At 50.6% G+C, this 57,671-nt stretch carries 44 protein-coding genes (1 of these 44 running past the window's edge); 12 read left to right on the forward strand and 32 right to left on the reverse strand.

What is annotated here, in order from left to right; translation table 11 throughout:
* The first annotated feature begins 477 nt into the window (after positions 1 to 477).
* From F456_RS0102965 to F456_RS0102975, 3 genes are all read left to right on the forward strand, one after another.
* Entirely contained in the window at positions 478 to 1,800 is a 1,323-nt protein-coding gene (locus tag F456_RS0102965) for an ABC transporter substrate-binding protein (RefSeq protein WP_018975516.1), read from the forward strand.
* Between the two features lie 101 nt (positions 1,801 to 1,901).
* On the forward strand, positions 1,902 to 2,774 hold the full coding sequence (locus F456_RS0102970) for a carbohydrate ABC transporter permease (protein ID WP_018975517.1): 873 nt from the start codon (positions 1,902 to 1,904) through the stop codon (positions 2,772 to 2,774).
* Entirely contained in the window at positions 2,774 to 3,604 is an 831-nt protein-coding gene (locus F456_RS0102975; protein ID WP_018975518.1) for a carbohydrate ABC transporter permease, read from the forward strand. The genes F456_RS0102970 and F456_RS0102975 overlap by 1 nt, the downstream gene beginning before the upstream one ends.
* A 231-nt stretch (positions 3,605 to 3,835) precedes the next feature.
* Here the strand turns inward: F456_RS0102975 and F456_RS0102980 are convergent, their stop codons facing one another.
* Entirely contained in the window at positions 3,836 to 5,017 is a 1,182-nt protein-coding gene (locus F456_RS0102980; RefSeq protein ID WP_018975519.1) for a serine hydrolase domain-containing protein, read from the reverse strand.
* Between the two features lie 244 nt (positions 5,018 to 5,261).
* On the opposite strand from F456_RS0102980, the gene F456_RS24195 reads away from it, so the two are divergent.
* Positions 5,262 to 5,429 carry a hypothetical protein gene (locus F456_RS24195; RefSeq protein WP_157059981.1) on the forward strand — a complete coding sequence of 56 codons (168 nt, stop codon included), beginning with the start codon at positions 5,262 to 5,264 and terminating at the stop codon, positions 5,427 to 5,429.
* Positions 5,430 to 5,664: 235 nt separating this feature from the next.
* On the opposite strand, the gene F456_RS0102990 is transcribed toward F456_RS24195, so the two are convergent.
* From F456_RS0102990 to F456_RS0103000, 3 genes are read right to left on the reverse strand one after another with little or no spacing between them, the layout of a single operon-like run.
* On the reverse strand, positions 5,665 to 6,738 hold the full coding sequence (locus tag F456_RS0102990; protein WP_018975521.1) for an ABC transporter ATP-binding protein: 1,074 nt from the start codon (positions 6,736 to 6,738) through the stop codon (positions 5,665 to 5,667).
* The gene (locus tag F456_RS21655) at positions 6,735 to 8,414 is read right to left on the reverse strand and encodes an ABC transporter permease (RefSeq protein ID WP_018975522.1); all 1,680 of its coding nucleotides are present in this window, start codon (positions 8,412 to 8,414) and stop codon (positions 6,735 to 6,737) included. Before F456_RS21655 ends, F456_RS0102990 begins: the two co-directional genes overlap by 4 nt.
* A gap of 56 nt (positions 8,415 to 8,470) precedes the next feature.
* Positions 8,471 to 9,505 (reverse strand): ABC transporter substrate-binding protein, encoded by a 1,035-nt coding sequence (locus F456_RS0103000; RefSeq protein ID WP_018975523.1) that lies wholly within the window; start codon positions 9,503 to 9,505, stop codon positions 8,471 to 8,473.
* A gap of 293 nt (positions 9,506 to 9,798) precedes the next feature.
* On the opposite strand from F456_RS0103000, the gene F456_RS0103005 reads away from it, so the two are divergent.
* Complete coding sequence (locus F456_RS0103005) at positions 9,799 to 10,752, forward strand: sugar-binding transcriptional regulator (RefSeq protein ID WP_018975524.1); 954 nt, start codon at positions 9,799 to 9,801, stop codon at positions 10,750 to 10,752.
* 152 nt (positions 10,753 to 10,904) lie between these two features.
* Here F456_RS0103005 and F456_RS0103010 read toward each other — a convergent pair whose 3' ends face one another.
* From F456_RS0103010 to F456_RS21665, 6 genes are all read right to left on the reverse strand, one after another.
* The gene (locus F456_RS0103010; RefSeq protein WP_018975525.1) at positions 10,905 to 11,810 is read right to left on the reverse strand and encodes a DUF4261 domain-containing protein; all 906 of its coding nucleotides are present in this window, start codon (positions 11,808 to 11,810) and stop codon (positions 10,905 to 10,907) included.
* Positions 11,811 to 11,899: 89 nt separating this feature from the next.
* A complete protein-coding gene (locus tag F456_RS0103015) occupies positions 11,900 to 12,652 on the reverse strand; it encodes an esterase family protein (protein WP_018975526.1) in 753 nt (250 codons plus the stop codon).
* 168 nt (positions 12,653 to 12,820) lie between these two features.
* On the reverse strand, positions 12,821 to 13,987 hold the full coding sequence (locus tag F456_RS0103020; RefSeq protein WP_018975527.1) for an ATP-grasp domain-containing protein: 1,167 nt from the start codon (positions 13,985 to 13,987) through the stop codon (positions 12,821 to 12,823).
* Between the two features lie 201 nt (positions 13,988 to 14,188).
* Positions 14,189 to 15,040 (reverse strand): GNAT family N-acetyltransferase, encoded by an 852-nt coding sequence (locus F456_RS0103025; RefSeq protein WP_018975528.1) that lies wholly within the window; start codon positions 15,038 to 15,040, stop codon positions 14,189 to 14,191.
* Positions 15,041 to 15,552: 512 nt separating this feature from the next.
* Positions 15,553 to 19,020, reverse strand: a complete 3,468-nt coding sequence (locus F456_RS21660) for a DUF5704 domain-containing protein (RefSeq protein WP_018975529.1) — start codon at positions 19,018 to 19,020, stop codon at positions 15,553 to 15,555.
* Positions 19,020 to 20,234, reverse strand: a complete 1,215-nt coding sequence (locus F456_RS21665; protein WP_018975530.1) for an S-layer homology domain-containing protein — start codon at positions 20,232 to 20,234, stop codon at positions 19,020 to 19,022. Before F456_RS21665 ends, F456_RS21660 begins: the two co-directional genes overlap by 1 nt.
* A 660-nt stretch (positions 20,235 to 20,894) precedes the next feature.
* Between F456_RS21665 and F456_RS0103040 the strand changes: the two genes are divergently transcribed.
* The 4 genes from F456_RS0103040 (at position 20,895) to F456_RS23415 (ending at position 25,156) form a co-directional block, all read left to right on the forward strand.
* Complete coding sequence (locus F456_RS0103040; protein WP_018975531.1) at positions 20,895 to 22,100, forward strand: alanyl-tRNA editing protein; 1,206 nt, start codon at positions 20,895 to 20,897, stop codon at positions 22,098 to 22,100.
* Positions 22,101 to 22,312: 212 nt separating this feature from the next.
* Entirely contained in the window at positions 22,313 to 24,028 is a 1,716-nt protein-coding gene (locus F456_RS0103045; RefSeq protein ID WP_026293613.1) for an ABC transporter ATP-binding protein, read from the forward strand.
* A 63-nt stretch (positions 24,029 to 24,091) separates the two neighbouring features.
* Entirely contained in the window at positions 24,092 to 24,454 is a 363-nt protein-coding gene (locus F456_RS0103050) for a YtxH domain-containing protein (protein WP_018975533.1), read from the forward strand.
* Positions 24,455 to 24,574: 120 nt separating this feature from the next.
* Positions 24,575 to 25,156, forward strand: coding sequence for a YtxH domain-containing protein (locus F456_RS23415; RefSeq protein WP_018975534.1), 582 nt, complete (start codon positions 24,575 to 24,577; stop codon positions 25,154 to 25,156).
* 99 nt (positions 25,157 to 25,255) lie between these two features.
* Here the strand turns inward: F456_RS23415 and F456_RS23420 are convergent, their stop codons facing one another.
* On the reverse strand, positions 25,256 to 26,344 hold the full coding sequence (locus tag F456_RS23420; RefSeq protein WP_018975535.1) for a glycosyltransferase: 1,089 nt from the start codon (positions 26,342 to 26,344) through the stop codon (positions 25,256 to 25,258).
* A 993-nt stretch (positions 26,345 to 27,337) separates the two neighbouring features.
* On the opposite strand from F456_RS23420, the gene F456_RS0103070 reads away from it, so the two are divergent.
* Complete coding sequence (locus tag F456_RS0103070; RefSeq protein WP_018975537.1) at positions 27,338 to 27,796, forward strand: hypothetical protein; 459 nt, start codon at positions 27,338 to 27,340, stop codon at positions 27,794 to 27,796.
* 159 nt (positions 27,797 to 27,955) lie between these two features.
* Here the strand turns inward: F456_RS0103070 and F456_RS0103075 are convergent, their stop codons facing one another.
* The 3 genes from F456_RS0103075 to F456_RS0103085 form a co-directional block, all read right to left on the reverse strand.
* Complete coding sequence (locus tag F456_RS0103075; RefSeq protein ID WP_018975538.1) at positions 27,956 to 29,920, reverse strand: PTS fructose transporter subunit IIABC; 1,965 nt, start codon at positions 29,918 to 29,920, stop codon at positions 27,956 to 27,958.
* Positions 29,921 to 30,013: 93 nt separating this feature from the next.
* Positions 30,014 to 30,925 (reverse strand): 1-phosphofructokinase, encoded by a 912-nt coding sequence (gene pfkB, locus F456_RS0103080; protein WP_018975539.1) that lies wholly within the window; start codon positions 30,923 to 30,925, stop codon positions 30,014 to 30,016.
* A gap of 3 nt (positions 30,926 to 30,928) precedes the next feature.
* On the reverse strand, positions 30,929 to 31,675 hold the full coding sequence (locus tag F456_RS0103085) for a DeoR/GlpR family DNA-binding transcription regulator (RefSeq protein WP_018975540.1): 747 nt from the start codon (positions 31,673 to 31,675) through the stop codon (positions 30,929 to 30,931).
* 362 nt (positions 31,676 to 32,037) lie between these two features.
* Between F456_RS0103085 and F456_RS0103090 the strand changes: the two genes are divergently transcribed.
* Positions 32,038 to 33,432 carry a diguanylate cyclase domain-containing protein gene (locus F456_RS0103090; RefSeq protein WP_018975541.1) on the forward strand — a complete coding sequence of 465 codons (1,395 nt, stop codon included), beginning with the start codon at positions 32,038 to 32,040 and terminating at the stop codon, positions 33,430 to 33,432.
* A gap of 102 nt (positions 33,433 to 33,534) precedes the next feature.
* Here F456_RS0103090 and F456_RS0103095 read toward each other — a convergent pair whose 3' ends face one another.
* The 5 genes from F456_RS0103095 to F456_RS0103120 form a co-directional block, all read right to left on the reverse strand.
* Positions 33,535 to 34,617 carry a suppressor of fused domain protein gene (locus tag F456_RS0103095; protein WP_018975542.1) on the reverse strand — a complete coding sequence of 361 codons (1,083 nt, stop codon included), beginning with the start codon at positions 34,615 to 34,617 and terminating at the stop codon, positions 33,535 to 33,537.
* Between the two features lie 428 nt (positions 34,618 to 35,045).
* On the reverse strand, positions 35,046 to 36,368 hold the full coding sequence (locus tag F456_RS0103100; protein ID WP_018975544.1) for a slipin family protein: 1,323 nt from the start codon (positions 36,366 to 36,368) through the stop codon (positions 35,046 to 35,048).
* A gap of 827 nt (positions 36,369 to 37,195) precedes the next feature.
* On the reverse strand, positions 37,196 to 39,247 hold the full coding sequence (recG, locus tag F456_RS0103110; RefSeq protein WP_018975546.1) for an ATP-dependent DNA helicase RecG: 2,052 nt from the start codon (positions 39,245 to 39,247) through the stop codon (positions 37,196 to 37,198).
* An 11-nt stretch (positions 39,248 to 39,258) separates the two neighbouring features.
* Positions 39,259 to 40,122 carry a DegV family protein gene (locus tag F456_RS0103115; protein WP_018975547.1) on the reverse strand — a complete coding sequence of 288 codons (864 nt, stop codon included), beginning with the start codon at positions 40,120 to 40,122 and terminating at the stop codon, positions 39,259 to 39,261.
* Between the two features lie 67 nt (positions 40,123 to 40,189).
* Positions 40,190 to 41,959, reverse strand: a complete 1,770-nt coding sequence (locus F456_RS0103120; RefSeq protein ID WP_018975548.1) for a DAK2 domain-containing protein — start codon at positions 41,957 to 41,959, stop codon at positions 40,190 to 40,192.
* 432 nt (positions 41,960 to 42,391) lie between these two features.
* Between F456_RS0103120 and rpmB the strand changes: the two genes are divergently transcribed.
* Complete coding sequence (gene rpmB, locus F456_RS0103125) at positions 42,392 to 42,580, forward strand: 50S ribosomal protein L28 (protein ID WP_018975549.1); 189 nt, start codon at positions 42,392 to 42,394, stop codon at positions 42,578 to 42,580.
* Between the two features lie 234 nt (positions 42,581 to 42,814).
* Here the strand turns inward: rpmB and F456_RS0103130 are convergent, their stop codons facing one another.
* From F456_RS0103130 to gmk, 13 genes are all read right to left on the reverse strand, one after another.
* Positions 42,815 to 43,066 carry a hypothetical protein gene (locus tag F456_RS0103130; protein ID WP_018975550.1) on the reverse strand — a complete coding sequence of 84 codons (252 nt, stop codon included), beginning with the start codon at positions 43,064 to 43,066 and terminating at the stop codon, positions 42,815 to 42,817.
* On the reverse strand, positions 43,063 to 43,728 hold the full coding sequence (gene rpe / locus F456_RS0103135) for a ribulose-phosphate 3-epimerase (protein WP_018975551.1): 666 nt from the start codon (positions 43,726 to 43,728) through the stop codon (positions 43,063 to 43,065). The genes F456_RS0103130 and rpe overlap by 4 nt, the downstream gene beginning before the upstream one ends.
* Positions 43,729 to 43,731: 3 nt before the next feature.
* Positions 43,732 to 44,640: a ribosome small subunit-dependent GTPase A gene (gene rsgA / locus F456_RS0103140; protein ID WP_018975552.1), complete on the reverse strand. Its 909-nt coding sequence runs from the start codon at positions 44,638 to 44,640 to the stop codon at positions 43,732 to 43,734.
* Between the two features lie 52 nt (positions 44,641 to 44,692).
* Positions 44,693 to 46,996 carry a Stk1 family PASTA domain-containing Ser/Thr kinase gene (pknB, locus tag F456_RS0103145; protein ID WP_018975553.1) on the reverse strand — a complete coding sequence of 768 codons (2,304 nt, stop codon included), beginning with the start codon at positions 46,994 to 46,996 and terminating at the stop codon, positions 44,693 to 44,695.
* A complete protein-coding gene (locus F456_RS0103150) occupies positions 46,993 to 47,772 on the reverse strand; it encodes a Stp1/IreP family PP2C-type Ser/Thr phosphatase (RefSeq protein WP_018975554.1) in 780 nt (259 codons plus the stop codon). Before F456_RS0103150 ends, pknB begins: the two co-directional genes overlap by 4 nt.
* A 5-nt stretch (positions 47,773 to 47,777) precedes the next feature.
* On the reverse strand, positions 47,778 to 48,836 hold the full coding sequence (gene rlmN, locus F456_RS0103155) for a dual-specificity RNA methyltransferase RlmN (RefSeq protein ID WP_018975555.1): 1,059 nt from the start codon (positions 48,834 to 48,836) through the stop codon (positions 47,778 to 47,780).
* A 191-nt stretch (positions 48,837 to 49,027) separates the two neighbouring features.
* Positions 49,028 to 50,371, reverse strand: coding sequence for a 16S rRNA (cytosine(967)-C(5))-methyltransferase RsmB (rsmB, locus tag F456_RS21680; RefSeq protein WP_040924926.1), 1,344 nt, complete (start codon positions 50,369 to 50,371; stop codon positions 49,028 to 49,030).
* A gap of 632 nt (positions 50,372 to 51,003) precedes the next feature.
* Positions 51,004 to 51,945 carry a methionyl-tRNA formyltransferase gene (fmt, locus tag F456_RS0103165; RefSeq protein ID WP_018975557.1) on the reverse strand — a complete coding sequence of 314 codons (942 nt, stop codon included), beginning with the start codon at positions 51,943 to 51,945 and terminating at the stop codon, positions 51,004 to 51,006.
* Between the two features lie 5 nt (positions 51,946 to 51,950).
* Positions 51,951 to 52,433, reverse strand: coding sequence for a peptide deformylase (gene def / locus F456_RS0103170; RefSeq protein WP_018975558.1), 483 nt, complete (start codon positions 52,431 to 52,433; stop codon positions 51,951 to 51,953).
* 90 nt (positions 52,434 to 52,523) lie between these two features.
* On the reverse strand, positions 52,524 to 55,097 hold the full coding sequence (gene priA / locus F456_RS0103175) for a primosomal protein N' (RefSeq protein ID WP_018975559.1): 2,574 nt from the start codon (positions 55,095 to 55,097) through the stop codon (positions 52,524 to 52,526).
* Positions 55,094 to 56,545, reverse strand: coding sequence for a bifunctional phosphopantothenoylcysteine decarboxylase/phosphopantothenate--cysteine ligase CoaBC (coaBC, locus tag F456_RS0103180; RefSeq protein WP_018975560.1), 1,452 nt, complete (start codon positions 56,543 to 56,545; stop codon positions 55,094 to 55,096). The genes priA and coaBC overlap by 4 nt, the downstream gene beginning before the upstream one ends.
* A 327-nt stretch (positions 56,546 to 56,872) precedes the next feature.
* Positions 56,873 to 57,112 (reverse strand): DNA-directed RNA polymerase subunit omega, encoded by a 240-nt coding sequence (gene rpoZ / locus F456_RS0103185; protein ID WP_018975561.1) that lies wholly within the window; start codon positions 57,110 to 57,112, stop codon positions 56,873 to 56,875.
* Between the two features lie 96 nt (positions 57,113 to 57,208).
* Positions 57,209 to 57,671, reverse strand: the 3' portion of a protein-coding gene (gene gmk / locus F456_RS0103190) for a guanylate kinase (protein WP_018975562.1). The gene runs 110 nt beyond the window's last position; the window shows 463 of its 573 coding nt (coding positions 111-573); its start codon lies beyond the right edge, outside the window; its stop codon occupies positions 57,209 to 57,211.

The following is a 57,671-nucleotide window of genomic DNA, read 5'->3' on the forward strand; positions in this document are numbered from 1 at the left end:
CTCAGTTTTTCGCTGCAAACGGGCTTACCTGGCTTGCAAGGAACGAGGCCGCTGCCTCTTCCTCCTTTCAAGCTTCGCCCGTTCTTGCTGACTGATAAGATCGGACAATACTGTCCGATCTTATCAGTCCAGTTCAGTATATTACACCTCAACAGTCAACCACAGCCATGTACCCTCACCTACCAACCCCCTATAATCTAAATATGTAAGCGGATTCAATAAATCAATGTTTCCGACGTGTCATTCTAGTCCTCAGCTTTATTATTCAAGTTTGTATCTGGATTCATCATACGCATTCAGACTCAGCTTCATTGTGCCGACTCAGACTCATCGTACACATTCAGACTCAGCTTCACCGTGCCGGCTCAGACTCATTATTCAGATTCACACTGGGATTCATCGTTCAGACTCGGATTCAGATCAATCATCTAGACTCAGACTCATCATTCAGATCCATCATTCACAGGGGGCGATATTATGAACAGAAAAACAAGTAAATTTGCAGCAGGACTGCTGGGAGGGCTAGTCGCCATCTCGCTGACGGCATGCGGAGGCAACGCTTCTCCGGGAGGTTCGACGGCAGCAGGCGGAAGCGGGAGCAGCAGCGGAGGAAGCGGGTCAACCATCGAATTGGCCATTTCCAAAAGTTCGCAGGACTCCATATTTGTGCAGCAGGATCTGCTCGATGGTTTCGAGGAAGAAACAGGCATTAAGGTTAATCTGCAGCTCCTCCCGGCTGAACAAACGGCGACCGTACTTCAAACGAAGCTCGCAGTCGACGAGACGCCGGATATTGTCCAATACAACCTGGCCAGCGCGACAACGGACCTTAATCTGGAGCGCAACTTCGAGATCCTCGACGATGAGCCTTGGGTGAGCCGATTGGAGAACAAGGAAGTGCTCTCCGCTTACGGACATGTTTACAGTTTCCATCTTAGTCAGGATACCGGCATGCAGGGCGTCGTTTATAACAAAGACATGTTTGAAGAGCTTGGCTTGACCGTTCCAACGAACTTTGAAGAGTTCCTCGCAGTATGCGAGAAGATCAAAGCTGCAGGCATCACACCGGTATTCATGCCGTTCAAGGACAACTGGGCCGCCAACGTTTGGCCGGCTGCCGCTTTTGCGGATTATGCGGAAAAGAACGATCCAACGCTCTTCGAAGATATTAACTCCAACAAGAAGAAATGGTCCGAAATACCGGCTTTCGCAGACATCCTGCAGCAGCAGTATGAAGTTTACGAAAAAGGCTATACCAACGGCGATATCCTGAGCGACAGTTATGATATGGCGGTAGGCAAATTCCTGAATAAAGAAGTCGCAATGATGTTTATGGGAGATTGGCTGATCCAGAACGTGAATGACAATGATCCGTCTATGAATCTGGGCGTATTCCCGATCCCTTATGCTCCCGATGCCAAACTGGGTGCCAGCCCGCTGGGCGGTCAGCTGTTCATTCCGAAAAAAGCCAAAAACATGGAAGCAGCCAAAAAGTTTTTCGAGTATGCGGCCCGTAAAGATGTAGCGCAAAAAATCATCGATGAACAGAAATTTGTATCAAACTTCAATGACGTGACAACACCGGAGCTGCCGGAGTACAAGCAGGAGATCGTCGACAATTACATTACACCGAAAAAAACGGTACTGACCGTAGACGCACACATGCTGGTTGACCGCAGTGAGTTGTATCGTCTGCTCCAAGACCAATTTGCCGGAGGCATTGACGCCCAGGGCGTGCTTGCCGCTTGGGACGAGAAATTCGCCCAGCTGATGAAGGACAAAGAAGTCGAAGGATTCTAATACGCTGCAGTACCGTTTCAAATTTCGTTCAATAAAGACGTCCGAAGGACGGGGGCCGGTCGTTCGGTCCCCTGTTCTCTCGCGCACTGGAGTGTGAAAAGATGAAAATATCGAGAAAACTGTACTCCTATTACTTGGTCTGGCCTGCCCTGCTGATCTACTGCGTCTTTTTCGTTCTTCCCGCTATTATCGGGCTGTTCTACTCATTCACGGACTGGCGGCTGGACCGGGTTGGCATCAAGTTCATCGGCTGGGAAAACTTCGAACGCATTTTTACCGACAAAACGCTGCTGCTCGCGATCAAAAACACGCTGATCTTCGCAGTCGCTACCGTAATCGGTAAAAATCTGATCGGTCTGGCTCTCGCAATCGGATTGAATATGAGACTCAAATCCCGCAATATGCTCCGGGCTATTTTTTACTCTCCATCTATTCTCAGCGTACTGGTCATTAGCATTGTATTTACGCCTATGCTGCGCTCGGAAGGCACGATCAACCGGATCTTTGAATCGCTCGGCCTTGATTTCCTGAGTCAGAACTGGCTGACCGATCCGCAGATCGTCATCTGGACCGTAGCCGCAGTTTCGGTCTGGCAGCACGCCGGTTTTCAGATGGCAATCTACCTGGCTGGTCTGCAGTCCATTTCAAAAGACTACTATGAAGCCGCTACCATTGACGGAGCCGGTGCCTGGAGAAGCTTCCGCAGCATCACCATTCCTCTCCTACTGCCTGCGATCAATATTAACTTGATGCTGACCCTGATCGGCGGTTTGAAAGTCTTTTCCGAAGTATTCGTTCTTACCGGCGGCGGACCGGGCAATGCTTCCCAGGTCGTCGGTACAATCATTCTGCGTTCATTCGGCGAAGGCAGCTGGGGGCTAGGTACGGCGGTCAACACGCTGTTATTCGCAGCAGTAACGATTATCGCCATACCGCTGCTGATCTTCATGCGCCGCAAGGAGGTATCCGAATAATGAACTATACCCGTCAAATGGCTTGGCGCAATTATATCGTCGAAGGGTTCCTGCTTCTGGCGTCGCTGATTATCATTCTGCCTATGTTGATTATGATTTTCGGCAGCTTCATGAACAATATCGAAGTATTGAAATTCACGCTGCGGCTGCCGAGCGAATGGCACTTTTCCAACTATGCTACAGTATTCCGCGAAGGCGGGTTAGCCCGGGCGTTCTGGAACGGCATGCTGATCACTGGGGTCTCCTGTGTGGCAAATATTGTTACTTCCTCGGCCGCAGCATTCATTCTGACTCGCCGCGAGAGCAAGCTGTCGAACTTTCTTTATATGTTCTTTTTCATGGGTCTTATCGCACCAATGTCCGTTATTACCACCATTCGCGTTGTGCAGTGGCTCGGTTTTTACGGCAGTATCTCAAGTGTCATCTTGATCTATGCTTCGCTCAATACGGCGTTCAGCGTCTTCCTGTACAGCGGATTTATTCGTTCTATTCCGAAAGTGCTGGACGAAGTGGCTTTTCTCGAAGGGGCAGGCACACTCAGCGTGTTTTTCAAAATTGTGACCCCATTGATTCTTCCGGTCAACGCTACAGTAGCGATTATGGTCTTTATGTCGGTCTGGAACGATATTACGATCCCGCTCTATTTCCTGACCGACAGCTCCGATTGGACCATGCCGCTCTCGGTTTATAACTTCTACGGAAAATTCAGCCGCGACTGGAACCTGATCTTTGCCGATCTCGTCTTGACGTCGCTGCCGGTATTCATTCTGTATCTGTTCTGTCAGAAGTACATCATCAGCGGGCTGACAGCCGGTGCGGTAAAAGGCTGATCGCCGCTTTCGCGCCTGAATTGACTTGAATAAACTTGCATATGTGATTTTAATAAAAGAATAAAAAGAGAAAGGAAAAGGAAACAAGCCCCGATCTGCGGATCGAGGCTTGTTTTGAGTATGAGTTTGCATAATTGATGGATTAGCCCAATCTACCGAAGGCTGAATCTGGGTGTTTTCCGAACCACTGCCTTAAAGAGAATCAAGCAGATGTTCCCCTATTCGCTCATATTATTCATTTTTGAATAACACTTCTGCTACCAGATGTGCTGCACGATCCGTACTCAGCTCACCTAATCCGATCATCTGCTTGATCTGACCCGCGAAGCTGACTCCCCGGTTGGACAGAATCACAAAGCCGGACTGCAAATCCCGATTGAATGCTGCAAAGCTGCTCGATCCATAAGTCGCACCGTTATGCCAATGCGTAACGGTACCGTCTTTTCGCATGGAACGCATCCAAGCGTAACCGATCCCTACTCCTTTGGAGGGAGCGACGGAAGCCTGCTCATTCTGGCATGCCAGCAGCGAAGACTCAAACGATGCAGCCGCCGGATGTTGGCCAAGCTGTGCTTCCAGGTACGTCAGCATGTCCCGAGCCGTAGAGCGCACTGCTCCCGCACCGGCCATCGCGGAAGTGAAATCCCAGTGACGTACCGGGCGACCGCCGGGAGCAAAGCCGGGAACCGTCAAGGTGTCGGATGACGCAGGTTCGTTTCCGCCGGAAACATTTTTAGCCGCCCCACTGCCGGTAGCTTCGTTCGACGAAGAAGTGTTCGGCTGAGTCCCTTCAATGACCGGCATAATTGTTGCGTTCATCCCGAGCGGATCGAATAGTTCCCGGCGCAGTGCTTCGTGCAGCGGCACACCGGAAATACGGCCTAAAGCCCAACCAAGCAGACCGTAACCGTAATTCGAATATTCATGCTTGGACCCGCTGCGGAATTTTTCTTCGAGTACAGCTTCAATCAGATCTTTCTCGGTATAGGCTGCGTAGGGATTAGTTTTGTCTCTTTTGGCTAAGACTTGGTTTTTCGCAAGTCGAGTCAATCCCGATGTATGCGTGGCCAGCTGCCGAAGTGTAGCCTGACGGGCAAAATCGCTGCTTTCCAGCTCGGGAATCAGCTTCGCCAACGTGTCGGAAGGCTGCCACAACCCATCCTGCTCCCCCTGCGCCAAGCGGAAAGCAGTCATTGTTTTCGTGATCGAGCCGATCTCGTACCGGGGCTCGGGCCGCTTTTTATTTTTGTTTTTGTTCTTACTTTGATTTCCCTGCTCAGTCGCATTACCTTCGGGCGTCCAAAAAAACTTCTCTCCACGGACGATCCAGGCGATCGACGGGGAATGGTTCGGCAGCGCCGACCAACGTTTAATTTTTTTATTGTTTTCCAGCATATCTCTAACGGCATCCATAAGGAAAGCCCTCCTGTTCTTAATTGACTACGCATGCAGAGGGCAAGTGCTGCATTGGGTCATACCATATAATAAGATCTTCCAAGCTGCAATCTTCGAGGAGATCCGAAGATGTTTCGCTTTTTCTTCATCTTTGCACTTTAGTAGAGCCGTATCGAAAATAACATCCAACGCAATGCCAACAGGCATTCCGAGCGCCAGATTTCCGAAAATAATCCCAGCAGCATGCCGAAGGCTGTTCCGAGTGCAATTCGATGCCGATCTGTCTTTTGTCGGCTGCCTGCTCCTCTTCTCCCTGCTTGCCCGCATGACGTTACTGATCATTATTCCGGCTCCTGCTCACTCTCCTTCCGGATTCCTGCCGGACAGTCCGGCACTGTCAATCTGTCTGCTATCTTTCATGGTAAAGTAACAGGAGTCGGTTTGCAATTTTGGGCAGTAGGAGCGGTGGTTTGTCGGTGTGCTGTAACATTTTATCCCTAACATAAAAAGCCTATTTCGAATCTCCCAGGAGACGAAATAGGCTTTTTATAACGCATGGATAACAGCTTATTCAACAATCTCACACTCGATTATTGAACAAGAAACTCCATCTTCATGTAATAAACCATTAGTCATTAGTCCGTACTGAACCGCTTAGTCCGCTGCTAGACCTGACTAACATAACGAACATTTGTCTTCCGCTCCGCCTGAGGCAGTCTGATCGACACTTCTTCGCCCAGCTTGAACGAAGAGGACGAGATCACTTCCCACTGTCCCCGGTCGGTACGAACATCGTAATGGAATTCCTTGCCCTGGAATTGGACATTGGCAATGACGCCTCTCAGCATTCCGGGTCCAGGCTGTCCAAGTTCCAATTGATCCGGTCTGACCGGATAATGCCCGCTCTGCCGGAAGCTCTCCGCAACTTCAAGCCCTGCCCAACCGATTGCTATATTCTCGCCCTGGGGTACGAAGATGTCTTCCTGCCAGCTTCCCGGGATCAGATTGGACTTAGAAACGAACTGCGCAACGAATTCATTCTGCGGACGCAGGTAGATGTCCTGCGGCGTCCCGCTCTGCTGGATTTCTCCGTCCTTCATGACTACAATCCGATCAGCCATCGCAAGCGCCTCTCCCTGGTCGTGTGTCACGTATACGACAGCGGTACCGGTCGTGCGGTGCACTGACTGGATTTCTCTCCGCATGTCCATGCGCAGCATAGCATCAAGGCTGCTGAGCGGCTCGTCCATCAACAGCAGCGCCGGGCGAGCTGCGATAGCCCGGGCAATGGCGACGCGCTGTTTCTGTCCGCCGGACAATTCATGCGGCATCCGCTGCGCAAGCTTTTCCAATCCAACCAGCTGCAGCACTTCGTCGATTCTCGCCTTCTCCTGCTTCCGAACTTCCGGCGGCGTCTGCTTGTGATTCCGAATCGGGAAACGCACATGTTCGGTTACGTTCATATGCGGCCACAAGGCAAAATTTTGGAACACCATACCGATATGACGCTTCTCCGGCGGGAGGCTGTTCGAGGAGGAAGCGACCACTTTCCCATCTATGACGACTTCTCCGCCGGTTGGCCGCTCAAATCCTGCCAGCAGACGCAGCAGCGTCGTTTTCCCGCAGCCCGAAGGCCCCAGAATCGCGACAAACTCCCCGTCCCGAATAGACAGATCAATAGATTTAAGCGCACGGAAATCGCCGAACGATTTCTCTACCCCTTTGATTTCAATACTCATGACAGTCTCCCCCCTCTCCTGCGGCGCAGCATCTTCTGGGTCAAGCCAAGCAGTCCGGCACCGACAAAGATCAGGAACACGATCAAGCTGGACAGCGCGGTGGAATAGAGTGTGCTGCCCGCTTGTTCGAATCCGAAGATCGTCACGCCGATTGTCTGCGAACCTGACGAATACAATAGAGCCGAGACGGTCAGCTCTGTCAGTGCAGTTAGAAATACGAGCAGTCCTCCGCCAAGCAGCCCGGGCAGAATCAGCGGCAGCAGTACGGACTGCCAGCGCCTGCGTGTTCCTGCACCCGACACGCTCGCCGCCTCCTCAACCGCCGGATCGATCTGCGAGAACGCCGTCACGCTCGATCGGATCTGCAGAATAAGGAAACGGCAGACGTAAGCGATCAGCAGCAGCGTCGTCGTTCCATAGATGCCCGGATTCCAGCCTGGAAGAGGTTCCATCCAGGTCAAGATCATCGATAAAGCGAATACGATTCCCGGCAGCGTGTAGGGCACCGAGATGGCCAATTCCGCAAGTCCGTTCATTTTGGAAGGCCGGCGCACGCGGAAATAAGCGATAGCTGTTCCAATCAGCAGACAGATCATCAGCGCTGCAATCGACAGCATAAAGCTGTTTTGAATCGAACGCCAGGTGCTTGCATTTTCCAGCAGAATATACCGGTAATTGTCCAACGTAAGATTACTTAAGCTCAGACTGCCTCCGTAAGATCGGCGCAGCGACAGCAAGATCATCGACAGAAGCGGCACCACACTCATCAGCAGCAGACTTCCCCAAGCGAGGGGCATGATCCACAACCGGTGACGGCCCAGAAAATAACGCGGCTGCTCGTCCGGCAGATACGTCTCACCCTGTTTGCTTTTGCGGACGCTCAACCACTGCAGCAGTGTGCCGACAATGGCAATCAGTCCAAGCACAACCGACAGCGAAGCGCCGCGGGCAAAAGCCGAAGGGCCAAATCCGATAATTTCTTCATAAATCAAAGTACTCAGCACACTGATATTGACCGGCGTGCCAAGAAAAGCGGGAATTCCGAAATTGTCGAGCGAAGCCAAAAAGACCAGCAGTCCGCCTGCGGTGATACCCGGCAGCGCCATAGGCAGGGTGATTTTGAACAGCACCTTAAGCCTTCCCGCTCCGCCCGTTCCCGCTGCCCACTCCAGATCTCTCGAAATTTTCTTAAGCACATTGACCGTGAACAGATAAACGAGCGGAAAATGATGGATACCCATCACGAAGATGATTCCGCCCATGCTATAGACACTCCACGGACGTGCTCCCGGATCCAATACATTCAAAATTTGAGCAACCGGCCCCTGAACGCCCATAAATGAAGACCAGGACAAGGTCAAGACATAAGACGGCAGGATAAAACACAGCAGAATCAGCAGATGCATCGCTTTCTTCCAGCGAATGTCCGTATAGGCCATCAGCCAGGCAGACGCAGTGCCAAGCAGCAGCGACAGCAGCGTCGAGCCCAGTACCATAATCGCCGTGTTCCACAGCGCGTCCCAGAACCGCTTCTGTTCCAGCAGCTCAGTGTACACGCCCAGTGACAAGCCGTTTTCCCCTTGTACACTGAGCAGAACCAGCCGGGCAATCGGCAGTACGAAGAAGAACAATACGGCAGCGGCCGTGAGCAGCATCCAAAGTTTTCGCGTGTTCATCCTACAGCTTCCTTTCCCGTTCATTCGGCAGTTCCCTTACCGGATATCATCCAATTTTAGCCGCCGAACAGCTCCGTAAATTTCTTTTTGTCGTCTTCGCGTTCAGCAGTCAACGTTTTCAGATCCGCGCTCATCAATTTCATTTCCTCGAGAGCTCTCAGCCCTTGAGGCGGCGCAACGCCTTCGCGTACCGGTGTATATCCGATTTCAGCCGCCAGAGTCTGACCTTCTTCGGAGAGGACGAAGTCGACAAAATTCTGCGCAGCTTCCATGTTTTTAGCATCTTTCATAATTCCGATCGGTTCGGTGATAACGGGTACGCCTTCTTCCGGATAGATCAGCTCGATCGGCGATCCTTTTTCCTTCTCGCGGGCAACCATATAGTCCACGACTACGCCGTAGCTCTTTTCGCCGCCGGCTACCGCTTTCAGTACCGCTCCGTTGCCTTTGATTACGGAAATATTGTTATTTTTCAACGCCTGCATATAGTCCCAACCGAATCCGTCTGTCCGTGTAAAAACGCCCACGTTATAAGCGGCCGCTCCCGAATACAGAGGACTCGGCATAATCGCTTCATTTGCCGCTCCGGCTTCTCCAAGCGCTTTCCATGAATTTGGCAGACTGCTCACTTTGTCCGTATTGGCAGCCAGAATGGTCGCAATAACTTTGGTTCCTGTATAAGTACCGTCAGGATCGGCCAGTTCGGAAGGGATCTTATCCGCTTCAGGAGATTTGTAAGTCTCCAACATCTCCTGCTCTTTCAACGATTCGAACGTTACGGAATCCGCTACAAGCAGTACGTCCGCCTGCACCTGTCCCGCCTGTTTCTCCGCCTGCAGCTTGGCTACAACTTCTTCCGTACCGGAGCGGAACGTCTCGACTTTGACATCCGGGTAGCGCGCATTGAACGCCGAGACCAATTTGGCCGCGTCTTCTTCCGGCTGCGAGGTGTAGAACGAAATGGAGTCTCCGCCGGATGCTGCGTTCGACGCTGAACCGGAAGCACTTTCTCCTCCGGCTCCGCATCCGCTGAACAGCATAGCTGCCGATGTGGTCATAAGCAGGGTAGACAGTAGTCTTTTTTTGAACATGAAGATCTCTCCTCTGTAATGGTAATGTTTTTTTATAATGATCTTTTGTATAACGATCTTCTTCGTAACCGATTCCCATATGTATCTTTCACATTTGTTCATGGATAAAACAATTGTAACCCTGCTTTATTTGTTCTGCGTCACTCCAATGTAAGGGGGCTGTAAAAGATCCCGGGAGCGAAGCTTTGTTACCCGGTGCCGCTTTTTTATCATGTATACTAATTGAGAAAATAGGGGAAGACCTGTACGGATTGGCGCTTTTCGATTCTTCTACTTAAAAGGTGGGCCAATTTATGAACATGAAAGACGAACATTTGAAATTGATAACCAAAATTTGCAAGCTCTATTATTATGAAGCGTGGACGCAGGAAAAGCTGGCGGAGAAGTTCGACATTTCCCGGCCCCAAATCTCCAAAATGATTCAGAAAGCACGAGAGATCGGCATTGTGGAAATTATTGTGCGTGACGACCCCTTTCAAACTTCAGAACTGGAAAAGGAATTGGAACATCGCTACGGACTTAAGCAGGTTCTTGTCGTACCTACCCGTGATCTCAACAAAGAATCGGTAACGGGGGCAGTTGGGCGCGCGGCAGCGCATTTTGTACAGAGATTAATTAAAAGCGGCATGCGTATCGGGGTTTCTTGGGGGAATACGCTTTATCATATGGTTCGCGAGTTTCCTCTGGACAAAAAAGACGACGTTCGAATCCTCCCGCTGATTGGCGGAACCGGAAATGTGCGTACCGAAGTTCACTCCAACTATATCGCTTACGAGCTGTCCAAAAAAATAGGAGCCTCCTGCGGTTCGCTGTATGCTCCCTTTCTGGTGGAAAGTGATTCGCTGTACACACAGGTTGTCGCAATGCCCGGCGTATCGGACGTACTGCGAGATGCGCAAAACATTCATCTGGCTCTGGTTGGTATCGGAAATCCATTCTCTATGTCGACGATGGAACGATTCGGATATTTGAGCGAAACTTCGCTGCAAGAACTTCGGGAGCTCGGCACTGTTGCAGACATTAATTCACGCTTTATTGACGGAAATGGCCGCATTGTCGATCATCCGATCAATCGCAGAATCGTCGGTATGAATCTGGACCAGCTCAAAGGGGTGAACAATGTGGTCGGTTTCGCATTTGGCCAGCATAAGATCGAATGTATTCGGGCCGCACTGCGAGGCAATTACCTGCATATGCTTGTGACGGATGAAGCAACGGCTGCCAAAATTGTTGGAACAACGGATTAAGGCTTTTCTTCCAGCACAAAAAGCGTCGGAGGATTTCTCCTCCGACGCTTTAGGTTATTAAGAAAGTCTTATTCACTGCGGAAACTTAATGACTGCGAGAGAAATTCGTTCCGGTCGCATGTTTGATCGAAAAAAAGGGCATTTTAAAAGAGTTAAAACCCTTCGATCTTCATCGTCATGCCTTCAAGCGCCGCACCTGCCGAACGGTTCAGCGTGAGCGACTGCCCTTCTTTAAACGCAATATTTTCCCCGCCCTGGAACCGAATACCGCGCTCAATCGAATAGGCTGCCACCGAAAACATCAGCTCGAATGTCTCGGCCGCGGAACGCTGTGTATTCAGCAGTTCCAGCTCGTCGCCTCCAAAGTCCTGCATACCGTGCGTGTAAGAAGAGCCGCCCTGTTTGCCTCCGTACAGCCCGACAAATACCCACAGATTGATCGGAAGCAGACCATCCTTCAGCATGTCCGCACTGGCCAGATAAGCTGATCGGCTGACAATCATCGGAGCGGAATAGACGGCCAGCGCATTCGGCATATTCCCAATCAGCGCAGCAACTACTTTGGTCAGGAACTTGTGCCCTTCTGTCCCGTCTTCAACGTTGATCGCTGTAACCCGCATATGTGCCGCGTATCCTTCGATCTCGGCTTCGGAATTCGGCCACATCGTGTTATATTTGCAATTCTGCTCCGCTTCCCGGTTCGGCAGCGGATTGGGAACGAAATCGGCCGTAACGGTCATTTCCCGATAATGAACAATAATCCGTCCTTCATGAATGCCGCCCCGTACTTCGGCCTCACGCTCACGCAGCGACTGTGCAAACTGCTGCAGACCGAGCTCCGGCGAACGCAGCAGAATATGACGGACCAACCTTTTCGTTCCCGGCCGCTGTTCCGGTACCCGGGTCCAGTCCTTGCGGATCTCTTCTTCTTCACTCTGCGCGATTCTGCGGTTTCCAGTCGGCGCATCGGCTCTGTGAGATCCGGTACCGCGTGTCTCTCCAGATGTCTCTGTCTGGTCAGTCTTGTCCTTTTTAAACCATTTCGAAAAAAAACTCATTCTGTCGGCTCCTCTCCGCCTTACGGCAGTGAACCGACATCCGCCGCACCGGACGTCGGTTCCAGTTGTTCGAAATAATGATCTGCGCCCTACAGCAGCTCGCTCATATAATACCGAATCTGCTTTCTCCACCAATGCCAGTCGTGATCGACGTTGTATCCCCAGAAGTCTACCCTGGCAGGAATAACCTTGTCCTGCAAAGTGTCCCGCAGCTTCGCCGTCTCGTCGCGCATCTCGTCCTCCCACGCACCTTGACCGCAGCATAAAATAATCCGTTTCCTCCGGTACTGTTCGAGCAGATTGTCGTCGTTAAGAGCTGGCAGATAATCGAGCGGCGAATTGAAGTAGACCGCTCCATCCCGATAATCGCCGAAGAAATGCTGCACCGAATATACCCCGCTCAGCGCCAGCAGCGTATCGAAATACTCCGGATGCCGGAAAAAGAAATTCCCGCTGTAATAAGCTCCCATCGAACAGCCGCTGATCAAAATCTTCTGCTCGTCTCCTCCGTTGTTCGCCATATTTTCGCGCAAAATGCCCGGAATCAGCTCCTGGACGATATAAGCGTCATACTGCTCATGGCGGTGAATACGGTCCTGTATATTCCAATGCGGCGAGAAGAACGTTTCTTCGTCAATCGTATCGCACGTCCAGATCTGAAGTTTTCCTGCATCGATCCATTCCGCGAGTTCTTCGATCATGCCGGAATCTTCGTATTGGTAAAAGCGTCCAAGCGAAGTCGGAAAGACGAGCATCGGCTTGCCCCGGTCTCCATACACTTTATATTCCATGTCGCGACCGAGCGCCGGACTGTATTCTTTTCGATAATGTACCGTTACCATATTCGCATATCCCGCCCTTCCCGACTAATTGCATATGAACGACAAACGCAAACACAGCTGCCCAATAGACTATCCGCCCGTTTTACTTTTCTTTTTTTATGAAAAGTCTCTTATTTTAAGTCTATTATTTTACTTTTTTTATTTTAAAGTTCTTAATTTCAAGGTTCTTTATTGTTCCGCTTGAATATAGTCTGCGATTTCACGCACCCGGTCGAGCGAATCGGCACGAAATTGATAGGCACGATTGCCGCTGGCCCGGCTGAAGATCTCGTCAATCTCATCGTATCGGACCAGTGCCTCGCCTAGTTCACGCTGGATGTCCTCATGACTGTGCGCATAATGCTTCCGGTCTTTTCGGCTCGCGTAGCCGCTCACGTAACGGCCTGCAGGCGGCTCACCGCTGCCTCCATGTACGATCATCTTTGCCCACAGCGAATAAATGTCCACATCATACGAATAATTAATCGCATCCGTCATCCAAGCACCTGGCGGCCGCATATTGACTTCGAGTGCGATCAACCGGCCGTCTTTGTTCGACTTGAACAGCTCAATATGGAAAAAGCGTTCCCGTATTCCGAAAGCTTCCAAGATACTGCGCCCTGCCTGTTCCACTTCCGGATCGACATCTTTCAAACAAAAATAGCGCAGATGATCGTCGTCGTTGACCACTTTCATGATGCTCTGCTCGAAACGGTGGCTTGCCTGAAAACGTACGATTCCGTCCCGATCAATCAAGCCATCATAGGTCAGGATAATGCCGTCAATATATTCTTCCATAATAAATTCCGTATCCTGCGGCCGAGTGTGAATAAAGTAATCCAGCTGCTCCCAGTCGCTCAGTTTGTACGTATGACTGGCGCCCGATCCCAAATCCGGCTTGACCACAACCGGAAAGCCATTCTCCTCGATAAACGCAGCCGCGCTTTCCCGATCCGGATTTTTGAGAAAGCGTACCGTATCAACACCGCTTTTGCGGAAAAAGTCTTTCATTTTTGATTTATGCTTTAAATTTTCCACGAAATCGGCTTTTGTACCGTAGATGTTAAAAGCTGTGCGCATACGTGCATCGCTCTCCAGCCAGTATTCGTTCATGGACTCGAAGCGGTCGATTCTGCCGTATTTATGCGTGAAAAAGCCGACCGCTCGCAGCACCTCGTCCTCATTCTCCATAGTGTCGATTCGGTAATATTCCGTCAGAGCCGACTGAAGCCGTGGAGAAAGATGATCATATGCCGCGTCGCCGATGCCAAGCACCGTCGCGCCTTCCTCGTGCAGCCGAATCACAAATTCGCCGCTGCTCCCGGGGAAATGGGGAGAAAAAAACACAAAATTCATAACCGGACCGCCTCCATCGCAAGGTTGTACCTAATTTATCAGTCCTATGCTTGTTCGTCAATTTGACTGCGTTTTCCTGCCTGTGCAAAAATGCCGCCGGGCAGAAGCCCGGCGGCAAGTTCCTCGGCCTTCCGGCCGAGCTGTAACGGGGATGCACGGACTTGCGGCAGAAGCTGCCGCCGCGCCCGATCCAGCCCGTTCCTATAACCTTTTTTCTAAACGGATGCTCGATTTGACACTCGAAGCATGCGGAGCCAATTTACGTTCTGCTAAACGCAGCATCTCCTCGTTATCGCCTAAGATATTCAGCATGTGGTGTGCAAAACGTTCCAATAAACCATGCTGACGATCTATTTCTGCGAATAACGCAACTCCGCCTGCATGAAGCGCAAACTCCGGCCTGACATACATGGATCGCAGCAGCAGCAGATTCGATGCCAGCTGTTGGATGCCAATCCAGCCCGCAACCTGTCCCCCGATCTTCATCAGTGTACTGAATTCCGGATGCAGCAGACGTTCTTCCTGGAACGGATTCAGATCGGTCGGAAGATGAGCTGCAATTACAGCTAACTCGGCTCTTTCGGCCTCGGAAGCCGACAGCAGCGGTTTCAATTCAGCTTCCGCAGGCAGATGCAGCTTGTCAAGTCGAGCTTCCTCCCGAATACTGGTAGAACGGACGGTATAAGTACGGTACAGCAGCTTCTCCGATTTATAACCACGTTTGCGCAGGAAGTCCAGCTCCGGTGCCGGTTTCTTCCGACGCAGTGTTAGCGTAATACGTGCTTGAGCACAGCCGGATTCAAGCAGCCGGCGCTCGGCTTCCTGCAGCAGCCGGCTGCCGACACCAATATTGCGGAACGCCTCTACCGTATGCAGAACACTGATGCTGCCCGTTCCGGAGCGTGGATGAGCCATAACCAACGCCGTACCGGCTAGCACACCGTCGACTTTGGCCTCCAGACCGATCGCTCCGGGTGGAAGCGGATCATGTAATCCAGGCAGATGAGCCCGGAAGCGTTCGGCTTCGGCTGGGAGCATGTTGACGATAATCATGATGAATGCCTCCGATTTTTACAAGTGACCAAACAGACTTTTATTCATTCTCTACGCTCCGACGGTCGTCTCCTTATTATGAGTTCAACGACTCTAATAAGTTTAAAAATGCGACCGGGATCCTCTTTTGCCGCGTCGCTGCAGCACACAGTCATCTTATTGGTGTCTTAATAATAGTGTAATTTCCAATAAAATCAATAGCCATTCAGCTTATTATTCTGTATTTGGCATCAGTCCAAGAAATAATTCAAAATTTAAATGTGCAAAATGTAAATGATATGAAATCAAATCCTTTTAATGACTATAAAATGCATCAATTAACATTGTTTCGATCTTATGAAAAACAATAAAAAAGGACCGATGAATCCTCCTTATCGGAAGTTCTGTCGGTCCTTTTTTATGCTTTGTTTTGTTTTTTGGTTTTTTTTGGTGTTTGTGTTTGTTTTTTTGGTTTTGTTCGCCTTGCCTTCTAATACTCTTCTGTGCTTCACTTTCTCTTTTACACTTTACTTTTAATGAGGCACCTGCACTTGGAAGTCATCCTTATATGACTTGTCCGCATGGAAAAAGACGATGTCTCCGTCCTGCAGCGAGAACGTATTCCCCCAAGAATCCTGCACGCTTCGACGGAACCCTTCCAGATTCCACTGATTCATCAGCGGCGCATGGATGTACTGCAGATGCGGGCGATCGAGATTTCCGTCCCGAATACTTTCGATGTTGAAGTTCAGGATAATATAGCCGTCCCGCAGGAAAATCGGGTCGCGCTTGGTCAGGCCGCGATGCGTTCGGCCGTACTCGGCCAGATCTGTTCCTTTGGCGACGACATACGGATCACCGGGCAAACTGTACTCCCCGTACCATTTCTGCTCCGCAGCGTTCGCTCGTTCGTAATCAACCGAAGCCGGCAGGCTGCTCTTCGGTCCGATTAAGGTGCGAATCTGTTCCGGCAGCAGAAGCCGATCATAGCCGCCCACCGGTGTCTTCATTTTAGTGAACCGATAGATGTAGTCGTTGATAAACATCTCCCGGCTAACATTCCCTACCTGCGAGAAACCATAATAATGGTTGTATTTATACCGCGCCGTGTCCCTCAGTTCCTCTTCCGGTACATTGCGCAGCCGGTCGTTAAGAATGACATAGCGCGGTTCTGTATCTTCGGGCGAACCGACTTTAATAAACGTTCGGTGATCGTCGTGATAATACAGATCGACCGGCGTTTTACTTTGGCCGTCCCGGCTGACAAAGGTAAAGCTCGGCGTGATGCGAATACCGTCCTGTTCGCCGAACATATTGCCTTTCGTCTTCAGATCAAACTTCACATGATAGCCGGTCTTCACCGCGATATTCTTCATGCCTTCCAATGGATGGCTGCCTGGCAGAATGGGCAGGGTAAATGGCGGCGTGTTGCCTCGAGCGGCGCCGTCAATGCCGTTAAGGCCGGTCCAGTACGTATGACCGGTGTGCAGCGGGCTGCCTTCCTGTATCCGGAACACCTTTTCCCAGCTGTAGTCAACGATGTCCGTAATGTGGAAGTCATACAATCGGCCGATGACTTCGACGTTAACGGTGTCGGAAGCGACGTGGTTGATCAGATCCAGATTGGCATCCCGCTCAGCAGGCTGCACATCCGGTGCATTCTCTGCGATATTCCGAAACTCGACACTATAGTCGCCTTCATCGACCCAGACCGGCAGGAAGAACGTCTTATCCAGTTGGCTGACCGGAATGTCGATCCAAGTATTCTTCTCATAGAAGATCGACTTATCCGCCGTGTACACGTCGAACGGGAAACGGACCTGCTTGGCGCGGAAATACTTGGCATAATCCCGATTTCCATAACCCAGATAGTTAGCATGTTGTCCGCTGGTCGGTATTCTTACCGTAAACGGCCGGTCGAGAATGAATGCAGCTCGGCTGCCATTGGGCACGGTCTTCTGGTTATGGGCTTGATCGTCGGTTGCGGAGGAGTAGTTGACGACCGGAGTATGTACGGTGACTGAGTTGATGCTACCGATGGGGTAGGTATCCCCGGGATCAGCATTGTAATTTACGCTTAAAGGTTTATACGTAATGGCCCCCATCGAAGCCGCTGCGTACCGGTTTGTTTTGGTCATAGGAATCATATGATTTGCACTGTACAGAACATCACGTGTAATGGCTGTCGGTTCAGGTACACGCTGTGGATCCTGCGTTTTTCGCTCGACCACGTTGTCGTTCATAAGGACTTGACCGTTAAATGTTACTTTATCGTTATTGACCTTAATCTGATCGATTTTGTTTTCAGTTTCGCCTTCATACCGACCTAATTCATCGGGAACCGGTGGAGGCGACGTCCCGCCTAAGTCGATCGTTTCTGGGTCAGCCGTCCAGTTACCGGGGCCTGGATCAGCAACGGCCTTACCGTTTCGGGTAAGTGTCATATTGGGCGGCGTATAGCCGTTTGGCCTTATCGTGATTCGCTCGCCTTCAAACGCATAGTTTTGAAGAACGGCGTTGTCGATCTCGTAGGCGCCGAGTTTATCAACGATCCAGTGCGAGCCGTATCGTTCGATATGAAGCTCATATAACTTGGTTTCGCTGTCTTTTTCTTGGACACGTTCTGTTCCCCCCGGAGATCCGTCATCATTGATTATCGGAACGTCGGTGTACCAGATCAATTCGTAGGTCTTGCTTACGGTTATTTCGTAAACGCAAGTGGTGAGTTGTTCTTTGAATTTGAATTGATGTAGGTAATTATTGGCGATTACGTTCCCGTATAAACTTTCAGATGTCGGAATGCCTTGCAGCACATCGAACATTTCACGGTCACGTTGATCGGCTTTAATGACGGCACTGGCTTCGGGCGTCATTTTTTCACCTTCGATAACGCGTCCGTCTCGTACGGTACAACCGAAGATTGGTTCTTGAGGATCTTCAATTTCGGCATCTTCGGTATAGACCCAATACCGGTCTGGATACTGATACGTGACCGATGCGGCGGTGAAGTTATACGCCGCGTAGTAAAACGCCATAATTTGCGCGTTTTTCGGATTTCCGTTATACGGGCGCATGCTGCCATCTGCGTTTTTTTCAACGTAATAGCGATACGCGCCAATATCGGCATGCTCCTGGTCGAATGTAATTGTAGCGAAGTTTAAATCGCGAGTAGGACCCACCGTTGTTTGACCGGGTTCTAATCCGACTAACAGTGACACAATGGAAATTTGATTTTTAACAGGATAACCTGTAATTTGCAAATTCGCATTACTAACTTCTTTATCTTCATCAATTTCGATTTTGGCTCTATTAGCAGGAAGCTGTGGATTTTTTGACTGTACAATATTTGATCGATTATCGATTAAATACAGCGGGAAAGATAAATCGTTAAATGTGCTGGTCCCTTTAAATGGGTTGCTGATCGGATACTTAACGGTCAATCTAGTCTTCCGGCCGGGCGTTGTTTTATAGTTGCCTGTGTGAGGTGGGTCTTGGGTTGTGATATTGGTTTCAGTTTCGGGTGCAGATGACGACGGACCTTGATCTGATGCTGAATCACTCTGTCCGGCTACCCATCCGCTTAGAATCGTTCGGTTCCATGCGAACCATGAGCCGTTTGACCCGTTGTTCTCTGACGCCACTTCAATTGCTTCGCCTGTAAATGTTTCGGTTCCGGAATAGGTTTGAGAGTTAACCTCGATGGTTTTAACCGCTTCGGTTCCTTTGTAAAACACAATTTTTCGAATCTTTTTCCCGGTGCCTGCGTCTTCGCTGATCCGGGTTGTTGTTGCGGTTGGCGTTTTACCGAAAGCTACGGCGTTTCGATGGGGGTGAAGTCTTGGGGCGTCATCGCCGCCGGAATAGGTGATTACTTTTTTAATCGGCGCAGCGGCGATTTTTCCTTGGAGTGGAAAAAAAACACCCAGCACGCTACTCGCAATGAGTAGCGTGCTGAGTCCGACAAGCGTGAATCGTTTCTTTCGTTGTCGATTTTCTTTCATTACTTGATACCTCGAAGTCTGAGCAGGTCAACATTTTTGAACCAAGTACCGCTCGCTGGCGTTTGTAGAACGATACTAATATCGTTCATGCCTTGTACCGTGCCGCTTTTCGGTACGATAACGGCAGGCACATCACCCATCTGATTGCGATATACATACGCCGCTTTGTTCAATTTTCCTGCTGCGTATGCGTCACCATCTACGTTACCGAATCCAGTGACCTGAAATTGTGCAAACGTACGATTTACGTATCTGGTTCTATCTTTATTGAATACCTGTTTGCTCTTGAAGTAGATCACGTAAGTGTTGGTGTTACCTTTAATTGGGTTCTTCATCATTTGATTACCATTGAACCATTTTAGCGTGTTGATATCACCCAGCAAAGCGCGGTTCGGGTCATTCGGATCAGCCATGTCGATCGCGATCAGGGCGTCAAGCTTCGCTTGGTACAGCCCGTCTTTCGACGTGATCGTCATATTTTTCTCGTTCCACATGTCTTCAATGCCGGTCTTTCCTTTGTTTTTCCAGTCAGATTCCGGTGTGACAAACATTTCCGGCATCACCGTAAAGATGTTGGTACCGTGCCACATGATTTCCGCAGCGCCCGTTGCGTACAGATCGGAATCGAGATTGCCGCCGGCATTGCTTGTCAGAATACGCTCGATGATTACAACGGATTGGGCACGCGTGGTCAGACCTTTTGGAGCAAGCTGCGCTTTACCCATGCCTTTGATCAGACCCTCTTTGGTTGCGAGATACATCCATTTGTCGTTTTCCGATGTTTTCTCGCCGATCGCACGGGCCGCAACGCGGGCCATTTCTTCGCGGGTCATCGTTTTGTTCCAAGTGGCTTCGCTATTCGCGAAATCACTTGTCGCGTACAGTCCTTTGCTTGCCGCCGCATCCACATAAGGCACATACCATTTGCCCGAAGCTTCTTTCGTTTCAAGTTTCATCGCCGATACGACCATCTTCACGAACTCTGCCCGGGTCACACTTGCATCAGGCTTGAATGTACCATTGGTGTAGCCGTCGACATAGCCTTTGGATACCCCTTTTGCAATGGCGCTCTCGGCCCAATGCCCCGCTTTCACATCTGAAAATGCCGAACTGGCAGCCTGAACATCCGGTGCGTAACCCGTTCCCCATACGGCCCCCGCCGTTAGCACCGCTGCTAATACCAATCCCGCTTGTTTCATCCAACTATTTTTCATCACAATCCTCTCCCCCTCAATCTTGTTTATTGCATCATGCCGTTCTATCACTTGATGCAGACCAGGCACCTTCCGCCAGGTCCATCTTTTCTATTGTCGCTTGGTTGCAGCAATTGGGAAAGTCCCATTTTCTGTTTTCAAAGAACCTCGAATTTTGTCGTCAACACTTCTTTGCCGTCAACGCCTCATTGTCGTCTGATCTTCTCAAATCAAATGAACGCAAAAAAGCGGACGCGTCCCTTCTGAATCCAGAAGAGAAAACGTCCGCGTGCTTCGCGGTGTATAAGCTGATAATTTCAATTTACCAAATCATCTGCCAGCAAGCAAGTATTTCTTTACAACATAAATTCGCTTTCGGCAGCATATCTTTACTTTTCAAAGCGTTCCTCCCCTCCTTTGGGCAGACTATTATGGCGTACAGATTGTTTCCATTAGAAATCTCTGTCTATCCGTCTATCCGTCTATCCGTCTATTCGCTGTCCATTTGTCCATCTATCCGTATTTCTGTGTTTCTGTACCTCCATCTTTCCCTCTACCCAATTGCCCGATTGTCCAATATGGGATACCATTCAAACAGACCCTCCGGAGCTTGGATTCTTTAGGCAAATGCTCAAGCAGCCGGAATTGAAAAGGAAAGAAACGAAGATAAAGGAGAACGTCATGACGCATAAAAAATATTACGATTCCTCTTATACCCGCGAATGGACAGCCAAGATTCAACATATAATGAAGCGGGAAGACGGTCTGTACGTCCTCCTGGACGAAACAGCGTTCTATCCGGAAGGCGGCGGACAGCCGGGTGATACCGGAATGATCGGTGAATCGCGTGTGGTCGATACGATTACGGAAAATGGAGATGTTCTGCACCGGATCGAAGCTTCATCGAATTTGCCGGACGAACCGGGAACCGAAGTGTCCTGCGTGATCGATTGGGAACGCCGCTTCGATCATATGCAGCAGCACAGCGGACAGCATCTGCTCTCGGCGACCTGTCTTGATCTGCTTCAGGCACCAACTCTCAGCTTCCACCTCGGCGAGGAATACGCTACGATCGATATCGATCGCGCTCAATGGACAGAAGAAGAACTGGATCAAGTCGAACAGGAAGTCAATACGCGCATTATGCGCAATCTTCCTGTGAAAAGCTATTGGGTCAGCCGCGAAGAGGCCGATCGGCTTCCGCTGGTTAAAGCTCCGTCAGTCGAAGGCAATATTCGCATCGTCGAGATCGAAGGCATCGAGTACAATGCCTGCGGCGGGACGCATGTGAGTGCGACCGGCGAACTCGGCCTGATCAAGCTGCTGCGTGCCGAAAAGCAAAAAGGCCATCTGCGTCTGACTTTCAAAGTCGGCTTCCGCGCACTGCGCGAATTCGCCATCCAAACGAAGGTGCTGAGTGCTTTGTCCGCCAAACTGAGCGTACCGAAGGAAGAACTGGTCGAACGGCTTGAGAAGTTTTCCGAAGAAGACCGCCGCAAGCAGGCCGAGCTCCATGCGCTTCGGAAGCAGCTTGATGAATACACTGTACGTGAACTACTTGAAGCGGCAGAGCGTACCGGAGGACCTGTTGCAGAGCTGTTCAGCGACCGGACAACGAAGGACCTGCAGTCTCTGGCTGCCGCGCTGACCTCCCGGACCGCGCAGCCTGTTCTTCTGGGTTCCCTATCGGAACACAAACTGATTCTCGCGCATGGAGGCGAAACAGGATTCTCCTGCGGCAGCTTGTTTAAGGAGACACTGTCTTCATCCGGCGGTCGGGGCGGTGGAAATGATAAGTCTGCTCAGGCGGCATTTGGATCGGAATCCGAACTGACAGCATTTTATGAGATGCTGAAGGTACGGTTAAATGGCGGCGCACAGGACTAATTAATCATTATTAAAGTATGAACATATCCGAATGCTATAAAAGAGGCAGCGCGAAAACAATACTCCCTGCTGCCTCTTTCTTCATTTTCAACTTGCCCATTTGCTCATTTGCACGCTAAGATAGAGAATGATTCTCAGTAAAATTTGTTTGAAACGTACTGATTTTTGTTTGAAGCGCACCAATTATAAAGAAATGAGGGATTGGCATCGATATTTTGAAACGTTTTTTCGCTTATTACCGCCCTTATAAAGGGCTGTTTATGCTTGATTTTTGCTGTGCCGTTTTTGCTGGTCTGCTTGAACTTACCTTCCCGCTCGCAGTCAATGTCTTTATCGACGATCTGCTGCCGGGAGGCAACTGGAGTCTGATTATGATCGCATGCCTTGCACTGCTCGCGATCTATGCACTGAATACGGCCATGCAGTATGTCGTGACTTATTGGGGACATATGCTTGGAATCAACATCGAGACCGATATGCGCAAAAATTTGTTCACCAAGCTGCAAAAGTTATCGTTTCGCTTCTATGACAACCACAAAACAGGTCACTTGATCGGACGCGTCACGACCGACTTGAACGATATTGGCGAATTGGCCCACCACGGACCCGAAGATGTCTTTATCGCAATCATGACGCTGATCGGCTCATTCATCCTGATGTACAATATCAGCCCGTCGCTCGCAATCATTACTTTTATCATTATTCCAGTTATGGCCTGGCTCATTATCTTCTTCGGCCGTCGTATGACCCGTACGTACGGTCGGCTGTTCGGCAACGTCGGCAGCTTCAACTCCCGTATTGAAGAAAACATCGGCGGCATTCGCGTCGTACAGTCGTTCGCCAATGAGGAGCACGAAGGCAAGCTGTTTGATCTTGAGAACAAGGCCTTCCGTAAAACCAAGCTGCTTGCTTACAAAACGATGGCCGGCAGCATGTCTGTCAATTATATGATGATGCGTCTGATCAGCGTCCTTGTCTTGATCTTTGGCGCCCTCTTCTTTATCCGCGGAGAGATTCTGATCGGCGAATTCGTCGCTTTCCAGCTGCTCGCAAATGTGTTCTTCCGGCCGATCGAGAAGATCAATGCCGTTATTGAAAGCTATCCCAAAGGCATTGCAGGTTTCCGCCGCTATCTCGAAATTATGGATACCGAGCCTGATATTCAGGACAAGCCCGATGCCAAGACCGCCGATTCATTGAGCGGCAATATTCGATTCAATCATGTCTCGTTCGGCTATGAACATGGACGCCGGATTCTCGAAGATATCAGCTTACAGATCCAGCCGGGAGAGACGATCGCTTTCGTAGGGCCCTCAGGTGCCGGAAAGACGACCATTTGCAGTCTGCTCCCCCGCTTCTACGATGTGGAAGCCGGATCGATTACAGTGGACGGCATGGATATCCGCGATCTGAAGTTGGAGTCGCTGCGCAAACAGATCGGCATTGTCCAGCAGGATGTCTTCCTATTCTCGGGAACAATCCGAGAAAACATCTCCTACGGCAAGCTTGACGCTACAATCGAAGAAGTTTGGGATGCTGCCGAGCGCGCGCATTTGACCGACGTTATTCAATCCATGCCGGAAGGCATGGAAACGATCATTGGCGAGCGCGGAGTGAAGCTCTCAGGCGGACAGAAGCAGCGTATGGCCATTGCACGTATGTTCCTCAAAAATCCGCCGATCCTTATTCTCGACGAAGCGACTTCCGCACTTGATACCGAGACAGAAGTCGCCATTCAGAAATCGTTGGCCGAGCTGGCCGAAGGCCGAACCACTCTTGTAATTGCACACCGCTTGGCAACTATTCGAAACGCGGATCGTATTGTGGTGGTCAACAAAGACGGCATTGCGGAGCAGGGCAAGCATCACGAACTGATCAAATCCGGCGGAATCTACAGTCGTCTGCACCAAGCACAGTTTGGTAGCTAACCAAACAGGGTTAATGTAGAGAAGAAGTCAATCGCTTGAATCGACAAGGAGATGTGATGTTCGATGAACAAAATGGCGAAAAAGCGCATGGCACGCATTATGGTCGGCACGTTGGCGGGAGCGGGAGCCGTCTTGTTCCTTTCTTCTCAAAAAGGTGCCGGAACTCGCAATCAAATTCGGAAGATGGCCGTGCAAACCAAAGACCTCGGTATGGAACTGGGCCATGAGACGGCTGAGAAAGCCCGCGATTTGATTGCGCTCGGCAAGGAAATTTCGCACGACGAAGACTGGATTGAAGCGATTGAAACTTTGGAGATTCATCCTTCGACCGACAAATCCTCCAATTCCGATGAGCGCTCCCATTCCGAACCTCATCTCAAGATTGTGCCGCCTTCCGAACCGAAACATGACTCCGATAAGGCGTAAACAAAATTGACGTGCTCTTGGCGAGTGCGTCTTTTTTTTGCTAATTGCCCGCTGACTCTGTTCAGAAACGTATGTCTGGGTAATACTAGAGGAGAACCTTTTTGGACAGGAGGATTACATATGTCGAATCAAACATTAAAATTCATTGCCGGACTGGCAGCGGGTGCCGCTGTAGGCGGCGCAGCCGCTCTGCTGCTTGCACCTAAGCGGGGAACGGAGACTCGTCAGATCCTGGCGGAAACAGCTGTTGATCTGAAGGACAAAAGTCTTGATCTGAAAGACAAGGGCGTCATTGCGGCTATTGATCTGAAGGATAAGAGCATCTCGACCGCTATCGACTTGAAGGACAAAAGCGTAACGACGGCCGCTTCGCTTCGCGACAAGGGACAGTCTTCGTTCAACATTGCCATGGAAAAAGGGCAAAGCGCACTCGAAATTCTGCGCATCAAAGGCCAAATCGCTGCAGACAAGAGCCGAGAATTGATCGCTTTCGGCAAAGAAGTCGGCGAAGTCGCTATGGAATGGAAGACCGAGATCGAAGCTGCCGTTCAAGATCTCAAAGTCGAACTGGAACGATTCCAGCGCGAACAGGAGAATGACACACAGCTTCAGGACGATATCAACAAGCTGAAGAAGCAAACGCAGGAAACGGCTGCCGTTCTCAAAAATGCGCAGACTCGCATTTCCAACGCGGGAAGCTGAGCGAAACCGTACTATTCATTTGCTATCATTCAACTGAAAAAAAGCTTCCCTCAAGGGAAGCTTTTTTCGTCCAAAACATATAAATTTTCCATTTTCCCTCTAATTATTCGGCTTGACGGCTTGAATGGGAGGAGTTTGAGGAGGCTTGGATGGTCTTCCCTTCTTAATCCTGTTCTTCACTCGGGAAGCCGCGCCAAACACATGCATGTAGCAGGCCGCCGGCAGCAGCCAACCGTGACCGGACAGACGTGCAAAAATACGCATTGGAAGCCAAATTTCATGATCTGAAGCGGCTTTCCGCATGCTCTGCTCAAACAATTCATGACGTTTAGCTTCACGAAGCTCTTTCCATGTATTCCCTACTCGACCGCGCTGCTCCAAATTGTACATGCAGCTGTTCTGCACACGTTCGAAGAACAATCGCAGCCTCATCCGTTCGCGAATATCTTCGTGAGGGTAAGAAGCGTAGTATTCGGAGAATCGGTCGACAAGAAACAGCTCGCGCTTCAAGTGATCGGGCTTGATACTGTTCATCAAGGAACCCGGACGCTGCTGAAAATAGTTATAATACGAACCTTCGACCGAAGAAGCCGTATCGATATGACGCAGGAAACACAAATTGAACAGGACGTCTTCGCTAAACACATTCCGAGTCGATTCAAATCTCAGCCCGTACTCTTCGATAACCGACCGGCGAAAAATTTTGTTCCAGATTACGGCAGCAAATTTCTTCTCGAACCACATTCGATCAAGCCCATATTTCGAAATGCTTAATGTTCCATTTTTTAATCCAAGTACATGCGGCTCGCTTCGATCTTCGTAAACAAAGCTGTAATCGCAGGCGCAAAAATCCGCATCATCTGACTTGGCTCGTGTATAAAGGGCTTCGAACATCCCCGGTTCCGCCCAATCATCCGGATCTGCAAATCCTATGTATTCTCCTGAAGCGGCATTTAATCCCGCGTTGCGCGCTCCACTTACTCCTTGGTTCTCTTGATGAATCACTCGAATCCGGCCGTCCTGCTTGGCGCATTCGGAAGCAACTGCAAACGAACCGTCTGTCGAACCATCATCCACCACAATAATTTCGATCTCACGCAGCGTTTGCGCAGACAAACTTTCCAGACACTTGCGCAAATAATCCTCCACGTTAAATACGGGCACGATGACACTTACGCTGGGCTTCACCCGTTTATCCCTCCTTTTATCGCGAATCATATCTAAGCACACCAGATCCTATAGATAAACTTCATCCGTTATTAACCGGGACAAATGAAAAACGAATCAATTTGACTGAAATTTTTCATTTTATCTTGCAAACTATTTTTTATCACAATAAAGAAGCCCTTCCTTATATAAGGAAGGGCTTCTTAGGCATGTTGTATTATGCTGTATTCTTTATCAAGACGCCGATAAATTTAAGCTGCTTTTTGAGATGCAGCAGCTTCGCGCTGTGCCAGCGTCTTCTTCCAGAAGCCAAGAATCAGACCGGAGATTACGGCACCGATCACAACCGTCAGCAGGAACAACCTATACTATACATATAACGCCTAAATCATACAAGCCGACTTGATAATATAAATTTGAGTTTCTCTAAATATGATTAATTACAAATTGATTTCTCTTAATTTCCTTACAAAGTTTTTATTTATAAAAATAATTTATGGAGATCCTTTTCCTTAGATAGAATTAAATCGGTTACATGATGTTTTTCTAAGTTAGAGAGAGAGTCAATACCTATTTGCGCTTCTCAGCGCACAGTCTGTATATATCATTTTGAAAAAGCATTAGCCTAAATATTTAGTGTTTCTTTATTTTATATTAACTAAACTACACTATTATCTAATGAATTTTAATTTAGTAAATTTAGTTTTTCAAGTTTATATACATAATACAGTTAAAATAATTATCTAAATTTTGTATTTCTCATAACTATATAGTCAAAAAAGTTGTTAATAAAATAAAGATGTTTTTCATTGATCTATTGCAATCTTAATTTAATTAATAGTCTTTTGAAATAAGTCTTTGAAACCACTAAAAATTAATAAAAGTAGTTTTTTTAAAAATAATGTTTTATATATCCTTTTATGGTTAATTATAAGTATTCGCTTCTTCAGTTTTTGTTGCGAATGTTAAATGCTTCAAAATAAGATTTATAATACTTTTAGGGAGGAATTATGAATGAAGAATACTATTAAAGGAAAAGGCAAAAAAGTTGTCATTTCACTAGCTGCTAGTATGCTAGCCTTTGGAAGTGGGCTTGCTACTTCTGAGAGCTTTGCAGCTTCTTCTAACGCAGTGACTCCATCACAGATCCCACCTTCTCAAGGTGTACCTGTACAGCGTTGGACTATCAACGCCCACTTTACTAATGCTGAAGCTAAGCATGTTGTTGCTCAAGGAACACAATTAGCTAAGTATTCTGATCGGGGCAGTTGGATAGGTTTGTTGTCAAAGTTCACTGGTCTGGGCGCAGCATTGAATTTATACGGAAAATCAGTTACTGCACAAATGACACCTTTTAAAACTGCAATTGCTAAGGGAACCGGGGTAACTTTCAAATATGATTATGTTCTCCCTGCCAGTGTATCCGGAGGATCAGGATACATTGAAAATAGATCAGTTATATATGAGAAATAAGTTGTTGTAAAAACAGCCAATTTTCGATATTTATATTCATAATTTATTAATCGGAATCAGTGTTAAATATCAAAATGACATCGATAAATATCGATGTCATTTTGATATTTATATTAAACTGTAAATACTTAACTAATAATTTAATATCACACCAACTGTTTACTTAATCTTATAACTTAAGGGTTTTTTCCAAAATCCTAAGATAAGACAAGATACAACTGTACCTATCAATACCGAAAGTAAGAATAAAACTATATGATTAGATAAAAAGGCAACAAATATACCACCGTGAGGAGCAGGAACATTAATATTCCAAAATTGTGTTAGTCCGCCAGCTATGGATGAACCTATAATACATGAGGTCAATACACGTAAAGGATCAGCCGCAGCAAAAGGAATTGCCCCTTCAGTAATAAAACTAAGTCCTAACACATAATTTGTGACTCCAGATTTACGCTCTTGTTCAGTAAATTTATTTTTGAAAAATGTTGTGGCAAAAGCGATTGCTAAAGGAGGAACCATCCCTCCTGCCATAACTGCTGCCATCATCAGACCATTTGTATTACCACTCGAGGTGAAAACTCCGATAGCAAAAGCATAAGCTGCTTTATTAAATGGTCCTCCCATATCAATGGCCATCATACCGCCGAGAATTAGACCTAAAAGTATTGCATTACCCGTACCCAAATTCGCTAATGCACTGTTAAGGCCTGTGTTAATCCAACTAAATAATGGATCAAAAACATAATACATCACTGTGCCTGTTAAAAGCAAACCAAACACTGGGTATAATAAAATTGGTTTTAAACCATCCAGTGTTTTTGGTAGACCTCTGAATAATTTACGCAGTACCACTACAATATAACCAGCCAAGAATCCGGCAGCCAAACCACCTAAAAATCCAGCATCAGCAGTATCAGCCATGTATCCTGCAACTATACCAGGCATTAGAGCAGGACGGTCACCGATGCTCATAGCGATAAAACCAGCTAAAATTGCAATAAGAAAATGGAAAGCACCTGCACCGCCGATTTCCATCAGCAATTTGAAAATTGGATTGTCAGCACCATAAATTTGCTCGAACAAGAACGAGATTGCGATCAGGATACCGCCGCCTACAACGAACGGAAGCATGTGCGAAATACCGTTCATCAGATCTTTATAGATCTTACCGCCTACGCTGACTTTGCCGCCTGCATCCGAACCGCCCGCAGCCGCTCCGCCTTCATGGCGATAGATTGGCGCTTCGCCATTTGCCGCTTTGCGAATCAGTTCTTCCGGCTTGCGAATACCGTCGCTAACTTTGCGCTGCAGAACCGGCTTGCCGTCAAAGCGTGCCATCTCTACATTTTTATCTGCTGCAACGATAACGCCGCTTGCACGGGCAATTTCGGCTGCTGTCAGCGGATTGCCGACCCCTTCGGAACCATTTGTTTCAACGCGAATATTGATGCCAAGCTCTTTTGCTTTCTTTTTCAACGCGTCTTCCGCCATGAACGTATGCGCAATGCCGGTCGGACAAGCCGTTACAGCGACAACGAATTGGTCGGAATCCGGATTGCCGACGATCACATCCGCCATTCCGGAAGCACTGCCTCCCACGGAAGAATCGGATTGTCTGGCCGCTTCGGCCTTTTTGCCTTGTGCAGCCGCTTCCGAAGCTTCGGATTCCGCCTGCGCCGAGTTGAACAATGCAGTGACTTCAGCCGGCGTCTTCACTTCGCGCAGTCGGCCCAGGAAGTCTGCGTCGAGCAGCATGCGCGACAGCACTTTGAGTGCCTGCAAATGCAGATTGGACTCGCCTTCCGGTACAGCGATCATGAAGAAGAAGTGCGCAGGCTGTTCGTCGAGCGATTCATATTCTACACCTCTCGAGCTTTTACCAAATACAATTGTCGGCTCATTAACTGCACTTGTCTTCGCATGCGGCATAGCGATTCCTTCGCCGATTCCAGTGCTGGACTGTGCTTCACGAGCAAGAATCGCCTGCTTGAATGCATAGGCATCGTTGATTCTTCCGCTTTTATTTAAAGATGCGATCAATTCGTCGATAACGGCTTCTTTTGTGGCGGACCGCAGGTCCAAGATCATGACGGGTTCGATCATCAGATCCGTAATTCTCATCTTCTTCCACTCCTCTGGAGGTCATGTCGGCACGCGATTCGCGCACCGTTAATTCGCCCTTCCGGGCATTACTCTCAATCTATCGGCAGTACGTTATATAGGATTGACTTGAACCTGCGGAAGCAGCGAATCGATCTTCGCCAGTTCAGCCAGATCATCGGAAAAAGCGGTGGCGCTGCCCGAAGCCGTACCGGTACGAAGCGCTTCCAGCGGGTCCCCTGTCTTCGACAGCGTACCGACGAATCCGGCAATCATGGAGTCGCCCGCGCCAACCGAGTTTTTCACTTCGCCTTTCGGCACGTTGGCGTGATAGACCTGCTCTTCAGTTACGAGCAGTGCGCCATCGCCGGCCATTGAGATCAGCACATTTTCCGCGCCCATCTCCAGCAGTTTACGACCGTACTTGATTAGATCTTCCTGGCCTTCAATCTCTACGCCGAACAGTTCCGCCAATTCATGATGATTCGGCTTTACGAGCAGTGGTCCATGCGGCAATGCCTTCAGAAGAGCTTCTCCCGTTGTGTCAATTACAAAACGCGCTCCCTGTTCTTTGATAACGGCGATGAGCCGTTCATAGAACGAACCTCCAAGCGAAGGCGGTACACTGCCGGACAGTACGACGACATCCTCTTTGGTAAGCGCTCTCAGCTTCTGCACTAATGCATCAGCTTCCGTATTTCCTATTTGTGGACCTTGTCCGTTGATCTCGGTCTCACTGCCGTGTTTGAGCTTAATATTGATACGCGTATCATCCTGAACATTCACGAATTCGGTTACAATCGATTCCGATTGCAGCACGTCTTCGATAAAACGGCCAGTAAATCCGCCCAGAAATCCAAGTGCCGTGTTCTCAACACCCAGTCGGCTAAGAATACGTGATACATTGATCCCTTTTCCTCCGGGAAGCTTCAGATCGCGCTTCATACGATTCAAAGCATCCAGCTGCAGATTTTCCACTTCCACGATATAGTCGATAGAAGGGTTTAGCGTTACGGTATAGATCATGGTTTATCCCTCGATTATTTTGGTTTTCTCAAAAATAGGCTTTCTCCACCGCTCCGGAATCGAATCCGTAATAATGGTAGCTTCCTTGAGATCGAACAGTTTCGCAAAAGCGACTTCTCCGAACTTACTGGCATCCGCAAGTACGTACGAGCGTTCCGAGAGCTGCCGGGCTCGACGCTTAATAAGCGCTTCTTCCGGATCTGGTGTCGTAAAACCGAATTCGGTATTGACGCCATTCGTACCGATGAAGGCTTTATCGAATCTGAAGTTATCCATGTTCTGGAGTGCAATACTTCCGATGACGGCTTTGGTATGGCTTTTCATCATACCGCCAAGCAGATAAGCACGAATGTTTTTGCTCACTAAGGCTTCCACGTGGGAAAGGCCATTGGTTACAACAGTAATATTCTGCGCTTCGATAAAAGGAATCATGGCCAGCGTCGTTGTTCCCGCATCGATATAAATGCATTCTCCATCCCGCAGCTGATCGGCAGCCGCTCGGCCTACCGTATTCTTCTGTTGAACGTTTTTGAATGTTTTCTCTTCCATGCCGGGTTCTTCGCTTCGCCGATGCAGTAGAGAAGCTCCACCGTGAACCCGCTTAAGCAAATGCTGCGATTCCAGGTCAATCAAGTCGCGCCGTACTGTCGATTCAGAAGTTCCAAGCAGCTCGACAAGCTCTTGCAATTTCACAATCCCCGAAACTTGTAAGCGCTGTAATATGATTCGGTATCTTTCTTCTGTAAGCATTTTGATTCCTCCATCTAACACTCATTGTAACTTACGAGCTTTTAAAAAACAATCACTTTTATTCAAAAACGTTCAAATAAATTCATTCTATTTCCTGAAGTAGTGGAACCACTAATCCTTTACCCTATAAGGATGATGACGCTTCCCTTTTTTTACCGTTTTCTTTCTTTTTCCGTCAATCATTCACTTTAATGCTCATGTTTACCTTCAATATCGGTTGGTAACTCTCAAAGTTGAAGCCAATAATACGATTCCGCCTCCTATTTTCGCTTTCATTCACAAAAAACCTGAGAAGTCTCTCCCTCATGCCTGCTCACTTTTTTGCCGATATAAAGAAGTAAAAGAAAGAACACGGCCGCCTTATGCGACCGGGAAAGGAGACGCTTATCAATATTCCGGATATGAACCAAAATGTCGGCGCATTGTTGAACAATATGCAGGATCATGAAAACGGCGAGGCCCTTCTCCGTGCAACCCTGGACCTTGTTCCCGATCTGATTGTATTGAAAGACGGAGCGGGACGCTGGCTGTTCGCCAATCGTCTTGTACTGGAAACCCACAGCCTGACTGAAGAACAGTGTCTGAAGCGCACGGATCTTGAGCTGATTCTCATCAGACCCGAGCTTCAGGAGATATTCGAAAAAAATGTAGAGGCCGATGAAAAAGCATGGGCAGCAGGCAGTCCGCTGTTGAACGAAAAGATACTGACCGGCTCGAATGGAAAGCTTACTTATTGGGAAGTTGTAAAAACCCCTATTTTCGACGCTGAAGGAGAGCGGAAATGTCTAATCGTGGTCAGTCGAAATATTACGGAACGCAAGGAAAATGAAAAGGCACTCAAAGCTCAGGAGCTTCAGTACCGACTCATTGCCAATCATATGACGGATATTGTTTCCATGATGAAGCCCAACGGCGAGATTATATACGTTTCTCCATCGCTGAAGCGAGTGCTCGGTCACTCTCCGGACAGCCTTGAAGGCAGTCAGCAGTTGAAGCTTGTTCATCCGGAAGATACTGACAAACTGACTGTCCTCATTCGAGAGACGGCCAGCAAGATCCAAAATGCGGGCAGAGAAGATATTCGCCTGCTTCATCGCTGCGGCTTGTATATTTGGTTTGAAATTGCGGTTTCTCTCGTTCAACAGAATGAAAGAGAAGAAGATTTTCTGCTGGTTACAGCACGTGATATTAGTATAAAAAAGGATTATGAGCTGCAGCTGCAGTCGATGGCCTTCCGTGACTCGCTTACCGGCATCGCGAATAGACGTCATTTGATGACCCGGCTGGAAGAAGAGTTGGGGTTGACAGACAATACGCCTTCTCCTCTGGCAATCCTGTATCTGGACGTCGATAAATTCAAAAAAATAAACGATACATTGGGACACGCTGTCGGAGATGAGCTGCTGCAGCAAATCGCCCAGCGAATCGGAGACAATCTGCGCGAAGGCGATCTGGTCGCTCGGATCGGAGGAGACGAATTTGTCGTTCTGCTGCCCAATACTGATTGTGCCGAGCAGATCGAGGGTATTGCCAAGCGTCTGTGCGCTGCACTAAGCAGACCCTGGCAAATCGGTGGTCACGAATTCTCGTCAACTTCTTCGCTCGGTATTGCCTTATCCCCCCAGCATGGACAGACCCCTGCGGAACTGCTTCATTGTGCCGATCGTGCACTCTATGCCGCCAAACGGGAAGGACGGGCCTGTACACGGTTTTACCAGGAAGCCGATGAACCGGGAGACTCAGACGTTCTCATTTAATATTTTCCTGCATCGAACCTCAAAAGCCTTCGGAGTTATTCCGAAGGCTTTTTGATTTCATTTTATTCAACTTTTTATCCGACCTTGCTTGATTCAATCGTATTATCCGATCGTCTCTACCACATTCCCATCGGGGTCGCGCAGCAAAGTTTTGACGATTCGAATGCTCAAGCTCTTCATCGTATCGAGTTTAAATTCACTTTCCCTTGGTGTCAGACGCCGGGAAAGCTCGGCTGCCGCCTCCGCATTGAGATAGAGCTGAAGCTCTTCCCTCACTTCGACGATCCGATTTTGCAAGTCCGGAATCATGACCACTTGGGTATTCGGGCCAATTAACGTCAAGTCACGATCATGCATCAGTCTGCCTGTCAGAATGCGAGCCAGCGACTCCGCCTGCTTGGCTCCAAGCTGAAGCACGTATGAACGCCCCTTCAGCATACTTTTGCGTTCTTCCCAGATCAGACTCTCGAGGTATAAATGTCCGGTACTCGAGCCTTCCGTCCGCACACTCAGCTCCGCGGCGCTGCGCAGTTCGGAATCAGCAAGCAGCGACTGCCTGTTCAGATCCGTTACATAGAGCGGCAGACGGTTCTTGGCTAATTCCAAAAAGCTTCGCGTATTCCATACCTTAATCAGATCCAATTCGTCTGCGGTGATCCCGACAACCTGCACAAATCGGAACTGTCCAAACGGCGAGACTGTACTTTCCAGCTCCGGATCTTCGACAAGAGCAATAGCCGTTATCGGTGTGGCCCGGTCGGATTCGATTGGGCCATTCGCATCAAGATGATGGCCCGGGTGCAAGACGTTCCCGCTGTTGAATACATAACGGGCCAGGTTTTGCAGAAAATTGATCGCCCATACCGGCGGTTCTTCTTCGCTTTCGCAAACCAGTCTGAATGTCAGTTCGAATCCGAAGCCGCTGTATTCCGCATTCTTTGATTCTTTTTCATGCAGCTCCGTGAATCCGTAAGTTACGTAATGCCAGTGGGGAACAGGTTCTTCACGCTTATAAACGCTGACTCCCTCGAGCGGATCGGGTCCTCCCAACCGGTAGGAAATTAGAGTCCCATAATGAAACGGCTCGATACCGGCATACAGCCTACTTAACGAATTGTCGATTGCAATCCAGCCCGGCGATTCCGCCTTGTCTTCCGGTTTCTGTACGTGTTCGTTCTCGCTCATTACTCACCTCTCCCTTCTGTTCTCCGATGAGGCGCAGCTTTTCCGACCGTCACCCATCCGATTCCAGTTTAACCCAAGCAGGGCTTTTTGAAAAATGAACGCGGCAGAAAGCCGGTTTTCGCAAGCGCAGGTGCTGCAAAAACCGGCTTTCATTGGAATTAATTACTTAATATCTTCACTGCCTTGGTCAGCGTTTATTTCTTTACTCCGTTTTGAATCTGGAGATTCTGACACGCAGCTCATCGGCGCTGGCAGAAACTTCGTCCGACAAACTGGAGATGCTGGCGATACGCAATAAATAGGATACCAAGCGGCGTAATTGTTTTTAATAAAGACGTCATTGCAAAATCATTGCAAAAGCCGGAATAACTCGCATCGATTAATCTTCAACGAGTCGTTCCGGCATATTATCTACTTCCCGTCAAACTTCAGCCGATCTCTCTGCGTTCCTCCCCATTACGCAGACCCAGCAGACCATTCATTTGCTCCAACAGATTGCTGCCTCCGCCTAGAGAAATCGTCCCTATCTTTTCACAGATTTTCTCAACGAACTCCAGCTCTTTGAGTCGGTACAGTGTCGCATTTTCGTCCATTAACTTCGCCGTATTCAGCAGGCTCCGGGTCGAAGCCGTCTCCTCTCGCCGGGTGATCATGTTGGCTTGGGCTTTCTTCTCGGCCAGCAGCACCGTATTGAGAATCGCGCGGATCTCGCCCGGCAGAATCACATCTTTGAGTCCGGCATTCAAAAATTCGACCCCATATTCCGTGCCGCTGCGCTTAAGGCGATCCAGCACAAAGTCACCGATCTCCTGCTTCATGCGCAGCAGATCGTCCAATTTGAGTGTGCCGACATATTCGCGCAGCAGCAGTTGAAGCTGAACGTACACCTGTTCTTCAAAGTTTTTGATCTCTGCCGCCTGCAGAGGATCGACAATTCGATATTGACAGACGAAATTCAACCGCAGCGAAATTTTGTCTTCTGTCAAAATCTCTTGGCCTGTCATATCGAGCTGCTGACGACGCAGATCGAACTTTTTGAGCGTCACCGACGTCGGACCATTCCAGAAAAAGCTTCGTCCCGGCGCAAGCTGACGCTGCAGCTGATTATCGAAGTAGAGCAGGCCAGTCTCGTGGCTTGCCACTTCGATCATTTGAACATAAGGCAGATTGATCTTTTCTAACAAAGCACGTCCAATATCCGCTCCAATCTCCGGATTTTGGATATCGGACCGAATGAAGGTATGCTCTCGAGATTCGTTCCAATAGGCGTACCGTCCGGCCGTCAGCAGGCTTTTGAAACGTCCATTTTCCAGATGCAGCACGTATTCGCTGTCTCCAACCTCGATTATGGTCAGCCGCTTCATCAGCTCGGCATCCTCGGCGAACAGGCGAACGTCCATGTCCGGTATTCCGTATACATTGAGCCCGCTTCCCACCCAACCGTTCGAAGGGTTATATTCAAACGGATCCGATATTCTTTTGAATACCAGTCTTCGAACACTGCTTGACCAATTGAAAAAGCGGTATCTGCCCGGCATAAGGAGGCGCTCGTAGCGGCCACGCTCGAACAACAGCGCGCGTTCGCCGTCGAGGACTTCGACGGTTCGCAAGCCCGCGCCAAGTTCGAGTATGCCCGGAATTGCGGGATTACCGTTCAGTGTCTCTGAAGGACGGATATCTTTCCCGGGCATCCCTGGAATTTTACGACCGTGCAGCAGATTTATGTTCGATTGATTTTGATTGTAATTCATAAGTTTGTTCCTCCTTGGAACCTTTGCGGTGGAAGTTCGCACACCCTTATGCGCGGAGTCCGGCTTGAGCCGGCATCAGCTGCGCAGGGAAAGCGGGAGACTGACAGAAATGGACGCCGATCCCGACTTCAGATCGACATTATCTCCGCTGCTCTTCGCTTCCGAGCCTCAGCTTCAGCCGGCGGGATCCGCCGGAGCTGCAAAGCGCGTTCGGATGCCGGGCCCCATAGAAGCAGCACCGACGGAACTTCCTTCCCCAAAGATCATGATTTGTATGGCTCCATTAAAAGTGGAGTGCTCTACCAAGAGCTTGCGCCTAAGCAAGTAGGGATTCGAACCCAATAATCGCTTTTCCTGTGCGAACGCTTCTTCCGGCATGCCGAAGCGCAGCGCGCCCGGCACCGCCGGACCATATCAATGTCCTGGCCTGAAGGGGAAGGCGCTCGCGAATCCCTGCTCGGGATCTAAAGCCATTGTCACCTATTCCGTGGACAGGGAACAGGGCAGAAATATGGCGATCCCCTATACGCCTAGTATATTTCGCGCCGTGCCGGAACAATGGCGATTCAATGCATCGCCTTTTCTGCATATACGTAAAAAAGCCCCGAAGGAGTTACCCCCGGGGCTTTTAATCAATCTCATATCAGTTTATATCGGGAATCGTTCCCGTTATAATCAGATCCCTTTCGTTTGCGGGTTAAGCCGCATACCTTTGCCGCGAGCATCTTTACCGGCCGTTTCCTGCGTGGGCTCCGGCACTTCCGAAGCATCTGCGGCTGCAACCGCCGTTACGGACTTCGGCGCTTTTACAAACCGATAGAAAAGGATCAGTCGATCAATTCGCCCCGGAACGCTTCTTCCTTTTCCAGATTGCCTCGCAGCGTCTCGTACGTCGGCGATGTCCAGAAGAATGGGTCCTCCACCAGCTTCGCCGCGTCGTCGCGAGCCTGCTCCAGCACTTTGAAGTCGGCGACCATATCCGCAACTTTGAACTCCGGCAGACCGCTCTGCTTGGTGCCGAAAAAGTCGCCCGGACCGCGCAGCTCCAGATCTCGCCGAGATACTTCAAATCCGTCGTTGGTGTCTGTCATAACTCCCATACGTTGACGGCCGAGCTCCGATTTGGGATCGGCGATCAATACGCAGTACGATGCATGTTCGCCCCGACCAACGCGGCCGCGCAGCTGATGCAGCTGCGACAATCCGAAGCGGTCCGCGTCCATGATCACCATAAGCGTCGCGTTTGGCACATCGACCCCGACTTCGACGACAGTCGTCGAGACGAGCAGCTGCGTCTCTCCGTCGTAGAACTGGCGCATTGTTTCCTCTTTCTCCGCAGCGCTCATCCGTCCATGCAGCAGACCTACCTTATAATCCGGCAAAGCCTGGCTCATCTGCATATGCAGATCGATCGCGTTCTGCACATCCAACTTCTCCGATTCCTCAATCAATGGACAGATCATATACGCCTGTCGCCCCTGACTGACCTCGCGGCGAATAAAACCAAGCACTCTTTCCATCATCTCGTGCTTGACCCAATAGGTCTCGATCGGAACCCGTCCTTTCGGACGCTCAGCGATGGTGGAAACATCCATATCGCCAAACGCCGTAATCGCGAGCGTACGCGGAATCGGAGTAGCCGTCATGGTCAGTACGTCAGGGTTATAGCCTTTACGGCGCAGCACACTGCGCTGATTGACGCCGAATCGATGCTGTTCGTCGGTAACGACGAGGCCCAGCGCCCGGAAATTGACTTCCTCCTGAATCAGCGCGTGCGTACCGACCAGAATATCGATCAATCCCATCTGCAGCGCGGCGAGCAGATCTTTCCGTTTGCGGCCGGTTACGCTGCTCGTCAGCAGACCGACCGTAATACCAAACGGCTCGAACATTTTGGTCAGCGAACGGGAATGCTGCTCTGCCAAAATTTCGGTCGGAACCATAAGCGCTCCCTGGAAACCAGAGCGTACGCTTGTGAACAAGGCGATTGCGGCAACAGCCGTTTTACCCGAACCGACATCGCCCTGCAGCAATCGGTTCATGCAGGATTCCGATCTCATGTCTTTGAGTATTTCCAGCTCGACGTTCTTCTGCGCATCGGTAAGCTCGAACGGCAGGCTGCGCACAAATTCGCGAATGACCGCGTTTGGCGTCGTATGCAGTACGCCGTCGCGCCGATCGCGATTGAGGGAGCGGTACGCCTGCAGCTTAAGCTGGAACAGAAACAATTCTTCATAAACCATACGCTTGCGTGCTTCCTGGCCTTCCTCAAGATCGCCAGGTTGGTGCAGCAGACGGATCGCCTGCGGACGCGGCATCAGATTGTACTTCGATACCAAGTCTTCCGGCAGCACTTCTTCAAGCCGGTCCCCGAATTGATCCAATGCGTTTGCAATCGCTTTACGCAGCGAGTTCTGGGTCAGATCTCCACCTATTGAATAGACAGGCTGGAGCGAACCGCTACGAATGACACCCCGGTCCGGAAACTCCGAATGTGTAACGTTCATCTGGAGCCGCCGACCGTCCCATTTGCCTGTCAGAATAATCTCTCGATCCAGTTCCAACTGATCTTTCAAATAATTACGGTTAAACCATACAGCCGTAAACATCGAATAATCCGCCAGCATCTTGCAGCTCAGCTTCGTCTTCTTGCCGAAGCGCTGCACGATAGGCATTCCGACGATCTTTGCCTGCACGGTCGCTTTATCTCCGTCTTTCACGTCGCCAAGAGGCTTCTGACGGTAATCTTCATAACGGAAAGGAAAATATTCGATGAGGTCTTTCACGGTAAAAATGCCAACGGCGTGAAGCTCCTCCACTTTGCGGGCGCCCACACCGTTGACCTCTTTCACCGGGATTTGATCCAGGCGTATGTTCATTATGCTCTCCCTTATTTGACGGAAGGCCAGATATAGATCGCATTGCAGCCCGGCCCAACATGTGTACCGACGACAGATCCGATATGCGAATAGACGACATCTCCAACTTCGAAATGCTGGCGCAGCAGTGCAAGAATCTCATCCGCTGTAGCCGGATCGGCGGTATGTCCAATGGCTACATCGACCTTTCCGGCACTACCGAGTTCCTGCTTGAACAGCTCCACAACCCGTGCCAACGCCTTTTTGCGTCCTCTGGCCTTCTCTACCGCGTAAATAACGCCTTCCTTGTCGATCGACAGGATCGGCTTAATGTTCAGCAGCGTACCCAGCACCGCTGCAGCACGACCGATTCGGCCGCCTTTTTGCAAATATTCCAGCGTATCGACGAGGAAATACAGGCTCCTCACCGACTTTAACCTTTCCACTTCGGCTTCGATCTCCTGCGGCGTGCTTCCAGACTGCGCCATCTCCGCCGCGCGAACGACCATTAAACCAAAGCCGTACGAAGCCGAGCGTGAATCAATCATTGTAATCTCCGCTGTCTCGTTCTCCAGCATGGATTTCCCAAGCGCTGCAGATTGAAATGTTCCACTCATTCCGGTTGAAATATGAATCGAAATGATCGGTGCACCCGGATATTCTTCCAGGATCCGCTGATACACGGCGGTAAAGTCCGCCGGGGAAGGCTGCGATGTCGTCGGCAGTTTCCCTGCCGCGACAAGCCGCCGGTAGAACTCCGGCGCCTTGATATCGATACCGTCAAGCAGTGCCTCATCACCGAACATGACTTTAAGCGGCACAACATGAATACCAAGCCGCTCGATCATTTCTTCGGGAATATCTGCCGTACTGTCAGTTACGATAATCGGATTCATCCTGTCACCGTCCTTTAAGTTGGGAAGGGCTTGCTTCAATAAGCCGGATTGTCAGGCAAATAAGAAATTAGGCCTCAACCGAGAACATGTAATCGTAGACCGGCTGGCCTCCGCTGTGGAATTCCACTTCGGCATCCGGATATTCAGTCGCCAGCCACTCGGCAAGATCGGCTGTTTCCGCTTCCGAAGCATCTTCTCCGGCAAGCAGCGTAATGATTTCGTCGCCGCTTTCGATCATGGACGCAAGCAGATTCCGGCTTGTAGTCAGACGATCGGCTGCAGTTGCTACGATCTTGGAATTATAAATTCCGATATAATGCCCGGCAGTAATCTCCAGATCGTCGAATGTTGTATCTCTTACGGCATGGGTAACCTGACCGGTCTTGACCCGCTTGATCGCTTCAGTCATCTGTGCTTCATTCGCTTCAGGACTTTCGTCTTCCTGGAAGGCCAGCGCAGCCGCGATTCCCTGCGGAATGCTCTTGCAAGGTACAACCGTGATCTGGCGTTCTCCTTCCAGCAGATCGCGCGCCTGCTGAGCCGCAAGTACGATGTTGGAATTGTTCGGCAGAAGGAAGATGTGCTGCGCGGACAACTCTCCAATCGCATTGACGAAATCTTCCGTGCTCGGATTCATTGTCTGTCCGCCGGACAGAACGACATCAACGCCGAGGCTTTTGAAGATTTCTTCAATGCCCGCACCACTGGCGATAGCGATGAAGCCGTACGGAGCTACTTCATCGGCAGGCAGAGCGGCATGCTCTTCTGGAACAGCAGCAGGCGTCGGAATATCGGCAAACAGTTCTGGCGGAGCAGCTCCGTCCATACCGGCATGCAGCAGATCGCGATGCTGCTCGCGCATATTCAGAATATGAATTTGCGTGATTTCTCCGTAACGAAGAGCTAGCGTCATAACTTCGCCCGGCGTCTTGGAGTGAACATGCACCTTAACGATGTCGTCGTCCGAAATAATGATAATCGAATCGCCGTTGACGGATAATGCCCGGCGGAAAGCTTCTTCATCAAATCGCTCTCTCGACCCGTCTCCAAGTCCCAAATTAATGAAAAATTCCATATCATAAAGGAATTCAATATTTTCAGTTTCCAGCTGAGCCTGTGCCGAAGCCTGAACATGGGCTGCAGCCGTTACGTTCGTCGTCTGGGATGGTTCTTGACGAGTTGTTGGCAAAGCAGCCTGCTTATCTGTCCCGGTCGATGTGCCATTCTCCAAATAATCCAGGAAGCCTTCGTAAATGTACACAAGGCCCTGTCCTCCCGAGTCGACAACACCGACCTGCTTCAGCACCGGCAGCTGCTCGGGTGTACGGTCAAGCGCATATTGGGCTCTTGCAAGCACCTCTCGCATCAGTTCAACCACATCCGTTGTACGACGGGCATAGGTTCCCGCATGCTTTGCCGCTTCGCGGGCAACGGTCAGGATTGTTCCCTCAACCGGTTTGACTACTGCTTTATAAGCTGTATCGACGCCCACCTGTAACGCCGCCGCAAACTGAATTGCATTTAACTCTGCATGTGAAGCTGCATAACGGCCGAATCCTCGGAATAACTGCGATAGGATTACACCGGAATTTCCGCGTGCACCCATCAGCAATCCTTTGGAAAGAACCGTTGCCGCCTGACCCATTGAAGCCGAGCTGCGTTCCCGAAGTTCGGTTACGCCCGCCGTCATCGTCAAATTCATATTTGTACCCGTATCGCCGTCCGGCACTGGAAATACGTTAAGCGCATTGACATGCTCCGCCTGGCGCGAAAGTTTCTCCGCACCTGCCAATACCATGCCAGTAAAATCAGTTCCATTAATCGAACGCCTGCTCAATGAAAATTCCCCTTCCTAAACCTGCTGGATACGCAAACGTCATTCATCTGCGACGCCTGCTCTCTATTTGATGTTGAGATCCTTATGTTCATTCGCCTTAGACTCGCAATCTCTTGCTTGTCTGACGAGCACCGGAAACCGGGTTTCCGTCCCCCGTGACGACGCATAGGACACTTACAGCTGGTTCTGCGTACCGGCTATAAGACTTCTATACGGGCAACCCGGCTTATGGTCCCATACACCATGAGCCTTTTGCAAAATCCGGGCAAAGGTTTAAATCAGATTTTGCAAAAGGCCCCACCTGATATTGTACTATAAGCGCACGTAGAAATAAATAAAGTTTTTAGAACCGTTGACGCGGCTTTTTTTATTGTGTTATGATGTTCTAAGTGTTGCTTATGTATGTTTTATCTAAGCAAGGAGGTGTCATTCATGGCTCGCAGATGTTTTGTATCGGGTAAAAAACCAAGCTCCGGCAATCACGTTTCCCACGCTAACAACCGCAACCGTCGTACTTGGGGAGTTAACGTCCAGAAGGTTCGCATCCTCGTAAACGGCAAACCGAAACGCGTATACGTCAGCACCCGGGCTCTCAAATCCGGTAAAGTGACTCGCGTTTAATCCAGATATAGACGAGAAAACACCCTTTTTGGAGGGTGTTTTTTAGTTTGTATTTGCCTGTAAGACTGTTTGTGGGGTTCCATGTACGAAATCCGACAGCAAAAACCTTTTTTATTGATGAAAAAAGCCGAAAGTGCGCTTTCCCCGAGCACACTTTCGGCTTTTTTCGTTTCTGTTTCTGTTTCTGTTTCTGTTTCTGTTCAATCTATTTGTTCTCAACTTTTCAATCGAGTTTCAAATGAGTCCCATTCGGTAACGAATAGCTGCAATCAGCACAGTGAAGAACAAGAAATAAACAACTGTCCAGATAATGAACGCGATTCGTGCGCCACGTCCTTCGGTTTTGCGGAAGTACCAGATGACCAGGCCAGCCGCGAGCAGACCGAGCAATGCGTTGAAAGGCACCGGTAAAAACGCGAAGACTGCAACCATCAGGCCGACAACCGACGTGACCAGCGCGAGCATTAGAGTGGACTTTAAGTTCATATGCCGCGCTCCGCGCTCTCGCGAATATTCTGAATTGCCTCGCTGCGGTCACTTGCTCCATATACCGCACTACCAGCAACCAAAACATCAGCTCCGGCAGCAGCTACTTTCCCTGCCGTATCGGCAGCTATACCACCATCCACTTCGATATGAAGTCCGCTCATGCCGAGCGAGTTCGCCAATGATCGCGTTTCACGAATTTTATTTAAAGTACGTTCGATAAATGCTTGACCGCCAAACCCCGGATTAACCGTCATGATCAGCACAAGATCAAGATCTTCCAGCACTTCGCGGATTGCTGATACCGGTGTACCCGGATTGAGCGCTACTCCCGCCTTCACACCATGTTCTTTGATCAGATGCACAACCCGGTGCAGATGAGTGCAGGCTTCAGCGTGCACGGTAATGAAGGAGGCGCCCGCTTTAGCGAACTCCGGTATGTAATTCTCCGGATTTTCAATCATAAGGTGTACATCGAGAGGCAGCTTTGTGAGCGGCGCAATCGAGCGCATAATGGGTGCACCGAACGAAATATTCGGCACAAAGTGTCCGTCCATAACATCTACGTGCAGCCAATCCGCACCGCCGTTTTCTACTTCTTTGACATCCGATCCCAGTTTCGAGAAATCCGCGGCCAAGATTGAAGGAGCAATCAATACCATAGTTCAGTACCTCCGTTTTCTATCTTTGATTTCTTGGTGAAAAGCTAAATAGTGCTTGTACCGGCTGGCGGCTATTTCTCCCCGCTCCAAAGCGGCAAGCACCTTGCACCCCGGTTCATGGGTATGTGTACAGCCGCGGAATTTGCACCCTTCCGCTAACGGAACAAACTCGCGGAAACAGCTAGCCAGCTCTTCAACGTCAAGCTCGAGGAAGTCAAGCTGACTGAACCCCGGCGTATCTGCGATATATCCTCCACCTTCCAGCTCAACCAATTCTACATGCCGGGTCGTATGTCTGCCTCGTCCCAGCCGCAAACTGATTTCGCTCGTCAGCAGATCGAGTCTTGGGAACATGGCATTAAGCAGCGAGGACTTGCCGACGCCAGATTGACCCGAGAAAACGCTGATTTCGCCCACCAGGCGTTCTCTAAGCTGATCGGCTCCCAGCCCTTGGGGCGAACTCGTCTCTAACACCTCATAGCCAATCGATGTGTAAAGTTCTTTTGCACGCTGTACCTCTTCTCGGGTCTGCGTGTCCTCCTCATCAATCAGATCCATTTTGGTCAAACAGATCAGTGCGTCCAAGCCTTCATGTTCAATATGAACCAGAAACTTGTCGAGCAGATTGAGGCTTAGATCAGGCTCTTTGACCGAAAAAACAAGCACAGCCAGATTAATGTTCGCTACTTGAGGACGAATCAGCTCCGATGTGCGAGGTTTAATTTCCGTCACCGTGCCCTCACCGTTTTCGGTCAGTTCGTACACGACGCGATCGCCAACAAGCGGCGGCTTGCCTTTAAGACGAAATATTCCGCGCGCCCGACACTGTGTTGTCGGCTCCCCCGGAGCCGCCTTATCGTCTTTCACATAATAATAGCCGCTTAACGCTTTAACAATAAGTCCTTCCGGCATGATTCACCTTCCTTTGGTTTAACGGGAGAGAGCCGGACTTGCGTCCGGCATCTCACTTGCCCGTTGGATTTTCGACCGTCTTGCCCTTGGTTTTTTCGCTGCCTTTATTTTTATCTTTACCGTTACCGTTGTTTCGAAGTGAAGCATTCGCGGCTTCACCGGAAGATACGGCTTTGCCTGGCGGCACAAAAGCAGACGGATCGCCTTCTTCCGCTTCCGTCTCCTCTTCGCCTTCCTGTCCATCTTCCGGTGCGTTTTCCGCATTCGCCCCTTCATCCGAAGCGCTGCCCTCTCCCTCAGTCCCACCTTCTTCACCGCTCTGATTCCCACTGCCTTCGGCAGGTGCGGGAGTCGCTGGCTCCTCTGAAGGCTCTGTTGGTTCAGACTGCTTCTGAGGAACCTCCGGCTGTTGGAACGTACCTCTTGCCGCCTCAGTGTAATCCACCGGATACGACTGGCGCTCGCCATCACGATACACGGTAATGACACCGTTGCGGTTTGGTGCAAGTACAAGTGACACTGGGAAAATTCGAAGCGAAGAGATGGTGTCTGTGCCCCACTCGATTCGCTCGCCGCGGGCATCGCTGTATTCAATGCGAACTTTGGTCGCCGTTCCTTCCTGTGAAGGCTCTACCGGCACTTGAACCGTAAAGTTCAATGCTTCTGGCGGATAGCCGGAACTGACGATAAATCGGACGACTCCGCCCGGTTTGAGTTCCGCTCCCGCTTCCGGATCCTGACTGATGACTTTGCCCGATTCGACCGTAAAGCTTGGCTCCTCGGTCGAAGATGGCGCAAGAGCCTGTCCGTGGATCGCATCGAGCGCACCTTGACGCGTCTTGCCGACTACGTCCGGTACCTGTTTGTTCTCCACACCCTTGCTGACAGTCAAAGTTACGGTGGCCTGCTCCGGATCGAATTCTTCTCCCGATTTTGGAGACTGATCAATAACGGTGTTTACAGCCGCTTCGCTGAACTGCTCATTTCGAGTAATCCGATCTTCGGTTACGCCCAGCGCCGCCAGCTGTCTGCGTGCCTCGTCGTAATCCGAATCGGTAAGCTGAGGCATCTCTTCCAGCGGTTTTTCCGAACCGACCGTAAGCAGCACCGAAGCGCCTTCTCTGACGCTTAACCCTTCCGGCTTGCTCTGCTTGAATACGACTCCCGCTTCTGTAGACGGATCATATTCGTACTTGACGCCTTCGACTTCCAGATTTTGTGCTGCCAACGTATTGCGCGCTTCATCTTCGGTCATACCGAGCACATTGGGCACCGTCGTTTCCGGCACAACAAACTGTTGGCTCCAACGCATAACGACAAAAAATATAATCGCAAGTATCAGCAGGGTTGATCCGATAATAATCGCAGGTTTTTTCCAGTTCTTTTTTCCTGAAGGTTGATCTTTGCTTTTTCCCGCCGCATCTCCGCGCTGCATCTCACCGCCAGAAGACGTATAGGAAGAACGGATAGCGGGAACGACCAGCGTCCGATCCGCATCGTCCGTTTCATCAAAGTCGATTTTTTGTTCATTGCGCCGTGAAGGCAGCAGGCAGGTATCGAGGTCGCTCTGCATCTCAGCCGCCGAAACGTAGCGCTCGGACGGATTTTTACGCATGGCTTTAACAATAATATTTTCCACGCTCTGAGGAATCATCGGATTAAGCTTGCGCGGCTCTTCGAACTCGTCCTGCAAATGCTTCAGCGCGACACTGATCGGACTTTCCCCCTCGTACGGAAGTGCCCCCGTCAGCATCTGGTACAGTACGATGCCCAGCGAATACAGGTCGGACTTCTCACCCGCGGTCACGCCTTTGGCATGCTCGGGCGAAAAATAATGCACCGAGCCCACAACCGAACCGGTCTGGGTGATTGTCGTTGACGTAACGGCTCGGGCGATACCGAAATCCGTTACTTTTACCCTGCCGCCGCGGCCGATCAAAATGTTATGAGGCTTGATATCCCGGTGAATGATCTGGTTGCTGTGCGCGTGATCAAGTGCATCGCAAATCTGCGATGCAATGCGAACCGCTTCGTCCGTAGGCAGAGGCGCACGTTCTTTGATAACCTCATCCAAATCTTGACCTTCGATGTACTCCATAACGATATACTGAACTTCGCCTTCCTGGCCTACATCGTAGATGCTGACAATGTTTGGGTGGGACAATGATGCGGCGGACTGCGCTTCCCGCCGGAAACGGCGAATGAACTCTTCGTCATGCATAAACTGCTGACGCAGCACTTTGACCGCGACGAAGCGGTTCAGCAGCAGATCAAGCGCCTTGTACACCAACGCCATTCCTCCGCCGCCTACACGTTCCTGAATCTCGTAGCGGCCGCTGAACACCTGACCGATCATTGTACCCACTCCTTCGTCGCCGCATCTTGACCGGCCCGCCCGTTTTCGAACAAGGCCACGGTAATATTATCATCGCCGCCCGAATTCAGCGCCATGCGCACCAGCTTGTGTGCACGGTCGTCAAGTGCGGCTCCCGGCTTCAATACGGCCCTCATCATTTCAGCTTCGGCTACGAAGTTACTGAGCCCATCGCTGCATAGAACGAGCGCTTCCCCCGCATTGAGCACAATACGCCCCAAGTCGACCTTTACCTCCGCATCGGTTCCCAGCGCTCTTGTCAATACATTGCGGCGCGGATGCGCTCCCGCTTCCTGCGGAGTGATCTGTCCGCTTTTAAGCAGCTCGTTGACAAGCGTATGGTCCTCTGTCAGACGTAGGATGCCCGAAGAAGTTACCTTATAGGCACGGCTGTCTCCAATATGTCCAACGACTCCTTCGATGCCTTTGAACAGCACAGCTACGACTGTAGTCCCCATATTGTGGTAACGAATATCGGACTCGCCTTTGCGGTATACGACTTCGTTGGCGTGCAAGATGGCGTCGCCAAGCGCTGCCTCGCAGGCTTCAATCGACAATTCCGGTTCCAGTCCTCCAAGATCAGCGACGATCGTTTCGACCGCCAGCCGACTTGCCGTATCTCCAGCCAGATGTCCACCCATTCCATCGGCCACAATACCCAGCGTGTATCCGCCCGGCTTAATCCGGCCGACCCACGACAAGTCTTCGTTTACGGTGCGTACATTTCCGATATGCGTTGCATGAACGGTATGAATCACCTAACTCACCTCGCAGCCTTTTCCTGTCCTTTTTCCATATGCTTGGCACGCAGCTGTCCGCAGGCAGCCGCGATATCGTGTCCTTGTTCGCGGCGAATCGTCGCATTGATTCCGTTCTCGGTCAGAATGCGCTGGAAATTGAAAATGTCGCTGCGCGATGTGCGTACATATTTACGCTCCGGCACATGGTTGACTGGAATCAGATTGACGTGTGCCATGCGGGTTTTCAATACATCCGCAAGTTCTTGTGCATGCTCGGCCTGGTCATTTACTCCGCCGATCAGCGCGTATTCGAACGTCAGACGGCGGCCTGTTTTCTCAAAGTAATAATCCAGCGAGGCGATTACATCGTCGAACGGATAACGGCGATTGACAGGCATCAGCTTGGAACGCAGCTTGTCGTTAGGCGCATGGATGGAGATGGCCAGGTTGATCTGCGTATCTTCGTCAGCAAATTTATAGATATTCGGTACGATACCGCTCGTAGAAACGGTAATATGACGCTGGCCGATGTTCAAGCCTTTTTCGTGAATCATAATACGTAGGAATGTCATTGTCGCATCGTAGTTCTCAAACGGTTCGCCCGAGCCCATGATAACAATACTGCTGACGCGCTCTCCGTCCTTGTCGAGCATCTTCTGTGCTTCGACAACCTGAGCGACAATCTCGCCCGCTGTCAGATTCCGCTTCAATCCGCCCAATGTGGATGCGCAGAATGTGCAGCCGATCCGGCAGCCGACCTGAGTCGTTACACAGACGCTGTTGCCGTAATTGTGCTTCATGATAACCGTTTCGATCGCATGCTCGTCATGCAGACCAAACAGGAACTTCACCGTGCCGTCTTTGGACTGGAACTTAGTGATTTCGTTAAGCGTTACGAATGCAAACTGCTCGTCCAATTTGGTTCTCAGCGTTTTGGACAAATTGGTCATCTCTTCAAAGCTGGACACTCTTTTGACGTACAGCCAGTCGAAGATTTGATCGGCGCGGAATGCCGCCTCGCCATTCTCTTTGACCCACTGCTGCAGATCATCGAGGTTATAATCGTATATGAAAGGTTTCATGTTGTTGGATATCCCCTGTTCGTTGAATTTATTGAATTTATCGCTTTCCATCTTACCTATATTAGCACAAAAGGTCTTCATGCTAAAGAGGAACCCCCGCCGGCTCATGTCAAGCTTTGGCGGAAGTCCCTCATTATTATCGGATAAACATCTCTTTTTGCTGTGTATTCCGCTAAAAATTGTCTCTATATTTATCCTCTGCGCCGCAGGCGAGCAATGTAGAATCCATCCGAGCCGAATTGATGCGGCAAAATCTGTACTCCCGCTCCGCCGGCCTGCGGAATATTTTCCAAGGCTGGTATATCAAACGGCTCGGCAACGAAATCGGCATGGTCGCGCAGGAATTCCGCAACCGCCCGCTGGTTTTCCTCACGTTCGATCGTACATGTGCTGTAAACGAGGATACCGCCGGGCTTTACCAAGCCGGCTACGCTGCTCAGCAGCTGCCGTTGAAGCCTGGCAATAGCCGCCGCATCATCCGGCGTTTTGGCCCAGCGCAGGTCTGGTTTCCGGCGAATGACGCCAAACCCGGAACAAGGCGCATCCAGCAGCACCCGATCGAACGAAGCCTGTTCAAAGCGATCTTTCAGCGACAGAGCGTCACCGACACTTGTTTCGATTGCGGATAGACCGAGGCGCTCAGCTTGCTCGGCAATCAATTTTTGTTTGTGTTCGTGCAGATCGTTTGCCACGATCCGGCCGTGATTTTTCATCTTCTCGGCGATATGGACCGTCTTGCCTCCCGGCGCTGCGCAGCAGTCCAGCACACTCATGCCAGGCTCCGGCGCCAATGCTTCGGCAACCAGCATAGAACTCTCGTCTTGAATACTGAACCTTCCATCCCGGTAAAAGCGATCGTTCGCCATGTTGCCGCCGCTCTCAACGATGACACCTTGTGGAGACAGCTCAGAAGCGCGAACGCTCCGGCCTTCATCCGTCAATTCCTGCAGCAGTTCCTCACGGCTTCCGCGCAGCGAATTAATTCGGATACTGACCTTGGGCGGCTCGTTATTTGCTGCACAGACGGCTTCTGCCGTTTCTTCGCCGTACTGGGCGATCCAGCGCTCAACCAGCCACTGTGGATGCGAATGCTGAAGTGCAATCCGCTCATTTGTGGGCAGGTCGTTCGGGATCTCCAAGACATCGCCTTCACGCAGAACGCTGCGCAGTACACCGTTGACCATCGATGCGATACCTTGATGGCCTCTCTTCTTGGCAATCTCGACCGCCTCGTTCACTGCCGCATGCGGCGGAATCCGATCCAGATACTTGATCTGATACAAAGACATGCGCATAAGACCGCGTACCCACGGGTTCAGACGCTTGACACCGCTCTTGATGAAGAGGTTTAAGAAATAATCCAGCGTCGCTTGACGGGCGATTGTACCGTATACCAGTTCCGTCGCAAGTCCCGCATCGGCCGGGCTCAATTCCGCCTGCTGCAGCGTACGATTGAGCAGCAGGTTGCTGTATGCGCCGCTTTCGTCGACGCCGGCCAGTACGTTCAGTGCAGCTTCGCGCGCCGTAACCTGCATTTTGCGTCTGCGGGGAGCTTCACCGCCACGTCCGCTTCCCGGTGCATCAATACCGGCGGAACGATCGCTGTCGCCACGTCCCGGGATCGGCTTTGTCCGTGAAGCTTCGCCGGCGCTTCCCGATTTCTTGGCTGTAACGCGCTCGGCCGCGCTCGTCGGTTTGCTGCGCTGCGGCGCCTTGACGGCTTCTCTAGCGGAAGTTGGAGATTGGGCGGGCGTACGGCCGACCGCTGTGGATCTTGCCTCTGTTCGAGCTCCCGTTTCCGCAGGCTTTTGTGCCGATTGTGCAGGTCGTTTCCCTACAGTTTCCGCCGGCTTGGACTGGCGTTTTGCCGCAGTTTCCGTCTCCGGTTTTGCATTTGCTCCTGGCTTTGTGCCTGTTCCCAGCGCCTTTGCAGATGGAGCCTTTGACCACGGCTTTGCTCCCGGTTTCTTGTTCGTTCCCGCCGAAGTCGATCTTTTTGTAGGCCCGTATTTTTTTTTGCGATCGTCTGCTTTCTTACCGCTTGCAGGCTGCTTGCGCTCCGGCGCTTTGTTGGGATCAAAACTGCCGTTTGCAGACGATTTCGATCCTGTTCCGAACATGCGGATCCCCGAACCTTCGGGTTTATTACCGTTTTCTCCTGTTCCGCTCATGCCAACACCGCCCCTGCCTGCATGGTTGCACCGCGGGCGAAATCGGACACGGACATGGCTTTTTTGCCAGCCGGCTGTACTTTCTTCAATCGAACCGCGCCTCCACCGCAAGCTACGACGATCGCCGTCTCGCTCACGTCCATCACCGTTCCCGGAGCCGCACCCGCTTCTGGAGCGTTATCCTCCGGACGTTCAACTTCCCAGATCTTGAATACTTCGCCGTTCCACATCGCGTAACCCCCAGAGAACGGGGACAGGCCGCGTACTTGATTGAAAATTTCGCGAGGAGAACGCGTCCAGTCGATCCGCTCGTCTTCGCGCGTCAGATTCGGCGCATAGGAAGCCAACGACTCATCCTGCGGCTCGGCTTCCACACGACCTTCCAGCAGACGCGGCAGCTCACGCTTCAGCAGCGCAGCTCCGGCCTCTGCCATTTTCTCAAACAGCGTACCCGAAGTGTCCTCGTCCGTAATCTCCACTTCAGTCTTGGCGATCATGTCGCCAGTATCCAGCCCTTCAGCCATATACATCAGTGTAATTCCCGTCTGCGTTTCGCCGTTAATGATCGACCGTTGAATGGGAGCTCCGCCGCGATAAGCAGGCAGCAGCGAACCGTGTACGTTCACACAGCCCAGCTCCGGTACATTCAGCAGCGACTTCGGCAGTATTTGTCCGTAAGCCGCCGTTACAATCAGATCCGGATGGAACGAAGCCAACTCTTCGACTGCATCCTTATCCCGCATACGCTGCGGCTGCAGTACAGGCAGGTGATGCTTTAACGCCGCTTCTTTGACAGGCGAGGGTGTCAGCACCTTCTTGCGTCCCTGCGGACGGTCCGGCTGGGTTACAACCGCTACCACATTGCATTCGGATTCCAGCAGCGTCTCCAGACAAGATACCGCAAACTGCGGGGTTCCCATAAATACGACTCTTTTCATTCCGCTCACTCCTTTGCCGCGCTTTCGCGGGTCAGTTCATATACTTTATCGGCCACATCCGTAAACAGAATGCCGTCCAGATGATCGATCTCGTGCTGGAATGCGCGTGCTAACAGACCGCTTCCCGTCACTGTAAACTCTTCGCCGTCCCGGTTCATGCCTTTTACCGTCACCGTCATTGCCCGGCGCACGTTACCGTTCAGACCCGGGATGCTCAGACAGCCTTCCGCACCCAGCTGCTCGCCTTCACGCTCTATAATTTCGGGATTGATCATCGCAATCAGTCCGTTTTCGTCACCCACATCAATCACGATAATCCGTTTCAGAATGCCAACCTGCGGTGCGGCAAGGCCGACGCCGTCCGCATCATACATCGTTTCCGCCATATCGGTCATTAATTTTTGGACATTGGGTGTTATCTTTGTAACTTCTTTCGCTTTTTTGTGCAAAACCTCATCGGGTTCTTTTACGATCAATCGAATAGCCATTGTCAAGCACCTTCCTTAAAGCTGTAGTCTAGTCATTCCATGTTACTGAATCCGTTCATGCTGCCCATGAAAAAGACGCGGAGGACCGCGTCACATCATGACCTGAGGGTCCACGTCGATACTGATGAGCAGATCCTGCTCTTTCGCCGTGTCTTCCAGTTCATCCGCGATTTCCCGCGCCAGCAGGGCGGCGTCCATTTCTCCACGCCATTTTATCATACATTGAAATCGGTATCTATTTTTGATCCGAGGAATCGGAGAAGCGATCGGACCAAGCAGATCAAGCACATTTGGAGCAAGCTTGTCCATTCCGGCCAACCAACCGCGCGCACGCGCTTTTTCCTTGACCATTGCCGCATAATTTTCCGCCATGCGTACGACAACCGGCAGCTGTTCGTGCGAGAAAGTCACAAGAATCAGCCGACAGTAAGGCGGATAGCCGAGTTTGCGCCGATGTCCCAATTCTTCCCTTACAAAAGAATGATAATCGTGCTTCGAAGCGTGAATAATCGAATAATGGTCCGGGTTGTAGGATTGGATGAACACTTCGCCTGGCAAATGATGTCGTCCCGCTCTTCCCGCAACCTGCGTCAGAAGTTGGAACGTCTTTTCTCCCGCTCGAAAATCGGGAAGATTTAATGCCGAATCCGCTGCAATGACGCCGACCAGTGTCACATCAGGGAAATCGAGCCCTTTTGCGACCATCTGCGTACCGAGCAGCACGTCCGCCTTTTTGTCGCGGAACTGCTGAAGCAGCTTCTCGTGCGATCCCTTCTCGCTTGTCGTATCCACGTCCATCCGCACCACTCGTATCCCCGGGAACAGCTTGGCCAGCTCTTCTTCAACCCGCTGGGTACCGGTACCAAAATACCGAATATGTTCGCTGGTGCATTCCGGACATGTATCCGGAAGCGGCTCGGCATGACCGCAGTAGTGACAGCGCAAATTATTGGAACGCTGGTGAAACGTAAGGGAGATATCGCAGTTCGGACACTCCGCCACATAACCGCAGGTGCGGCACATGACAAAGGTTGAATAGCCCCGGCGGTTTAAGAGCAGCACGGTCTGTTCCTTGCGCTCCAATCGCTGTTCGATCGCACTGTGCAGATCTCGGCTGAACATCGAACGATTGCCTTCCTTGAGTTCCTCCCGCATATCGACGATCTTGACCCCCGGCAGTTCGCTGCCCAGAGCCCGAAGCGAAATTTCGGCCAATACGGGCGAGAAATGCGGATCGATCTGGGAACGCGCAGCATGATACGTTTCGAGCGACGGGGTAGCCGAACCCAGGATTACGACCGCATTATGCTGCTCCGCCCGTTTGACCGCGACGTTGCGGGCATGGTATCTCGGGCTTTCCTCCTGCTTGTAGGAAGACTCGTGCTCTTCGTCCATTACAATCAGACCGATATCTTTGAACGGAGCAAAGATCGCGGAGCGTGCTCCGATCGCTACCTGTACTCGGCCTTCGCGAATTTTGCGCCATTCGTCATAGCGTTCACCGCCGGACAGCCTGCTGTGCATAACGGCAACTTTTGAGCCAAAGCGACTTTTGAAGCGTTCCACCATCTGCGGCGTCAGCGAAATTTCCGGCACAAGCACGATAGCCTGCCGATCCTGTGCAATACAGCGCTCGATACACTGCAGATAGACTTCCGTCTTGCCGCTGCCGGTAATACCGTGCAGCAGAAATACGCCTTCACGCCGCGCGTTCAACCGGCTGATTACGGAATCGTAGACCTGCTGCTGCTCGCCGGTTAGCTTAGGAGCCGTACTGGGCTTAAAGTTTCGTCCCGCATATGGGTCGCGGAACACCTCCACGTCCTCAAAGCGAACCAGTCCCTTCTCTTCAAGCGACTTTACTGTGCTCGCGGTTACGCCGAGAACGCTCAATACTTCCTTCAGTGACATTGGCACGCCAAGTTCCATCAGAAATGCAAAAACTTCTTTCTGTTTCTTCGCTCTGGCCGGGAAATTTTCAAGTTCTTCTGCTGCCCGCTGTGCATCAACATTTAGTACGACCGTCTTCACCGTCTTGCGGCCCATACGATCACGAATTTCCTGGCTCTCAAACAGCAGACCGCCGCGAATCAGTGCCTGAATCGTTTTTTCACGACCTGGGAAATTCTGCCGCAGCTGTTCGGCTTTCACCTGTCCGCGGCTGCGCACATGCTCCATAATTTCGCGCGCTGAGGGCACATCGGAAGCCGAAGGTGTTCCGAACAGCGAGAGTTCTCCTGTTTCTTCCGGTAGGTTTTCCAGCAGTCGTTCAATTTCCGCGCTTTCCTGCTCGTCTTCTTCCGGCTGTGCCGCATGAATAAAACGTTCGGCTTTGCCTTTGAGCGCGCCAGGAATCATCGCCTGCAGCGCGGTCGACTTATGGCAGGCATACTTATCCGCGATCCACCCTCCAAGTTCAACCAGATCTTCTGGCAGCGGCGGAACCAGATCGAGCAGATCGCGAATTGCCTTGATTCGTCCATGCTTATACTCGCTCTCGTCCGTAAGACCAACGACAAATCCCTGAACGGTCCGGCCGCCAAATGGCACTCCGACACGGCTGCCGACAGCGATCCACTCCCTCATCTCCGGAGGAATCCGGTAATCGAACGGCCGGCTGACCGCCCGTACCGGCACGTCTACAATGACACGCGCGAAATTCATCGCGATGCCCCCCGATACATACGACGTGAAGCTTCAAGTAAAATATCTCGCGCAGTATCGTATTTGGACTGCTTCGGCAGATCGGCAATGCGTCCTTCGGGTCCGAACAGCCGGACAATATTCGTATCGGAACCGAAACCTGCACCTTCTTGGGTCACATCGTTGGCAACCAACAGATCGCAATTTTTGCGCTGCAGCTTTTCCGCCGCGTAGGTATCCAAATCATGCGTCTCAGCAGCAAAGCCGATTAGAAACTGTTTTTCCTTCTGCGTACCGAGCGTTTGCAGAACATCAACCGTTTTGACCAGTTCGAGCGCCATCGTCTCGCCGGATTTCTTGATTTTGCGCGGGGAACTGGATTTCGGCCGATAATCGGCGATCGCGGCGGACATGATCAGCATATCGGTATCGGACCATTCGTTCAGACAAGCTTCATACATTTCTTCTGCCGATTCGACTCGAATAGTATCGATGCCTTCTGGAAGCGGAATTTGTATTTTGCCCACGATCAGCTTCACTTTGGCGCCCAGATCGCGTGCAGCCTGAGCTAAAGCCGCCCCCATTTTGCCCGATGAATCATTCGTAATATAACGCACCGGATCGATACGCTCGATCGTGCCTCCTGCCGTCACCACAATTTTTTTTCCTTTTAGGATGAGGTCGGAATGTTCACTTCCGCTGTTTGGCAGGAGTTCTCCGCTCGGATTCGCCCCAATGCCCGCCAACCCGAATTCCGCCGCTCCTCCCGCAGTCGAGAACAGAGTCTCCTGGCTGCCTGATTCGCCGGACGTTTGAACAGATTCGGCAGCATAAAGCTCTGGGCCCGGATCAAGAAACGTTTTTTCTGCTGACTCCTGTTTTCCCTGGATTGAAGCACTCCCGGAAAACGTTCCTTCCTTGTCAGCTCCCGCAAAGAACTGTCGCAGCACCTCAACGATCGACTCCGGCTCTTCCATACGCCCTTTGCCCACATAGCCGCAGGCCAGCATACCGTCGCCAGGTTCGATCATCATCACGCCGCGATCTACCAAAGTCTGCATGTTGTGTACGACTGCCGGATGACTGTACATATGCACATTCATCGCCGGTGCCACCATAACAGGAGCAGTGACAGCTAAGAGCGTCGTGGACAGCATATCATCGGCAAGTCCGTTCGCCAGCTTGCCGATCGCGTTTGCTGTAGCCGGTGCAATTAAGACCAGATCCGCCCAATCAGCGAGATCAATATGATTGACGACTTTTGGGTTTCGTTCGTCGAACGTATCCGTATGGACCGCATTACGGGTGAGTACCTGCAGCGTCAGCGCCGGAATAAACTGCTGCGCCGATTCCGTCATAATGACCTGAACGTCTGCCCCAGCCTTCGTCAGCTGACTGCACAGCGTTGCAGCCTTATAGGCGGCAATTCCCCCGGTTACACCAAGCAGAATCTTTTTCCCCTTTAACATGGCTAATTCCACCTCCTGAAAAAATAGCGACCTCGCCGTTTGCGACCGCTCCGTCCGAGAAATGAAAGCTTGCTGTTTCGCGGATCCGCCGCCTCTTATCCACGACCGATTTATCCTGAGCATAACAAAATGGAGAACAATTGTTCCCAGTATAATTTATTGTTCACTCCTCGTCAAAGAAGAAAAACCGCTGCCATTTATCCCACCATTTGGAGAATGGGGGACTCTAGCAGCGGATTGTTAAAATAAAGCTTGCAGCTTATTCGATCTAATCAAAGAGCCGCATCCCGCGATTTATCTGCCGCCGGGATTAGCAAGACGGCAACCTTACAGGTTACGCTTGCCTTTCTGCTCCTCGACAACTTCGTTCTCGTCACGGGCTTCCAGCTTGATGTAGTCGCCGTAAATTTCTTCAAGCGCTACGCCGACCTGCTTGTGCGACCGTGGACGCAGAAGTTCGGATTCCGAACCTTCACGCAATTGTCTGGCCCGTCTGCTGGCAGCTACTACCAGGGAATACTTACTGTCTACCTTGGTCATGATTTTATCGATAGAAGGATACAACATAATTTATCGTCCTCTCTGTATGTCCCCTCCCGGCCGCATAAATGCGGTCCGAAGGAGAAGGCCCGGTTCTCCGGCAATCTGTTTGATAATTGGGTTTTACTTGGTGATCCGGCAGTGTTCCGCAACAATGATCGATTCGATCCGCATACAGGCCTTATCTACTTCATCGTTAACAACAGCGTAATCGTAATGCCGCATTAGTGCAATCTCTTCCTCGGCTACGGATAGACGGTTATGAATCACCGACTCTGTCTCTGTACCTCGTCCGACAATCCGGTCTTTCAATTCTTTAAGCGAAGGCGGCGTTAAGAAAATGAATACACCTTCAGGGAAAGTCTCCTTCACCTTAAGCGCGCCCTGTACCTCGATTTCCAAAATAATATCGTTCCCCGCTTCAATCGTCTGTTCGACGAAATCCCGCGGAGTTCCATAAAAGTTGTCTACGTACTGCGCATATTCCAACAATTGATTCCCCGCGATCATCTCACGGAACTCTTCCTGACTCTTGAAAAAATAGTTCACGCCGTGCTGTTCTCCTTCACGAGGCGAACGAGTCGTC

This window comes from Saccharibacillus kuerlensis DSM 22868, assembly GCF_000378145.1.
Lineage (GTDB): Bacteria > Bacillota > Bacilli > Paenibacillales > Paenibacillaceae > Saccharibacillus > Saccharibacillus kuerlensis.

Coding starts and splice junctions, on each gene's coding strand:
- F456_RS0102965 (WP_018975516.1), top strand. CDS start 478: ATGAACAGAAAAACAAGTAAATTTGCAGCAGGACTGCTGGGAGGGCTA.
- F456_RS0102970 (WP_018975517.1), top strand. CDS start 1,902: ATGAAAATATCGAGAAAACTGTACTCCTATTACTTGGTCTGGCCTGCC.
- F456_RS0102975 (WP_018975518.1), top strand. CDS start 2,774: ATGAACTATACCCGTCAAATGGCTTGGCGCAATTATATCGTCGAAGGG.
- F456_RS0102980 (WP_018975519.1), bottom strand. CDS start 5,017: ATGGATGCCGTTAGAGATATGCTGGAAAACAATAAAAAAATTAAACGT.
- F456_RS0102990 (WP_018975521.1), bottom strand. CDS start 6,738: ATGAGTATTGAAATCAAAGGGGTAGAGAAATCGTTCGGCGATTTCCGT.
- F456_RS21655 (WP_018975522.1), bottom strand. CDS start 8,414: ATGAACACGCGAAAACTTTGGATGCTGCTCACGGCCGCTGCCGTATTG.
- F456_RS0103000 (WP_018975523.1), bottom strand. CDS start 9,505: ATGTTCAAAAAAAGACTACTGTCTACCCTGCTTATGACCACATCGGCA.
- F456_RS0103005 (WP_018975524.1), top strand. CDS start 9,799: ATGAACATGAAAGACGAACATTTGAAATTGATAACCAAAATTTGCAAG.
- F456_RS0103010 (WP_018975525.1), bottom strand. CDS start 11,810: ATGAGTTTTTTTTCGAAATGGTTTAAAAAGGACAAGACTGACCAGACA.
- F456_RS0103015 (WP_018975526.1), bottom strand. CDS start 12,652: ATGGTAACGGTACATTATCGAAAAGAATACAGTCCGGCGCTCGGTCGC.
- F456_RS0103020 (WP_018975527.1), bottom strand. CDS start 13,987: ATGAATTTTGTGTTTTTTTCTCCCCATTTCCCCGGGAGCAGCGGCGAA.
- F456_RS0103025 (WP_018975528.1), bottom strand. CDS start 15,040: ATGATTATCGTCAACATGCTCCCAGCCGAAGCCGAACGCTTCCGGGCT.
- F456_RS21660 (WP_018975529.1), bottom strand. CDS start 19,020: ATGAAAGAAAATCGACAACGAAAGAAACGATTCACGCTTGTCGGACTC.
- F456_RS21665 (WP_018975530.1), bottom strand. CDS start 20,234: ATGAAAAATAGTTGGATGAAACAAGCGGGATTGGTATTAGCAGCGGTG.
- F456_RS0103040 (WP_018975531.1), top strand. CDS start 20,895: ATGACGCATAAAAAATATTACGATTCCTCTTATACCCGCGAATGGACA.
- F456_RS0103050 (WP_018975533.1), top strand. CDS start 24,092: ATGAACAAAATGGCGAAAAAGCGCATGGCACGCATTATGGTCGGCACG.
- F456_RS23415 (WP_018975534.1), top strand. CDS start 24,575: ATGTCGAATCAAACATTAAAATTCATTGCCGGACTGGCAGCGGGTGCC.
- F456_RS0103070 (WP_018975537.1), top strand. CDS start 27,338: ATGAAGAATACTATTAAAGGAAAAGGCAAAAAAGTTGTCATTTCACTA.
- F456_RS0103075 (WP_018975538.1), bottom strand. CDS start 29,920: ATGAGAATTACGGATCTGATGATCGAACCCGTCATGATCTTGGACCTG.
- pfkB (WP_018975539.1), bottom strand. CDS start 30,925: ATGATCTATACCGTAACGCTAAACCCTTCTATCGACTATATCGTGGAA.
- F456_RS0103085 (WP_018975540.1), bottom strand. CDS start 31,675: ATGCTTACAGAAGAAAGATACCGAATCATATTACAGCGCTTACAAGTT.
- F456_RS0103090 (WP_018975541.1), top strand. CDS start 32,038: ATGCGACCGGGAAAGGAGACGCTTATCAATATTCCGGATATGAACCAA.
- F456_RS0103095 (WP_018975542.1), bottom strand. CDS start 34,617: ATGAGCGAGAACGAACACGTACAGAAACCGGAAGACAAGGCGGAATCG.
- F456_RS0103100 (WP_018975544.1), bottom strand. CDS start 36,368: ATGAATTACAATCAAAATCAATCGAACATAAATCTGCTGCACGGTCGT.
- recG (WP_018975546.1), bottom strand. CDS start 39,247: ATGAACATACGCCTGGATCAAATCCCGGTGAAAGAGGTCAACGGTGTG.
- F456_RS0103115 (WP_018975547.1), bottom strand. CDS start 40,122: ATGAATCCGATTATCGTAACTGACAGTACGGCAGATATTCCCGAAGAA.
- rpmB (WP_018975549.1), top strand. CDS start 42,392: ATGGCTCGCAGATGTTTTGTATCGGGTAAAAAACCAAGCTCCGGCAAT.
- F456_RS0103130 (WP_018975550.1), bottom strand. CDS start 43,066: ATGAACTTAAAGTCCACTCTAATGCTCGCGCTGGTCACGTCGGTTGTC.
- rpe (WP_018975551.1), bottom strand. CDS start 43,728: ATGGTATTGATTGCTCCTTCAATCTTGGCCGCGGATTTCTCGAAACTG.
- rsgA (WP_018975552.1), bottom strand. CDS start 44,640: ATGCCGGAAGGACTTATTGTTAAAGCGTTAAGCGGCTATTATTATGTG.
- pknB (WP_018975553.1), bottom strand. CDS start 46,996: ATGATCGGTCAGGTGTTCAGCGGCCGCTACGAGATTCAGGAACGTGTA.
- rlmN (WP_018975555.1), bottom strand. CDS start 48,836: ATGAAACCTTTCATATACGATTATAACCTCGATGATCTGCAGCAGTGG.
- rsmB (WP_040924926.1), bottom strand. CDS start 50,371: ATGCAGGTTACGGCGCGCGAAGCTGCACTGAACGTACTGGCCGGCGTC.
- fmt (WP_018975557.1), bottom strand. CDS start 51,945: ATGAAAAGAGTCGTATTTATGGGAACCCCGCAGTTTGCGGTATCTTGT.
- def (WP_018975558.1), bottom strand. CDS start 52,433: ATGGCTATTCGATTGATCGTAAAAGAACCCGATGAGGTTTTGCACAAA.
- priA (WP_018975559.1), bottom strand. CDS start 55,097: ATGAATTTCGCGCGTGTCATTGTAGACGTGCCGGTACGGGCGGTCAGC.
- coaBC (WP_018975560.1), bottom strand. CDS start 56,545: ATGTTAAAGGGGAAAAAGATTCTGCTTGGTGTAACCGGGGGAATTGCC.
- rpoZ (WP_018975561.1), bottom strand. CDS start 57,112: ATGTTGTATCCTTCTATCGATAAAATCATGACCAAGGTAGACAGTAAG.